This window comes from Sinorhizobium americanum (assembly GCF_001651855.1).
Lineage (GTDB): Bacteria > Pseudomonadota > Alphaproteobacteria > Rhizobiales > Rhizobiaceae > Sinorhizobium > Sinorhizobium americanum.
In genome coordinates this window covers 1-48,806 of sequence record NZ_LNQC01000033.1, presented here as the reverse complement: position 1 = coordinate 48,806, position 48,806 = coordinate 1, and the positions used below count along the sequence as shown (strand labels likewise).

51 protein-coding genes are annotated in these 48,806 nt (G+C 63.2%); 23 read left to right on the top strand and 28 right to left on the bottom strand.

From position 1 onward, the window contains the following. Positions 1–140: 140 nt before the first annotated feature. A complete protein-coding gene (locus ATC00_RS01820; protein WP_064251780.1) occupies positions 141–821 on the top strand; it encodes a winged helix-turn-helix domain-containing protein in 681 nt (226 codons plus the stop codon). Here ATC00_RS01820 and ATC00_RS01815 read toward each other — a convergent pair. Together ATC00_RS01815 and ATC00_RS01810 are read right to left on the bottom strand one after the other, a co-directional pair. Then, positions 816–1,265 carry a DUF1284 domain-containing protein gene (locus tag ATC00_RS01815; RefSeq protein ID WP_052035359.1) on the bottom strand — a complete coding sequence of 150 codons (450 nt, stop codon included), beginning with the start codon at positions 1,263–1,265 and terminating at the stop codon, positions 816–818. The genes ATC00_RS01820 and ATC00_RS01815 overlap by 6 nt on opposite strands. A gap of 52 nt (positions 1,266–1,317) precedes the next feature. After that, positions 1,318–1,986, bottom strand: a complete 669-nt coding sequence (locus ATC00_RS01810; RefSeq protein WP_037379334.1) for a GntR family transcriptional regulator — start codon at positions 1,984–1,986, stop codon at positions 1,318–1,320. Positions 1,987–2,158: 172 nt separating this feature from the next. Here ATC00_RS01810 and ATC00_RS01805 point away from each other — a divergent pair, with 172 nt between their 5' ends. Both ATC00_RS01805 and ATC00_RS01800 read left to right on the top strand, forming a co-directional pair. Continuing rightward, positions 2,159–2,854, top strand: coding sequence for an HAD family hydrolase (locus ATC00_RS01805; RefSeq protein WP_037379332.1), 696 nt, complete (start codon positions 2,159–2,161; stop codon positions 2,852–2,854). Positions 2,855–3,098: 244 nt separating this feature from the next. After that, on the top strand, positions 3,099–4,205 hold the full coding sequence (locus ATC00_RS01800; RefSeq protein ID WP_037379330.1) for an ABC transporter substrate-binding protein: 1,107 nt from the start codon (positions 3,099–3,101) through the stop codon (positions 4,203–4,205). 113 nt (positions 4,206–4,318) lie between these two features. On the opposite strand, the gene ATC00_RS01795 is transcribed toward ATC00_RS01800, so the two are convergent. Continuing rightward, the gene (locus ATC00_RS01795; RefSeq protein ID WP_037379329.1) at positions 4,319–4,867 is read right to left on the bottom strand and encodes a hypothetical protein; all 549 of its coding nucleotides are present in this window, start codon (positions 4,865–4,867) and stop codon (positions 4,319–4,321) included. 410 nt (positions 4,868–5,277) lie between these two features. On the opposite strand from ATC00_RS01795, the gene thrC reads away from it, so the two are divergent. From thrC to ATC00_RS01775, 4 genes are all read left to right on the top strand, one after another. Continuing rightward, the gene (thrC, locus tag ATC00_RS01790; RefSeq protein ID WP_173827763.1) at positions 5,278–6,684 is read left to right on the top strand and encodes a threonine synthase; all 1,407 of its coding nucleotides are present in this window, start codon (positions 5,278–5,280) and stop codon (positions 6,682–6,684) included. A 14-nt stretch (positions 6,685–6,698) separates the two neighbouring features. Continuing rightward, positions 6,699–8,000 carry a M16 family metallopeptidase gene (locus tag ATC00_RS01785; protein ID WP_082911942.1) on the top strand — a complete coding sequence of 434 codons (1,302 nt, stop codon included), beginning with the start codon at positions 6,699–6,701 and terminating at the stop codon, positions 7,998–8,000. Between the two features lie 262 nt (positions 8,001–8,262). Beyond that, entirely contained in the window at positions 8,263–8,874 is a 612-nt protein-coding gene (locus ATC00_RS01780) for a GNAT family N-acetyltransferase (protein ID WP_037379357.1), read from the top strand. Beyond that, positions 8,874–11,786 (top strand): EAL domain-containing protein, encoded by a 2,913-nt coding sequence (locus tag ATC00_RS01775; RefSeq protein ID WP_064251779.1) that lies wholly within the window; start codon positions 8,874–8,876, stop codon positions 11,784–11,786. The genes ATC00_RS01780 and ATC00_RS01775 overlap by 1 nt, the downstream gene beginning before the upstream one ends. 33 nt (positions 11,787–11,819) lie before the next feature. Here ATC00_RS01775 and ATC00_RS01770 read toward each other — a convergent pair whose 3' ends face one another. Next, complete coding sequence (locus ATC00_RS01770; protein ID WP_064251778.1) at positions 11,820–12,425, bottom strand: YqgE/AlgH family protein; 606 nt, start codon at positions 12,423–12,425, stop codon at positions 11,820–11,822. 245 nt (positions 12,426–12,670) lie between these two features. On the opposite strand from ATC00_RS01770, the gene ATC00_RS01765 reads away from it, so the two are divergent. Both ATC00_RS01765 and ATC00_RS01760 read left to right on the top strand, forming a co-directional pair. After that, positions 12,671–13,513 carry a protein-disulfide reductase DsbD domain-containing protein gene (locus ATC00_RS01765; RefSeq protein ID WP_064251777.1) on the top strand — a complete coding sequence of 281 codons (843 nt, stop codon included), beginning with the start codon at positions 12,671–12,673 and terminating at the stop codon, positions 13,511–13,513. 72 nt (positions 13,514–13,585) lie between these two features. Continuing rightward, positions 13,586–14,074, top strand: a complete 489-nt coding sequence (locus tag ATC00_RS01760; RefSeq protein ID WP_037379321.1) for a peroxiredoxin — start codon at positions 13,586–13,588, stop codon at positions 14,072–14,074. A 56-nt stretch (positions 14,075–14,130) separates the two neighbouring features. Here the strand turns inward: ATC00_RS01760 and rnhA are convergent, their stop codons facing one another. The 13 genes from rnhA to coxB all read right to left on the bottom strand — a co-directional run bounded on the left by rnhA (position 14,131) and on the right by coxB (position 24,064). Further along, entirely contained in the window at positions 14,131–14,592 is a 462-nt protein-coding gene (gene rnhA, locus ATC00_RS01755) for a ribonuclease HI (protein ID WP_064251776.1), read from the bottom strand. Beyond that, the gene (locus ATC00_RS01750) at positions 14,589–15,569 is read right to left on the bottom strand and encodes a homoserine kinase (protein ID WP_037379316.1); all 981 of its coding nucleotides are present in this window, start codon (positions 15,567–15,569) and stop codon (positions 14,589–14,591) included. Before ATC00_RS01750 ends, rnhA begins: the two co-directional genes overlap by 4 nt. 60 nt (positions 15,570–15,629) lie before the next feature. Continuing rightward, positions 15,630–16,640, bottom strand: coding sequence for a 4-hydroxy-3-methylbut-2-enyl diphosphate reductase (ispH, locus tag ATC00_RS01745; RefSeq protein WP_064251775.1), 1,011 nt, complete (start codon positions 16,638–16,640; stop codon positions 15,630–15,632). A 3-nt stretch (positions 16,641–16,643) separates the two neighbouring features. Next, positions 16,644–17,009 carry a DUF1304 domain-containing protein gene (locus ATC00_RS01740; RefSeq protein ID WP_064251774.1) on the bottom strand — a complete coding sequence of 122 codons (366 nt, stop codon included), beginning with the start codon at positions 17,007–17,009 and terminating at the stop codon, positions 16,644–16,646. 13 nt (positions 17,010–17,022) lie between these two features. Beyond that, positions 17,023–17,808 carry an SURF1 family protein gene (locus ATC00_RS01735; RefSeq protein ID WP_064251773.1) on the bottom strand — a complete coding sequence of 262 codons (786 nt, stop codon included), beginning with the start codon at positions 17,806–17,808 and terminating at the stop codon, positions 17,023–17,025. Then, positions 17,768–18,160: a DUF983 domain-containing protein gene (locus ATC00_RS01730; protein ID WP_064251783.1), complete on the bottom strand. Its 393-nt coding sequence runs from the start codon at positions 18,158–18,160 to the stop codon at positions 17,768–17,770. Before ATC00_RS01730 ends, ATC00_RS01735 begins: the two co-directional genes overlap by 41 nt. Continuing rightward, positions 18,157–18,648, bottom strand: coding sequence for a L,D-transpeptidase family protein (locus ATC00_RS01725; protein ID WP_072642837.1), 492 nt, complete (start codon positions 18,646–18,648; stop codon positions 18,157–18,159). The genes ATC00_RS01730 and ATC00_RS01725 overlap by 4 nt, the downstream gene beginning before the upstream one ends. A 72-nt stretch (positions 18,649–18,720) precedes the next feature. After that, positions 18,721–19,599, bottom strand: a complete 879-nt coding sequence (locus tag ATC00_RS01720) for a cytochrome c oxidase subunit 3 (RefSeq protein ID WP_037379308.1) — start codon at positions 19,597–19,599, stop codon at positions 18,721–18,723. Between the two features lie 62 nt (positions 19,600–19,661). Continuing rightward, positions 19,662–20,261 (bottom strand): cytochrome c oxidase assembly protein, encoded by a 600-nt coding sequence (locus tag ATC00_RS01715; RefSeq protein WP_064251782.1) that lies wholly within the window; start codon positions 20,259–20,261, stop codon positions 19,662–19,664. 11 nt (positions 20,262–20,272) lie between these two features. Continuing rightward, complete coding sequence (locus ATC00_RS32850) at positions 20,273–20,413, bottom strand: hypothetical protein (protein ID WP_037379306.1); 141 nt, start codon at positions 20,411–20,413, stop codon at positions 20,273–20,275. Continuing rightward, a complete protein-coding gene (locus ATC00_RS01710) occupies positions 20,413–21,369 on the bottom strand; it encodes a heme o synthase (RefSeq protein WP_037379305.1) in 957 nt (318 codons plus the stop codon). The genes ATC00_RS32850 and ATC00_RS01710 overlap by 1 nt, the downstream gene beginning before the upstream one ends. A 98-nt stretch (positions 21,370–21,467) precedes the next feature. After that, positions 21,468–23,159: a cytochrome c oxidase subunit I gene (gene ctaD, locus ATC00_RS01705; protein ID WP_064251771.1), complete on the bottom strand. Its 1,692-nt coding sequence runs from the start codon at positions 23,157–23,159 to the stop codon at positions 21,468–21,470. A gap of 20 nt (positions 23,160–23,179) precedes the next feature. Next, positions 23,180–24,064, bottom strand: coding sequence for a cytochrome c oxidase subunit II (gene coxB / locus ATC00_RS01700; protein ID WP_064251770.1), 885 nt, complete (start codon positions 24,062–24,064; stop codon positions 23,180–23,182). A 368-nt stretch (positions 24,065–24,432) separates the two neighbouring features. Between coxB and ATC00_RS01695 the strand changes: the two genes are divergently transcribed. Continuing rightward, complete coding sequence (locus ATC00_RS01695) at positions 24,433–24,963, top strand: invasion associated locus B family protein (RefSeq protein WP_037379301.1); 531 nt, start codon at positions 24,433–24,435, stop codon at positions 24,961–24,963. Between the two features lie 81 nt (positions 24,964–25,044). On the opposite strand, the gene ribB is transcribed toward ATC00_RS01695, so the two are convergent. Together ribB and aroC are read right to left on the bottom strand one after the other, a co-directional pair. Next, positions 25,045–26,145 carry a 3,4-dihydroxy-2-butanone-4-phosphate synthase gene (gene ribB / locus ATC00_RS01690; RefSeq protein ID WP_064251781.1) on the bottom strand — a complete coding sequence of 367 codons (1,101 nt, stop codon included), beginning with the start codon at positions 26,143–26,145 and terminating at the stop codon, positions 25,045–25,047. A gap of 19 nt (positions 26,146–26,164) precedes the next feature. Then, entirely contained in the window at positions 26,165–27,262 is a 1,098-nt protein-coding gene (gene aroC, locus ATC00_RS01685) for a chorismate synthase (protein WP_064251769.1), read from the bottom strand. 508 nt (positions 27,263–27,770) lie between these two features. Between aroC and ATC00_RS01680 the strand changes: the two genes are divergently transcribed. Further along, on the top strand, positions 27,771–28,031 hold the full coding sequence (locus ATC00_RS01680; protein ID WP_012707100.1) for a DUF1344 domain-containing protein: 261 nt from the start codon (positions 27,771–27,773) through the stop codon (positions 28,029–28,031). Between the two features lie 43 nt (positions 28,032–28,074). On the opposite strand, the gene ATC00_RS01675 is transcribed toward ATC00_RS01680, so the two are convergent. From ATC00_RS01675 to ATC00_RS01660, 4 genes are all read right to left on the bottom strand, one after another. Next, positions 28,075–28,659, bottom strand: a complete 585-nt coding sequence (locus ATC00_RS01675; protein ID WP_064251768.1) for a histidine phosphatase family protein — start codon at positions 28,657–28,659, stop codon at positions 28,075–28,077. Positions 28,660–28,796: 137 nt separating this feature from the next. Beyond that, entirely contained in the window at positions 28,797–29,615 is an 819-nt protein-coding gene (gene fabI, locus ATC00_RS01670) for an enoyl-ACP reductase FabI (RefSeq protein WP_037379294.1), read from the bottom strand. 204 nt (positions 29,616–29,819) lie between these two features. Continuing rightward, positions 29,820–30,872, bottom strand: coding sequence for a DnaJ C-terminal domain-containing protein (locus ATC00_RS01665; protein ID WP_064251767.1), 1,053 nt, complete (start codon positions 30,870–30,872; stop codon positions 29,820–29,822). A 210-nt stretch (positions 30,873–31,082) separates the two neighbouring features. After that, positions 31,083–31,535 (bottom strand): RT0821/Lpp0805 family surface protein, encoded by a 453-nt coding sequence (locus ATC00_RS01660; RefSeq protein WP_064251766.1) that lies wholly within the window; start codon positions 31,533–31,535, stop codon positions 31,083–31,085. A 138-nt stretch (positions 31,536–31,673) separates the two neighbouring features. On the opposite strand from ATC00_RS01660, the gene pdxH reads away from it, so the two are divergent. Beyond that, positions 31,674–32,294, top strand: a complete 621-nt coding sequence (gene pdxH, locus ATC00_RS01655; protein ID WP_037379288.1) for a pyridoxamine 5'-phosphate oxidase — start codon at positions 31,674–31,676, stop codon at positions 32,292–32,294. A 114-nt stretch (positions 32,295–32,408) separates the two neighbouring features. On the opposite strand, the gene ATC00_RS01650 is transcribed toward pdxH, so the two are convergent. Next, the gene (locus ATC00_RS01650; RefSeq protein WP_064251765.1) at positions 32,409–33,461 is read right to left on the bottom strand and encodes a polysaccharide deacetylase family protein; all 1,053 of its coding nucleotides are present in this window, start codon (positions 33,459–33,461) and stop codon (positions 32,409–32,411) included. A gap of 245 nt (positions 33,462–33,706) precedes the next feature. Here ATC00_RS01650 and ATC00_RS01645 point away from each other — a divergent pair, with 245 nt between their 5' ends. Then, positions 33,707–34,960: a D-alanyl-D-alanine carboxypeptidase family protein gene (locus ATC00_RS01645; protein WP_064251764.1), complete on the top strand. Its 1,254-nt coding sequence runs from the start codon at positions 33,707–33,709 to the stop codon at positions 34,958–34,960. 9 nt (positions 34,961–34,969) lie between these two features. Here ATC00_RS01645 and ATC00_RS01640 read toward each other — a convergent pair whose 3' ends face one another. The 3 genes from ATC00_RS01640 to ATC00_RS01630 form a co-directional block, all read right to left on the bottom strand. Next, positions 34,970–35,482 (bottom strand): GNAT family N-acetyltransferase, encoded by a 513-nt coding sequence (locus ATC00_RS01640; protein WP_064251763.1) that lies wholly within the window; start codon positions 35,480–35,482, stop codon positions 34,970–34,972. Positions 35,483–35,492: 10 nt separating this feature from the next. Then, entirely contained in the window at positions 35,493–36,908 is a 1,416-nt protein-coding gene (tldD, locus tag ATC00_RS01635) for a metalloprotease TldD (RefSeq protein WP_064251762.1), read from the bottom strand. Between the two features lie 70 nt (positions 36,909–36,978). Further along, positions 36,979–38,178 (bottom strand): winged helix-turn-helix domain-containing protein, encoded by a 1,200-nt coding sequence (locus ATC00_RS01630; protein WP_064251761.1) that lies wholly within the window; start codon positions 38,176–38,178, stop codon positions 36,979–36,981. 133 nt (positions 38,179–38,311) lie between these two features. Between ATC00_RS01630 and ATC00_RS01625 the strand changes: the two genes are divergently transcribed. From ATC00_RS01625 to ATC00_RS01605, 5 genes are read left to right on the top strand one after another with little or no spacing between them, the layout of a single operon-like run. Continuing rightward, on the top strand, positions 38,312–38,992 hold the full coding sequence (locus ATC00_RS01625) for an energy-coupling factor ABC transporter ATP-binding protein (protein WP_037379280.1): 681 nt from the start codon (positions 38,312–38,314) through the stop codon (positions 38,990–38,992). Then, a complete protein-coding gene (locus tag ATC00_RS01620; protein WP_037379278.1) occupies positions 38,986–39,591 on the top strand; it encodes a CbiQ family ECF transporter T component in 606 nt (201 codons plus the stop codon). The genes ATC00_RS01625 and ATC00_RS01620 overlap by 7 nt, the downstream gene beginning before the upstream one ends. 32 nt (positions 39,592–39,623) lie before the next feature. Further along, complete coding sequence (locus tag ATC00_RS01615) at positions 39,624–40,187, top strand: biotin transporter BioY (RefSeq protein WP_037379276.1); 564 nt, start codon at positions 39,624–39,626, stop codon at positions 40,185–40,187. A gap of 4 nt (positions 40,188–40,191) precedes the next feature. Then, entirely contained in the window at positions 40,192–41,688 is a 1,497-nt protein-coding gene (locus tag ATC00_RS01610; RefSeq protein ID WP_064251760.1) for a class I adenylate-forming enzyme family protein, read from the top strand. Further along, entirely contained in the window at positions 41,672–42,865 is a 1,194-nt protein-coding gene (locus ATC00_RS01605) for a thiolase family protein (protein WP_064251759.1), read from the top strand. The genes ATC00_RS01610 and ATC00_RS01605 overlap by 17 nt, the downstream gene beginning before the upstream one ends. Here ATC00_RS01605 and ATC00_RS01600 read toward each other — a convergent pair. Next, positions 42,853–43,254 (bottom strand): acyl-CoA thioesterase, encoded by a 402-nt coding sequence (locus tag ATC00_RS01600; RefSeq protein WP_064251758.1) that lies wholly within the window; start codon positions 43,252–43,254, stop codon positions 42,853–42,855. The genes ATC00_RS01605 and ATC00_RS01600 overlap by 13 nt on opposite strands. Positions 43,255–43,268: 14 nt before the next feature. Between ATC00_RS01600 and ATC00_RS01595 the strand changes: the two genes are divergently transcribed. The 5 genes from ATC00_RS01595 (at position 43,269) to dxs (ending at position 48,729) form a co-directional block, all read left to right on the top strand. After that, complete coding sequence (locus tag ATC00_RS01595; protein ID WP_037379268.1) at positions 43,269–44,237, top strand: zinc-dependent alcohol dehydrogenase family protein; 969 nt, start codon at positions 43,269–43,271, stop codon at positions 44,235–44,237. Positions 44,238–44,300: 63 nt separating this feature from the next. Further along, complete coding sequence (locus ATC00_RS01590; RefSeq protein ID WP_037379267.1) at positions 44,301–45,230, top strand: histone deacetylase family protein; 930 nt, start codon at positions 44,301–44,303, stop codon at positions 45,228–45,230. A gap of 3 nt (positions 45,231–45,233) precedes the next feature. After that, positions 45,234–45,488, top strand: coding sequence for an exodeoxyribonuclease VII small subunit (locus tag ATC00_RS01585; RefSeq protein ID WP_064251757.1), 255 nt, complete (start codon positions 45,234–45,236; stop codon positions 45,486–45,488). A gap of 241 nt (positions 45,489–45,729) precedes the next feature. Next, on the top strand, positions 45,730–46,653 hold the full coding sequence (locus tag ATC00_RS01580) for a pirin family protein (RefSeq protein ID WP_064251756.1): 924 nt from the start codon (positions 45,730–45,732) through the stop codon (positions 46,651–46,653). Between the two features lie 138 nt (positions 46,654–46,791). Further along, positions 46,792–48,729, top strand: a complete 1,938-nt coding sequence (gene dxs, locus ATC00_RS01575) for a 1-deoxy-D-xylulose-5-phosphate synthase (RefSeq protein ID WP_082911934.1) — start codon at positions 46,792–46,794, stop codon at positions 48,727–48,729. Positions 48,730–48,806 lie beyond the last annotated feature (77 nt).

Below are 48,806 nucleotides of genomic sequence, written 5' to 3'. Positions count from 1 at the left end.
GCGTGACTGTCCCTCGATCATCGATTGCATCTCAGTGATCCGTTCTCTCAGCGGGCGCGGCCTCTTTCATGCCACCTCCTTGTTGATGATTTGCATCATGCCCGCTTGTTCGGCCGGAATGCTTCGACTACGATCGAATTATGAAGGAAGGTCCCGACATTGCCCTCATCGGATCGCTGATAGGCGATCCGGCCCGCGCCAACATGCTGACCGCGCTGATGGGCGGCCAGGCGCTGACGCCGACCGAGCTTGCAGCGCACGCGGGCATCACGCTGCAGACCGCAAGCTCGCATCTCGCCAAGCTCGAGGCCGGCGGATTGCTGACGCAGCGCAAGCAGGGCCGGCATCGCTACTATGCCTTGGCGGAAGACGAGGTCGGGCTGATGCTCGAGAGCCTCATGGGTTTTGCCGCCAGCCGCGGCCTTACGCGGCATCGGCCAGGGCCGAGGGACCCGGCGCTGCGAAAGGCGCGCGTCTGCTATAACCACCTCGCCGGCGATTATGGCGTGCGCCTGCTGGACAGTCTGGTCGCGGCCCGCCAGATCGAAGTGACGGGAGAGGACCTCGCTCTGACCGACGCAGGACGGCATCGCATCGAGGCGCTCGGCATCGACTACGACGCGCTTCAAAAATCCCGCCGGCCGATCTGCCGAACCTGCCTTGACTGGAGCGAACGCCGTTCGCATCTCGCCGGCTCACTTGGCGAGGCGCTGCTCACGCATTTCATCGAGGAGGGCTGGGCCAAGCGCGAAAAGGGCAGTCGCGTGATCCGTTTCAGTCACAACGGTGAGAGGGCCTTCCTGGAACTCTTTCCGCTATAGCCGTTTGCCAGAGAGCCCTACACTTTCGGTCTGAACGAGAGTGCCTTCGAAGCTACAACGCGCAATTCGAGTGCAAAACTCAGACCACTCGCACTCATTGCACGCCGCCCGGATCAGACCGGCCGCGAAGGCGCTACGCAAGGCAACCAGGCGTCCGCCACCGAGGTCGAGCACCGAGCCAGGCTTGAGCGAGATACCCAATCGCTCGTCAATTGCTGCCAAAGCCCAGGCGTCGCGCTTGCGGATGTCGCTGTTGCGGCAATGGGCTTCAGGCTGATCCAGCATCGGAGCGCAGATGTCGTCCGGCCCTTCGACGATCTCGATTTCCTCGCCGGCCGAAAGACGCGCCGCAATCAGGCGAAAGTTGCCTGTGAACGCGGGCGTATAGCCCTCGCCGACGAAGGTGAGAAGACAGAGGAGATGATGTCCCCGAAGTCGAACCATCAGAACGGCCGATCCTTGTCCGTTTGCCGCAGGAGTTTACGACAATCGGGGCCTAGCCGACGATAGAAAAGGCCTCGCGAATTTCACCGGCTGCGGTCTTCACAGGCGTCTTGCCGATCCAGCCGACATGGCGCTCGAGTATCGCGGCTGCCTCCTCACCCCTTCCCTGACGCAGGGCCGCAAGGATCGCGCGGTGGTCGTGGTCGGTGCGCGCCTCCCAACTGGAGCGCCAGGCGGAGAAGAGAAACCGGGCGCTTGCCGCATGAAGGTCATCAATTGCGGCGAGCAGGCGCGGCATGGCGCAGGGCTCGAGGATCAGGCGGTGGAAAGCACGGTTTGCCGCCTCCCAGCTGCGCACGTCCCGGGATCTGTCCGCCGCGGCGGTGGCTGCCTCGGCGCGATCGAGAATGGCGGGCGCCAGGTGGGGTATGGCATGGCGAAGCGCCAGCACCTCAAGCGCCGCGCGCATTTCCGCCACTTCGCGCACCTCCTTGAGATCGAAGGAGGCGACCCGCACGCCGCGCCGCGGCTCGCTGACGGCAAGGCCTTGCGCCTCGAGCCGTCGGAAAGCCTCGCGCACCGGCACGTGGCTGGCGCCGAATTCCTCGGCAACATGGTCCTGACGCAACCGCTCGCCCGGCGAGAGCGCCCCGGAGATGATCCTCTCGGCGAGCGCCCGGCTGATCCGGCTTGCAATCGTGTCGTCGCGTTCGTTTGTCATGCGCTACAGATAGAGGTGCAGCCCGAGCCTGTCGAGCAAGGCACGACTTCCGCAAGACGATTTCCAAAGGTTGAGCTTTGATCCGCCATCGTATAAATCTGCCCGGACCCTATTTTTGCGCTGCATCGAGCCTCCTCCCCCGCCAGCGGCGCGCTTCTCCCAAGGACGCAAAATGACCGGTTTCGATCTCATCATCTTTGACTGCGACGGCGTTCTCGTCGATTCGGAAATCATCGCCTCGGAAGTCGAGGCCGGGCTTCTGACGGAAGCCGGCTACCCGATCAGCGTCGAAGAAATGAGCGAGCGCTTCGCCGGCATGACCTGGCGCGACACGCTGCTGGCGATCGAGAAGGAAGCCAGCATTCCGCTCTCCGCTTCGCTGATCGACCGCGTCGACACCGTTCTCGACAAGCGGCTCGCCCGCGACGTGAAGATCATCGACGGCGTCAAGCCCGTGCTGCTGCAGCTGACGCTGCCACACTGCATCTGCTCGAACTCGACCTCGGCGCGGCTCGCGACGATGCTCGGCAAGGTCGGCATCCGGGAGCACTTCGGCAAGCATATCTATTCGGCGCGCGATCTTGGCCCGGACCGAGTCAAGCCGAGGCCGGACATCTTCCTGCATGGTGCCGCCCAGTTTGGCGTCGACCCGGCACGCGTCCTCGTCATCGAGGACTCGGTGCACGGCGTCCACGGGGCCCGCGCCGCCGGCATGCGCGTCGTCGGCTTCACGGGCGGATCACACAGCTATGCCTCGCATGCCGACAAGCTGACGGAAGCCGGTGCCGAGACCGTCATCTCGCGGATGGCTGTCCTGCCCGGCGTCATCGCCGCCCTTGCCGAATGGTCTGAGTCCCTGACGGCCTGATCCCCACCCGGCCCGAGTGGGACTGCCTTTGCGCCGGTAATCATCGGCGCCCTCCAAACGCGGCATTCCGTCGTGAACACGCATGGTTTCCTGCGAGAAACAGCGGGTTTCCGAATGGTGCACGAGGGCTATATCAAGATCGACCAATGCATGATTCCGGATGGGACCAAGCAGCAGTTCAAAGCGCCATGGCGGCCTACGCGTGTCCGGGCGTTGTAGAGGTTATTTCCAAGGAGGAACCACGATGCGTCTTTCACGATTGACCGGATTGACCCTCGCCGCCGGCGTGGCCTTCGCCCCGCTCGCCCATGCCGATATCACGATCGGCGTGATCACGCCGCTCACCGGCCCGGTCGCGGCCTTTGGCGAGCAGGTGAAGAACGGTGCCGAGGCAGCGGCCGAAGCCATCAACAATGCCGGCGGCATCAAGGGCGAGAAGATCGTCATCAAGATCGTCGACGACGCCGGCGAGCCGAAGCAGGCCGTCTCGGTTTCCAACCAGCTCGCTGGCGAGAGCGTGCGCTATGTCGTCGGGCCGGTGCTTTCCGGCACGGCGATGCCGGCATCCGACGTGCTCGCCGAGAACGGCATCCTCATGGTCACGCCGACGGCAACCACGCCGGACCTTACCACCCGCGGGCTCTGGAACGTCCTGCGCACCTGCGGCCGCGATGACCAGCAGGCCGTGGTCGCGGCCGATTACGTCGTCAAGAACCTCAAGGACAAGCGCGTCGCCGTCCTGCACGACAAGGGTGCTTACGGCAAGGGCCTCGCCGATGGTTTCAAGGCGGCAATCAACGCAGGCGGCATCACGGAAGTCGTCTACGAGGGCTTGAACCCCGGTGAAAAGGACTTCAGCGCCATCGTCACGCGCCTCAAGGCCGAGAATGTCGACGTGGTCTATTTCGGCGGCTACCACGCCGAGGCCGGCCTGATGGTCCGGCAGATGCGCGACCAGGGTGTCAATGCTCAGCTGATCGGCGGCGACGGCCTCTCCAACACCGAGTTCTGGGCGATCGGCGGCAATGCTGCCGAGGGAACGATCTACACAAATGCGAGCGACGCCACCCGCCACCCGGCCGCCGCCCCGGTGATCGAGGCGCTCAATGTCAAGAACATCCCGGCGGAAGCCTTCACGCTCAACGCCTATGCCGCCGTCCAGGTGCTCAAGGCCGGCATCGAGAAGGCAGGCTCCGCCGAGGATGCGACCGCGGTCGCGACCGCGATCAAATCCGGCGAGGCGATCGACACGGTTATCGGCAAGCTGACCTATGGCGAAAGCGGCGACCTTACCTCGCCGAGCTTCTCGCTCTACAAATGGGAAGCGGGCAAGAGCGTGGCGGCCGAATAACCCGGTCGCGAGCGGACGCGCGGAAACGCCGGGGCATGCCTCGGCGTTTTTGCATCGGATGGCTGCAAAGAGCTTTTCTTTGAATTTTGCCGCGCAGCGCCCGTGCCGGCCTGCTACTGCTTCGCCTTCTGCGGTCCCTCGTCGAAGCCGACGAAGATCTTGGCGTCGGCTCCGGCCCCGGCCGGCAGGGTGACGTTGGCCTTGGTGAAGACGAATTGCGTGTTGGTGCTGCCCGGCGGCACTTCGACCGGATATTGCGTCAGTTCGGAATAGAGCGTTTTTTCGCCGTCGGTCGCCGCCACGCGGATCGGCATGGTAATCTTGCCCGGACCGCCGGCGGGGCCGGCGACGACGCGGCCCTGCGCGACCACGGTCACCGTCAGGGTGTCCGCGCTCTGCACGCATTGCCGCGTGGTGTCGGCCAGCGAGGCTTGGTAGACCACCTTGGTCGGATCGTCCTTGCCGCCCTTCGCATAGGTGCGATAGGAGGCGGTGCCGTCCCGCAGCGTCACCGCCGGGCAAGCCGCCTGGATCACCGCCGGCGTCGGTGCGTTCGCGGTGCCGCCGGCCTCGATGGCGGCGCCGTCTTGCGTTTTGTTACACCCCGCGGCGACCAAAAGGACAGACATTGCGAGAAGATGGCGAGACACTTTGCCAGACACGTTGCACGACCCCTACTGAACCGGTGAGACTTTGAAATCACGGCAGCCGCGGCGAATTCGGCCGAAGCTGGCGCGATCCTTTTGATGGCCGGAGCAGGAACCCATCTGCAATCCCCTCCTCCTCCGGACCGACGATCTTTGAGGGCTTTTCTCGACCCTCGGGCATCGTCTATAGCAGCGGCAAATCGAAAAATCGACCGGCGGGCCATCGCAAGCCTCACTTTCCAGAGCGTTCGGAAATTTGCCATGGTGACAAGAATGTCCGCGCGATTTACGGCGAACTGGAACAAATAGGGGGCCGGGCGGCGGTTCTTCCTTAAAGGGATATGCAATATCGGCGTGATAGCGCGGCGAGAGGGGCGGTCCTCCGCCAAACTGACTGCTGTAACTGTGAGATGCGGTAACGAAGGATGAAGAAGGTGAAGTATATTTCGACGCGCGGGGAAGCAGCGCCCCTCGGTTTCTGCGACGCTCTTCTGGCAGGGCTTGCTCGTGACGGCGGCCTCTACCTGCCGAAGGAATGGCCGGCCTTCTCGAAAAAGGAAATCCGGGCGCTGCGCGGCAAGTCCTATCAGGAAATCGCTTTTACTGTTCTCGAGCCCTTCACGAACGGCGAAATCCCGGCCGCGAAGTTCCGCGAGATGATAGACGAGGCCTATGCGACCTTCCGCCATCCGGCCATTGCCCCGCTCGTCCAGACCAGCCCCAACTCCTTCGTCATGGAACTCTTCCACGGTTCGACGCTCGCCTTCAAGGACGTCGCCATGCAATTGCTGGCGCGCCTCATGGATCATGTGCTCGCCGAGCGCGGCGAACGGGCGACGATCGTCGGGGCGACGTCGGGTGACACGGGAGGTGCCGCGATCGACGCCTTCGCCGGCCGGGAAAGGACGGACATTTTCATCCTCTTCCCGCACGGCAAAGTCTCGCCGGTGCAGCAGAGGCAGATGACGACCGCGGGTGCGTCGAACGTGCATGCGATCGCCGTCAAGGGCAATTTCGACGATTGCCAGAACCTCGTCAAAGCCATGTTCAACGACACGGCGTTTCGCGACCGGGTCAAGCTGTCGGGGGTCAATTCGATCAACTGGGCGCGCATCATGGCGCAGATCGTCTATTATTTCACGGCGGCGGTCGCGCTCGGCGGCCCGGACCGGAGGATCTCCTTCACGGTCCCGACCGGCAATTTCGGCGATATCTTCGCCGGCTATGTCGCCAAGCGCATGGGCTTGCCGATCGACAGGCTGATCATCGCCACCAACGAGAACGACATCCTGGCGCGCACGCTGAAGACCGGCCGCTACGAGATGCGCGAGGTCAAGGCGACGACCTCGCCCTCGATGGACATTCAGATTTCGTCCAACTTCGAGCGCTTGTTGTTCGAGGCCTATGGCCGCGAGGCGGCAGGGGTGCGCGCCGCAATGGCAAGCCTCAAGCAATCGGGTTCCTTTGCCATCGAAGAGGGGGCACTGAAAAAAATTCGCAAGGAATTTCGTGCCGGCCGCGCCTCGGAAAAGCAGGTGGCCGCGACGATCCGCGATACGCTTGATAAATCGGGCTATCTCCTTGATCCGCATACGGCAATCGGCGTCTCAGTCGCCGCCAAGCACGAGAAGCCCTCGGCGCCGATGGTGACGCTCGGGACCGCCCACCCCGCGAAATTTCCCGACGCGGTAAAATCGGCGAGTGGTATTGACCCCACGCTTCCGACGTGGCTTGCTGATCTCATGACTAGGGCGGAGCGTTTCGATATCCTGGATGCAGAGCTGAAAAGCGTCGAAAGCTTCATCGGCGAGCGTACCCGCGTTCGGGAATAGAACGAAAGATACGGATGATGAAAGTTGAGTGCACCCGGCTCCCTTCCGGGCTGACGGTGGTGACCGAGCGAATGCCGCATCTGGAAAGCGTGGCGCTCGGGGTCTGGATAAAGTCCGGTTCACGCAACGAAACCGTGAATGAACACGGAATTGCCCATCTACTTGAGCACATGGCTTTCAAGGGGACGAAACGGCGCAGCGCCCGCCAAATCGCCGAAGAGATCGAAAACGTGGGCGGCGAGGTCAACGCCGCCACCTCCACCGAGACGACCTCCTACTACGCCCGGGTGCTCAAGGACCACGTGCCGCTGGCGATCGACATCCTGGCGGACATTCTCACGGACTCGACCTTCGACGAGGAAGAACTCCGGCGCGAGAAGCATGTCATTCTGCAGGAAATCGGCGCGGCCGACGACACGCCGGATGACGTGGTCTTCGACCGCTTCGCAGAGACCGCCTATCGCGACCAGACGGTCGGGCGGCCCATTCTCGGCACGCCCGAAACGGTGATGTCGTTCACCCCCGGCCAGATTCGCCAATATCTCGGCCGCAATTATACGACCGACAGGATGTTCATCGTTGCCGCCGGCGCCGTCGACCACGACACGATCGTGCGCCAAGTCGAGGAGCGCTTTTCCACGCTGCCGGTCACGCCGCTGTCGACCCCCGTCCTCGATACGGCGCGCTACACCGGCGGCGACAGCCGCGAGAGCCGTGACCTGATGGACGCGCAGGTGCTGCTCGGCTTCGAAGGCAGGGCCTATCACGCCCGCGACTTCTACTGTTCGCAGATCCTTGCGAACATCCTCGGCGGCGGCATGTCGTCCCGCCTCTTCCAGGAAGTGCGCGAACATCGCGGCCTCTGTTATTCGGTCTACGCGTTCCATTGGGGCTTTTCCGATACCGGCATTTTCGGCATCCATGCCGCGACCGGCGGGGAAAATCTCCCCGAGCTGATGCCGGTCATCATCGAGGAGCTGCGCAAGTCCTCGGCGAGCATCGACCAGCAGGAGATCGAGCGTGCCCGTGCGCAGATCCGCGCCCAACTTCTGATGGGACAGGAAAGCCCGGCCGCACGCGCCGGCCAGATCGCCCGCCAGATGATGCTCTACGGTCGCCCCATTCCCAACGAGGAATTGATGGAAAGGCTGTCCGGCATCACCATAGAGCGGCTGACCGATCTCGCCGGCCGGCTCTTCTTCGATACGACCCCTACCCTTTCGGCGATCGGCCCCCTCGAACAGCTCGCCCCGATGGGCGACATTCTGTCGTCTCTGAATATCAAGCCCGCTGCCGTCCAGGCCCTGGCCGGCTAGCGGGCGCCAGCGCACACCTTCGGACTGCCGGCAGCGCCTGCGAGGCCTGTGCTTTTCTGCACGATTTCCAAAATCGGATTCGATTTAGGCGTTAACTTGTGCAACGCTTCAACAATGACACGGCGCCTTCGGACTTTTGCATGATGGCGCGGTCCGGGCCGGAATTTTCGGTTCGGCTGTGTAAGTTGACCCGAGCGGGATGAGGAAGAGCATGAAGCCGATCTCCGCCCGCCGGCATGCGAGTTTGGGGCCGGAGGCATATATGGCACGATCGGTATTTCGGTTCCTGTCACGGCAGCCCGAATCGGTCGAGATCGCCAATCAGGATTATCTTCTCCGCCTCCCGCGCTACGCCGATTATCGGCAATGGTATCAATTGCGCAGCGCAAGCCGCAGTTTCCTCGAACCGTGGGAGCCCACCTGGCGGGCTGACGAGATGACCGAGAGCGCCTTTCGCAGTCGCGTCATCCGCAACGAACAGGAATATGCTTCCGGCCAGGCGGTGCCGCTGTTCCTGCTCCGCAGACCGGACGAGGTCCTCCTCGGCGGCCTGACGATCGGCCATATCCGCCGGGGTGCGGCGCAGAACTGCATGATCGGCTACTGGATGGGGCAGAAACATGCCGGCCAGGGTCACATGTACGCGGCACTGAAGCTGACCATCCCCTACATCTTTTCGACCCTCGAGTTGCACCGTATTGAAGCAGCCTGTATTCCAGAAAACGCAAGGAGCATCCGGCTCCTTGAAAAGGCCGGCTTTGAACGCGAAGGCTACTTGAGACAGTACTTGAAGATAAACGGCCAGTGGCGCGATCACCTGATGTTTTCGCTTCTGGCCGCGGATGCCGTACCGAACAGGAATATGCCCCTTTGATGCCCCTGATCCGCAAGCCGTCCGCATGGCCAGCCGCAAGGCTGGCGGCGTTCCTGGCCGCATTCGCCGTTTTCATCTTCGGCATCGCCGGCGGCGTCGCCCATGCTCTCGAGCCGGTCAAGATCTCGCGCGAGGACACGGCCCTCGACCTGACCGCCACGACGGAAATCTATTCCGGCCGGGGCGAGGCTTTCCAGGTGTCCACCGCTCCTGGCACGGACGGTATCGTGCGGCGCATCGAGGTCCGATCGAGCACGGAACATCACCAGGGCGACTGGGCCGTCTTCGCGCTCGCCAATGTCTCCGAAGAACAGCTCGAGCGGGTGATCGTCGCGCCGCATTTCCGGCTGGTCAATTCGAAGCTGTTCTGGCCGGATCTCGGCTCGCAGCGCATCCTGTCGATCACGCCGAGCGAGGGCTTCGCGCTCGACCGGCAGCCGAGCGACGAGGCGGACGTGTTCCGCATCACGCTGAACCCCGGCGCCGTCATCACCTTCGTCGCCGAGCTTGCGACGCCGGAACTACCGCAGATCTATCTGTGGCAGCCGGACGCCTACAAGGACACCGTCAACGCCTTTACGCTTTATCGCGGCATTGTGCTCGGGATTGCCGGGCTGCTCGCGGTGTTCTTGACCATTCTCTTCGTCGTCAAGGGCACCTCGATGCTGCCGGCAACGGCGGCCCTCGCCTGGGCCGTTCTCGCCTATATCTGCGTCGACTTCGGCTTTCTGTCGAAGCTGATCAGCGTGACAGCCGGCGACGAACGCATATGGCGAGCAGGAACGGAAGTCTTTCTGGCGGCGGGCCTGGTGATCTTCCTTTTCACCTATCTGAACCTCAACCGCTGGCATCAGCATCTCGGCTATGCGACGCTCGCCTGGATTCTCGGCCTGGCACTGCTGTTCGGCGTCGCCGTCTACGATCCCGCGATCGCATCGGGCATCGCCCGCCTCTCCTTTGCGCTGACGGCGACCGTCGGCATCGTGCTGATCGCCTATCTCGGCTTCAACCGCTACGACCGCGCCATCCTTCTCGTTCCGGCCTGGCTCTTGATCCTCGTCTGGCTATTCGGCGCGTGGCTGGCGGTCACCGGTCAGCTCGCCAATGATATCGTCCAACCGGCGCTCGGCGGCGGCCTCGTGCTGATCGTCCTCTTGATCGGCTTCACTGTAATGCAGCACGCCTTTGCCGGCGGCGCCTACCAGCAGGGTCTCTTTTCGGACCTCGAGCGGCAGGCGCTGGCGCTGACCGGCTCGGGCGATACCGTCTGGGACTGGGACGTGGCGCGCGACCGCGTCGTGACGATCCCGGATATTTCCCACCAGCTCGGCCTTTCGCTCGGCACGATGAACGGACCGGTGCGCAACTGGGTGCCGCGGCTGCATCCGGACGACCGCGACCGTTTCAGGGCCACTCTGGACGTGCTTCTCGAACATAGGCGCGGCCGCTTGAACCATGAGTTTCGCGCGCGCGCCGAGGACGGCCACTATCACTGGCTGTCGATCCGGGCGCGGCCGGTGCTCGGCGCCAATGGCGAGATCATCCGCTGCGTCGGCACCATCGTCGACATCACCGAACAGCGCAATTCGGTCGAGCGGCTGTTGCAGAACGCGCTCCTCGACAACCTGACCGGCCTGCCGAACCGGCAGGTTTTCCTCGACCGCCTGCAGGCCATCCTTCTGATGTCCGACGGTAGCGCTGCGACGCGGCCGACCGTCCTCGCCATCGACATCGACCGCTACAAGCAGGTCAACGACCTGCTCGGGATCGCCGCCGGCGACAATATTCTGATCGCGCTGACGCGGCGGCTGCGCCGGCTCCTGCGGCCGCAGGACACGCTGGCCCGCCTCGGCGGCGACCAGTTCGGGCTGATCCTGATGTCCGAACGCGATCCGGCGAAGATCGCCGATTTCGCCGATGCGGTCAGCAAGGCGATCATGGTGCCGCTCAACTACGGCAATCGGGAGATCAATCTCACCGCCTCGATCGGTCTCGTTTCATGGCTCGACCAGGAGCAGAGCGCCGCAAGTCTGCTCGACGATGCGGAGCTTGCGATGTTCCGCGCCAAGAAGGAGGGCGGCAACCGCGTCGAACCCTTCCGGCCGGCCTTCCGGACATCCGGATCGGATCGCCTGCAGCTCGAAGCGGATCTGAAGCGAGCGATTGAACGCAAGGAACTGTCGCTCGTCTACCAGCCGATCGTGCGTCTCAGCGATGCCGAGGTCGCCGGTTTCGAAGCGCTGATGCGCTGGGATCATCCGAAGCGCGGCAGTATTTCGCCGACCGAATTCATCCCGATCGCGGAGAATTCCGAAATCATAGACCAGCTCGGCATGTTCGCCTTCGACCAGGCGACGAGCGACCTTTCCGAATGGCAGATCCAGACGGGCGACCTGCCGATCTTCGTCGCGATCAATCTTTCGAGCGCCCAGCTGCTCAACAGCGGGCTCTATGACGACGTCCGCGCCATCCTCAACAAGAACCGCTGCGATCCGGCGAAGGTGAAGATGGAGCTAACCGAATCGCTGGTGATGGAGAACCCGGAACAGGCCCGGCTCGTGCTCGAAAAGCTACGGGAAGCCGGATTGCGGCTCGCTCTCGACGACTTCGGCACCGGCCATTCCTCGCTTTCCTATCTGACCCGCTTCCCGTTCGACACGATCAAGATCGACAAGGCGCTGGTGCGCGATCCGAGCGACAAGCGGGGCGTCGTGCTGCGCTCGGTGATCGCCATGGCGCGCGAACTCGATATGCGGGTCGTTGCCGAAGGCATCGAGTCGGAGGAGGATGCGATCCAGCTCGCGCAGATGGGCTGCGACTATGGCCAGAGCTTCCTGTTCGGCCCGCCCGTCGGCTCGGAATCGATCCTGAGGCTCCTGAAGGAGCGATTTCCGCTCATGAAGAGAGCGTAAACGGAGAATAGAATCGAGAAACCGAGCCTTCGATCAGGCGTGGCCGGCGTCGGGGGAAAGCATCGCCGAAGAAACGCCGATCAACGCAAGCGCCTGGTCGTATTTCTCGTCGAGGTCACGGCTGAAGATCAGCTCTTCGCGTGCGGGGCATGTCAGCCAGCCGTTGTTGACGATTTCGCTTTCGAGCTGCCCCGGTCCCCAGCCGGCATAGCCGAGCAGCATGGTGGCCTTGACGGGCCCCTCACCGCGCGAAATGGCCTTGACGATGTCGAGCGTCGCGGTCAGGCAGATATCGTCGCTGACCGGAATACTCGAATCGCTCAGGTAATCGTCCGAATGCAGGACGAAGCCACGGCCGGTCTCGACAGGCCCGCCAGCCTGGATCTGGAACTCACGCGCCGTCGAAGGCAGCCGGATCGCCTCGTCCGGGTCGAGCAGTTGCAGGTGCAGGAGCACGTCCGGGAAGGTCAGCCGCTGGGGCCGGTTCAACACGAAACCCATTGCGCCGTCTTCCGAATGGGCGCAGACGAAGATCACCGTGCGGGCAAAATTGGCGTCGAACATGCTGGGCATGGCGATCAGGAACTGACCGTCAAGGAAACCCCGTTCGCGTATCTTTGGCTGCACGCTTGTTGCCATAATGAAGACAGCCTACCAATTCGGCACGAAATGAAAAGCGCCTCTACGTGGCGCAGGCGGAAATTTGCACGCACGACGCTCCTTCGCGTCCACCTCGAGCTCCAACGATCAAAAGATAAGCGAATTCTATAGTTGGAGCCCAATTCGGGCGGAGCCATTCACCCGGCATCGTCGATCAAGCAGATATGATCGGCGGCCACGCGCGGCGGCTGGAGACTGATGCTGAAACGCGCTAGTGCTAGGTCATGACCAGACGCCGGACCAGGAAGAAGATGGCTCAGTGCCTCGCGAAGGCAAGCCTACTCGTTGCTCTTTTTTTGCCGAGCCAATCCGCCGCCGCCACCAGCGACTGGTTGACCTCCCCTGGTGGGGCGATCCGCCTCGTCGCCTCGCCGCCAAAACCGGATGGCTCCATTCCAGCGGTGCTCGAAATCAAGCTCGAGTCCGGTTGGAAGACGTACTGGCGCGACCCAGGGGCGAGTGGAATACCGCCACAGATCACGCTCGATCCCGCCGGCGGCGTCGCTCTGGAGGCGATCCGTTTTCCCGCACCGAAGACGTTCGGCGAGGGACCGGGACGCTATGTCGGTTACGACAGCTCGGTTGCCTTCCCGCTCACGCTGAAACGGGTGAGCGGGGAAAAGGATCTGACGGTCCGGGCTACCGTATTCCTGGGTGTTTGCGAAGACATCTGCATCCCGGTTCAGGGCACACTGGATCTGACGCTGAAGGGCGGGGTTTTCGACAACCCACTGGACGGCGCGCGCATCGACGAGGCCGTGGCGGCACTTCCAAAGCCGCCGTCCGAGGATTTCAGGGTAACGAAGACAGCATTCGACGAGCAAGCCGGCACCATCCACCTCGATCTGCGGCTTCCGCGAAACGAGGGCAAACCGGAGATTTTCCTCGCCGGGCCGGCGGGAATCTCCTTCGGGGCACCGGTCGTGGGCGACCTCTCCGGCGACGAGCGCCGTGTGGACATTCCCGTGAAACTCTTCGGCAAGGACCGAAAGATTGGCGGCAAAGCGATCGCGCTTACCGTGCGTGCCGGCTATCGCAGCATGGAAACCACGCTTGCCTTTGATTGACGCGTTCATATAGTCGCTCGCAGGCTCGGCAAGCGCTTTGCCGGACCGCGAGTTGAAATCGAGGAGAGAACCGTGACCATTGCTGTCGGAGACAAGCTGCCCAACGCAACCTTCAAGGAAAAGACCGCCGACGGCCCGGTCGAGATCACTACCGACCAGCTCTTCAAGGGCAAGCGGGTCGTCCTTTTCGCCGTGCCGGGGGCGTTCACCCCCACCTGCTCGCTCAATCATCTTCCCGGCTATCTGGAAAACCGCGACGCGATCCTCGCACGTGGCGTCGACGATATCGCCGTCGTCGCCGTCAATGACCTGCATGTGATGAGCGCCTGGGCAACGGCGTCCGGCGGCATGGGCAAGATCCATTTCCTGTCCGACTGGAACGCTGCCTTCACCAAGGCGCTCGGCCTCGATATCGATCTGTCGGCCGGCACGCTCGGCATCCGCTCGAAGCGCTATTCGATGATCGTCGACGATGGCGTGGTCAAGACGCTGAACGTCGAAGACGCCCCGGGCCAGGCGACCGTTTCCGGCGCTGCGGCAATGCTGGAGCAACTGAGTTAAGTCCTGCGCCGCGCGTTGCAACGGGCCTCACGGCCCGTTCTTCGGCCGCTTCTAGTCTAAAGGGCGATGTTCCCGCGGCCCGATTTCTTGAAAGGCTCCATTCCCTTGCGCGCCAGCTCGTCGGCGCGCTCGTTTTCCGGATGGCCGGCGTGGCCCTTGACCCAATGCCAGGTCACCTGATGCCGCCCCCGTGCCTCGTCGAGCGCCTGCCAGAGTTCGCCGTTCTTCACCGGCTTCCTGTCGCCGGTCTTCCAACCGTTGCGCTTCCAGCCGTGGATCCATTTCGAGATGCCATCCATGACATATTTGCTGTCGGTGTGCAGATCGACTTCGCAGGGCTGCTTCAGCGCGTTCAGTGCCGAGATGGCGGCCGTCAGTTCCATGCGGTTGTTGGTCGTCTCCGCCTCGCCGCCGCACATCTCCTTTTCCACTTCGCCGTAGCGCAGCACCGCTCCCCAGCCGCCCGGCCCGGGATTGCCCGAGCAGGCACCGTCGGTAAAGATATCGACATGCTTCATTGCAAAGCCTCGCCGCGTCGCAGGCCATATTCGGCGCTCGAGACGACGGCGCGGTGGAAACGGAGTTTCGTCAGATATTCGAGCGGGTCCTTCTTGACCACGAGTGCGCCGGCCGGCGTCATCAGCCAGTCGTAGAGGCGCGTCAGGAAGAAACGCAGCGCCGAGCCTCGGGCCAGCAACGGCAGGGCCGTCACCTCCTCTACCGTCAGCTTTCGCACGCTTTCGTAACCGGAGAGCAAGGCCATGCCCTTGGTGATGTTGTAGGACCCGTTCTTCTCGAAGCACCAGGAGTTCAGGCAGACGGCGATGTCGTAGGCCAGGAAGTCGTTGCAGGCGAAATAGAAGTCGATCAGTCCGGACAGGCGATCGCCGAGGAAGAAGACGTTGTCGGGGAAGAGGTCGGCATGGATCACCCCATCCGGCAGCTCCCTCGGCCAATGCTCTTCGAGGAAAGCGAGTTCCGCCGCGATCTCATCCTTCAAGCCGTCTTGCACTTCATCGGCGCGCTCCTCGGAATTCCGCCACAGCGGCCGCCAGCCACCGACCGAGAGCGCATTCGCCCGTTTCAAGGCAAAGCCCTCGCCCGCTTCGTGCATCGATGCCAGCGCCCGGCCCACTTCGCGGCAATGCTGCGCCTCGGGCTTCCTCAGCCACATGCCTTCGAGAAAGGAGATGACGGCGGCCGGGCGGCCGGACAGCATGCCAAGCAGTTCGCCATCGGCACGCGGCAAGGGCAGCGGGCAGGAAAGCCCCCTTTCCGCGAGATGGTGCATCAGCCCCAGGAAGAACGGCAGGTCACCGGCATTCACCCGCTTTTCGTAGAGCGTGAGGATGTAGGAGCCCTGGGTCGTATGGAGAAGGAAGTTTGAATTCTCCACGCCTTCGGCAATACCCTTGTAGGAGGTCAGCACCCCCACGTCATAGGCGGCCAGAAAGCGGGTCAGGTCGTCTTCCGTGATATCGGTGTAAACTGCCAAGGTCGCTACTTTCGGAAACAGGATTTCCAGGGGATTGAAGCGGAAGCTTTATCGTCCCGCCTATTCTCCATTGACGAAGGCCATGTCGGCGGCGGTCAACTCGACATGGCGGAGTTCGCGATTGACGAGGAAGTTCTCGTTTTCCTCCACCGTGTCGGCAAGCTCGACCGTCGCGTCATAGCGCTCGCGGAACGCCTCGATGATCTCGTTGACGATCACCTCCGGCGCCGAGGCGCCGGCCGAGAGGCCTACGGTTGAGATGTCGCCGATCGCTTCCCAGTCGATCTCCGAGGCACGCTGGACAAGCACGGATTTCTTCGCCCCTGCCCTGAGCGCCACTTCGACAAGCCGCTTGGAATTGGACGAGTTGGGGGCGCCGACGATCAGGAACAGATCGCAGCCGGGGGCCGCCTGTTTGACCGCCTCCTGCCGGTTGGTCGTAGCGTAGCAGATCGAATCGGCAGCTGGTGCCGTCAAGTTTGGGAAGCGCTCGTGCAAGCGCTTGATGACACCCGCGGTGTCGTCGACGGACAGCGTCGTCTGCGTCACGTAGCCGAGATTGTCGGGATCGGGCGGCACATATAAATCCGCGTCCTCCACCGTCTCTATGAGCGAGACGGACCCTTCCGGCAATTGCCCCATCGTGCCGATGACCTCCGGATGTCCGGCATGGCCGATCAGCACCACGTGCCGCCCCAGCCGATGATGTCGCATCGCCTGCTTGTGCACTTTCGAGACCAGCGGACACGTGGCGTCGAGATAGAAGAGGTTGCGTTGATCGGCATCGGCGGGCACCGATTTCGGCACACCATGGGCGGAGAAGACCACAGGCTGCTTGCGATGCTCCGGCGGAATTTCGCCGAGCTCCTCGACGAAGATCGCGCCCTTGGCCTCCAGCCCTTCGACGACATAGCGGTTATGCACGATCTCGTGGCGGACATAGACCGGAGCACCGAACTCCTTGAGTGCCAGTACGACGATCTGGATCGCCCTGTCGACGCCGGCGCAGAAGCCGCGCGGTCCGCAAAGACGTATGGTGATCTGGGATTTTGCCGCCGTGGATGAGGCCATGAATCAGGACGCCAGTAGAACGAACAGGAGCGCGAGCATGGCCGGGCCGCCCTGCACGAGAAGGATGCGGGGCTTGACCGACCATGCGCCATATATAGCGGCAACGATCACGCACACAAGAAAGAACACCTTCACCTCAAACGCAAAGTCCGGTTCGGGCTGGAGCAGCGACCAGAGGAGACCTGCGGCCAGGAAGCCGTTGTAGAGCCCCTGGTTGGCTGCCAGCACCCGCGTTGTCTCGGCCCGCTCTGCCGTCATATGGAAGACCGCCCGCCCCGACGGCTTCGTCCATAAAAACATTTCGAGCACCAGGAAGCCAACATGCAGCAATGCGGTGAGCGCAATCAGTATGGCGGCGAGAAGAGCCATTCGTTTCCCCGTTTCATTCGCCGGAATGATCTCTGCGTCGCTGGCGATAAAGGTAAGCCCCGCTCACCACGACCAGCGCCCCCGCAAGACCGTACCAGGTGAGCGCATATTGAAGATGGTTGTTCGGCAGGTCGAACTGCGTCACGCCACCGATCGGCAGGCCGCCCGGGTTTTTCGCCCCATCCGCGTCGACGAAGAAGGGAACGACGCGATCTGAGGCGATGCCGGCTGTGCGCGCCATCGCGTCGAGATCCTTCCAGTAGAAGATATTCTTGGCGATGTCGTTGTCCGGCACCAGCGACGAAGGCTTCTCGGAAAGCCGCGGCCGCGCCAGACCGTTGACGGTCACGTTGCCGCCAACCTGCCCCTCGGCCCGTGTCGTAGCGTCCTTGTTCTCGAAGGGCACGAAGCCGCGGTTGACGAAAAGAGCGCGACCGTCCGCGAGCATCAGGGGCGTGAAGACATAGTAACCGGTGCGACCATCGTGAGTGGCAAAGAAATGCCGCTCCTTGCGGTGATCGTAGGTGCCGGACACGCTGATGGTTCGATAGTCGATGTCCTGGCCGGCCGCAGCCTGAGCCTCAATCTCTCCGAGTGTCGCCGGCAGCGCCGAACGGCGCTCGGCGATCGCCGCGATCAGCGCCTCCTTCCAGTGCAGCCGCTCCAGCTGCCATGTACCAAGCGAGACGAGCACAGCCAAGGCGATCGCAATGAGAACGATACCGCCAATCCGGCCGAGGCGGCCGCGTGAGGCCGGCCTATGCATCTCGGCCACGGTCGATTTCACCCGGATGTGCATTGTTGCGATACTGGAGATTGATCAGCACGCCCTTCAAGATCCTCGTCAGCGCAAGGCTGAAAACCGTTGCCAGGGGTATCCACAGGAGGAAGTGCAGCCATAGCGGCGGGCTGACATTGACTTCCATCCAGAGCGCCGCCCCAAGCACGATGAAGCCGACGATCAGGATGACGAAAACGACGGGCCCGTCGCCGGAATCGGCAAATCGATAATCGAGCTCGCAGCTCTCACAGGCCAGTCGAACCTTCAGAAAGCCGTCGAACAGGCGGCCCTGACCGCAGCGCGGGCAAAGCCCCTTGACGCCTGTCATGACGGAGTCAACCGGCGGGTACAGCGCTTTGTCGTCGTTCATGGATTGATCTCGATCGCCGTGTTGTTCGGAACCATGTCCCAGATTTCGTCCATCTCGGCATTGGTAACGGCAATGCAGCCATCCGTCCAATCGAACATCTGCGTCAAAAAGGCCAGCCAGCCTAAATAGCTGGGCTGGCCATGGATCATGATCATGCCGCCGGGATCGACGCCCTTGGAAGCCGCGGCCTCGACATCCTCGGGCGCCGGATAGGAGATGTGGATGGAACGGTAGAAGCTGCTCGCGTCGTTGCGCCAGTCGAGAATGTAGCGCCCTTCCGGCGTGCGCCGATCGCCTTCCTGCACCTTGTCGCCCAAAGGATTACCGCCAAGCGCCACCGGATATTCGCGCAGGAGGCGCTCGCCGGCAAACAATTGCAGCACGCGTCGTTCCTTGTAGACGACCACCTTGTCCGCAGTTTCGGCGGCTGAGACAGGGGCCGTCACGAAAACAGCTGCAGCCAGCAGCCACAGATACGCGTACGTCATCGCCCAACCATTGTTCGCAAACGAATAGGGCGGCTGCATCGCCGCAGCCGCCCCTTGTCTTCCGCCCCGGTCTTAGCCGTGAGCGATTGGTGCGCCCCATCCGCCCCAGATATAGATGGAGAAGAACAGGAACAGCCAGACCACGTCAACGAAGTGCCAGTACCAGGCGGCCGCTTCGAAGCCGAAATGATGCTGCTGGCTGAAGCCGCCACCGAGCGCCCGGAACAGGCAGACCAGCAGGAAGATGGTGCCGACGAGAACGTGGAAGCCGTGGAATCCGGTCGCCATGAAGAAGGTGGCGCCATAGATCGAATCGCGGAAGGCGAACGGCGCGTGCGCGTACTCATAGCCCTGGACGAAGGAGAACAGGACGCCGAGCAGCACGGTGAGCGTCAGGCCATAGATGAGGCCCTTGCGGTCGTCGTGCAGCAGCGCGTGGTGCGCCCAGGTGACGGTCGTGCCGGAGAGCAGCAGGATGACCGTGTTGTAGAGCGGCAAGTGCCAGGGATCGAGGACCTCGATGCCCTTCGGCGGCCAGACGCCGCCGGTATAGGCGGCGCGAGCGGCCTGAATGGGCTCGCCGGCGAACAGGCTGGCATCGAAGAAGGCCCAGAACCAGGCGGCGAAGAACATCACCTCGGAGGCGATGAACATGATCATACCGTAGCGCAGGTGCAGCGACACGACGCGGGTGTGATGACCCTCGCGGCCTTCCTTGATCGTGTCCGACCACCAGCCGAACATCGTGTAGAGGACGATCGCCAGGCCGATCAGGAAAAGCCACGGATTGGCAAGTTCCAGGCCGAACAGCTTGAACGAGCCGCCGGCGGCATAGCGCATGAGACCGACGCCGCCGAAGGCCATGACGAAGGCGCCGATGGAGGCGAGCAAAGGCCACGGGCTCGGATCGATGATGTGGTAGTCGTGATTCTTCTGATGCGCTCCGGCCATGTCAGTAATCCCCGATAGTCCTCTCTTGTCGCCCGTCCGGCATAGCCGAAACGGACGTCCTGTCAAAGTCTGTTCTCAGTTTCCCCGTCCTTTACCGCGGCGACGGGCTTCGACGGCTCGCGCGGGTAGAAGGTGTAGGACAGCGTCAATGTCTTGATGTCCTTGGTCTCGACCGGCTTGACGATCTCCGGATCGACGAAGAAGACGACGGGCATCTCCATTTCCTCGCCGGGCTTGAGCGTCGTTTCGGTGAAGCAGAAGCATTGCACCTTGTTGAAATAGGCGCCCGCCGCCATCGGCGTCACATTGAACGTCGCCTGGCCGGTCGTCGGCTTCGACGAAAGATTCTTCGCGCGGTACATCACCTGCACCGTCTCACCGATCCTGACGTCGATGTCCCGCTGAACCGGCTTGAAGTCCCATGGCAGACCGGGCCCGACATTGGCGTCGAAGGTCACCTTGACCGTCTCGTCGAGAATGACGTCGGACGCCTGCTCGACGCGCTGTGTCGTGCCGTTATAGCCCGTCACCCTGCAGAACATGTCGTAGAGCGGCACGGCCGCATAGGCCATGCCGACCATGCCCGCGACGAAGGCGAGACAAGCGCCGACGATGACGCCGTTGGCGCGTTCCTTCCCCGGTGGTTGCGGCGTGTTCGTCATGCGCATCACCTTCAATGGGCCATGCCGCCGCCGAACTTTATCAGCGTGACGACATAGAACAGCCCGACAAGACCGGCGAGCACGAGGCCGAGTGCGATGTTGCGGCCGCGGCGGGATTTCTTCTGGGCTTCGGTGAGCTTCACGGTTTCCATCAGATGATACCTCCGGCATTAAGCCAGACATTCACGATCACATAGTCCACAAGAAGGGCCGAGAAGATCGCGAAGAGATAGGCGATCGAAAAGGCGAAGAGCTTCTTGGCCGGCAGCATCCTGAGGTCGCTTTCCGGCATGCGCAGCACGGCGAGCGAATACCAGACGAAGCCCAGGCCAAGAGCGGTCGCGAAGGCTCCGTATCCAAGGCTCGCAAAACCGATCAGCGTGGGACAGATGCCGCTCAGCGCGGTCAGGAGCGCGTACACCACGATCTGCCGCTTGGTCGTCGCCTGACCGCAGACATTCGGCATCATCGGCACGCCGACGGCGCCGTAGTCGCCCATCTTGAAGAGCGCCAGCGCCCAGAAATGGGCCGGTGTCCAAAGGAAGATGATGAGGAAGAGCACGATGCTCTCGACCGACACGCCCCCGGTCACGCAGGCCCAGCCGATCATCGGCGGGAAGGCCCCGGCGGCACCACCGATCACGATGTTCTGCGGCGTCGAACGCTTCAGCCACATCGTGTAGATGACCACATAGAAGAAGATCGTGAAGGCGAGCAACCCGGCTGCGAGCCAGTGAACGGCGAGCCCAAGGATGATCACAGAAAATGCCGACAAGGTGAGACCGAAGGCGAGCGCTTCCTGCGGCAGGATCTTGCCGGCGGGGATGGGACGCTTGGCGGTGCGGCTCATCACCGCATCGATATCGGCGTCGTACCACATGTTCAGCGCACCGGAGGCGCCGGCGCCGATGGCAATGCAGAGAATGGCGATGAAGCCGATGACCGGATTGATTTGTCCCGGCGCGAGGACGAGCCCGGCAAAAGCTGTAAAGACGACAAGCGACATGACGCGCGGCTTCAGCAGCTCGAAATAATCGCGCGCAGAGGCTTCGGACAGGCGCGGTGCGCCTTCCATGCCGACTGCCTCGTGATTGTCGATGAGCGTCATGTCTCTTTCCTGAACTTGCTGCGGCCGGACAGGCCGCATCATGCCGGAAGGCCGGCGGGGAGAAGCCGCCGTCACCGGCGGCTTCTGTTCGTTGTCCGTCACTTGATCCGCGGGAGCTGTTCCCACTGGTGGAACGGCGGCGGCGAAGACAGCTGCCATTCGAGCGTGTTGGCGCCCTCGCCCCACGGATTGTCGCCCGCGACGCGCTTCTTCGAGAAGGCTTCAGCGACGCCGAAGAGGAAGATCAGCACGCCGACGGCGGCGACATAGGAGCCGTAGGACGATACCATGTTCCAACCGGCGAAGGCATCCGGATAGTCGATATAGCGGCGCGGCATGCCGGCAAGACCCAGGAAGTGCTGCGGGAAGAAGATCAGGTTCACGCCGACGAACATCACCCAGAAATGCAGCTTGCCGAGGAACTCGGAGTACATGTAGCCGCTCATCTTCGGGAACCAGTAATACCAGGCCGCGAAGATCGCGAAGACGGCGCCGAGCGACAGGACGTAGTGGAAGTGGGCAACCACGTAGTAGGTGTCGTGCAGCGCCCGGTCGAGGCCGGCATTGGCGAGCTGAACGCCCGTGACGCCGCCGACGGTGAAGAGGAAGATGAAGCCGATCGCCCACACCATCGGCGTGGTGAAGCGGATCGAGCCGCCCCACATCGTGGCGATCCAGGAGAAAATCTTCACGCCGGTCGGAACCGCGATAACCATCGTCGCGAAGACGAAGTAACGCTGCGTCTCGAGCGACATGCCGACCGTGTACATGTGGTGCGCCCACACGATGAAGCCGACGGCGCCGATCGCAACCATGGCGTAGGCCATGCCGAGATATCCGAAGATCGGCTTGCGCGAGAAGGTCGAGATGATGTGGCTGACGATGCCGAAGCCCGGCAGGATCAGGATGTACACTTCCGGATGGCCGAAGAACCAGAACAGGTGCTGGAACAGGATCGGGTCGCCGCCGCCCTCAGGCGCGAAGAAGGTCGTGCCGAAGTTGCGGTCGGTGAGCAGCATGGTGATGGCGCCAGCCAGAACCGGCAGCGACAAGAGCAGCAGGAAGGCGGTGATCAGCACTGACCAGGCGAAGAGCGGCATCTTGTGCAGCGTCATGCCCGGAGCGCGCATGTTGAGAATCGTCGTGATGAAGTTGATCGCGCCGAGGATCGACGAGGCGCCGGCAATGTGCAGGCCGAGGATCGCCAGATCCATGGCCGGCCCTGGCATGCCGGAGGTCGAGAAAGGCGGATAGATCGTCCAGCCGCCGCCGGCCCCATAGGCGCCCGCCGGGCCTTCGACGAACATCGAAAGCAGCACCAGCAGGAAGGCCGGCACGATCAGCCAGAACGAGATGTTGTTCATACGCGGGAAGGCCATGTCCGGCGCGCCGATCATGATCGGCACCATCCAGTTGGCGAAACCGCCGATCAAGGCCGGCATGACCATGAAGAAGATCATGATCAGCGCGTGGGCGGTGGTGAAGACGTTGAACATGTGCTTGCCGCCGTCGATGGCAGCATCGCCTTCAAAGCCGTAGACCATCTGCGCCAGACCGTGGAAGATCTGGATGCCCGGCTCCTGCAGTTCGGCGCGCATGAAGACCGACAGCGTACCGCCGATGATGCCGGCGATGATCGCGAAGATCAGGTAGAGCGTGCCGATATCCTTGTGGTTGGTCGACAGGAACCAGCGCTGAAAGAAGGTCAGCGGCTGGTGAGCGTGGTCGGCATCATGGGCATGATCGGAATGATCATGACGGTGATCGTGGTGAACGGCTGTTCCAGCCATGGGTCGAGCTCCCCTTCCGATTACTGTGCGGCGTTTGCGGCGACGTCGACGGTTTTCACCGCGCCGTCGGTGGACGCCATGAGCGCCTTGTTCGCTTCGCCGAGATTGGTTGCGGCGGCGGCGAGCCAGGCGTCGTATTTCTCCTGCGCAACCACGCGGATGGCGATCGGCATATAGGCGTGATCCTTGCCGCAGAGCTCGGAACACTGGCCATAATAGAGACCTTCGCGGTCCGCCTTGAACCAGGTCTCGTTGAGACGCCCCGGAACCGCGTCGATCTTCACGCCGAAAGCCGGCATGGCGAAGGCATGGATGACGTCGGCGGCTGTGACCAGAAGACGGACGGTCTTGCCGACCGGTACGACGACTTCGTTGTCGACTGCGAGCAGACGCGGATAAGCGGCCTTGTCTTCCTTGCCCAGGCCCGCGCGGTCTTCGTCCTTCAACAGCAGGCTGTCGAAGGACAGCGGATTCTCGCCGACCTCGTATTCATAGGACCAGTACCACTGATTGCCGGTCGCCTTGACTGTCAGGTCCGGATTCTGCGGCGGCGTGAGCTGCGCGGTGAGAAGCTGGAAGGAGGGGACGGCCAGGAACAGCAGAATGATCACCGGACCGACGGTCCAGATCACTTCGATCGCGGTGTTGTGGCTGGTCCGCGACGGAACGGGATTGGCGCCCTCGCGGAATTTCACAACGACGAGGATCAGCAGCAGGAGAACCAGGAGGGTGATCGGAATGATGAACCACAGGGTATATTGTTCAAACCACGTGATTTCTTCCATGATGCCGGTTGCGGCCGGCTGAAAGGTCGTCTGCCAGTCGACAGGCTTGTCAGCAAAGGCGCTCGAACCAAAGAGCAGACAGGCAAGCGCTGCCAGAACTGCATAGGCCTTGTTTTTCACAATTACGTCTCCCCAATGCGCTTGATCAGGATCAAACCCGGAACGCAGAATCCCTGCGATACTGGAAGCGCTTCAAACCACAGTTTGACCAGCGCCGCAACATCTGTGCAATGAACCTCATGCGGCATTTTTGCACAAAGCCAAGTTTTCCCGCTGCCGCCCTTCGCGCCGGATCGGAGATTGTATTCGGTCCGCGATCCGCGCCTTGGCTACGCGCCGCCTTCGCGGCGAAAACGTCCGGCGCGTCCGATGCGCTCGATATAGGCCCAATTTCGGCCATATGCCGCTGGAATGTAAGTGACGGGGCTTTTCATTTATATCTCTGCGCTTCAAGAATAGCCCGAATGATTCGACGTTTTGAGGTTTACATGGGCCTGTCCCTCTTCTCCCGGCTGCCCGCTTTGATCGCGCTCGGAATTGCCGCCTTCGTCTTTCCCGCTGCAAGCATGGCCCAGCAGTCTGCCGCAACCCCCGGGACGGTCAAGTCGAACCACGGCGCCTGGTCGATCGTCTGCGATCAGCCGGCCGGCGCCTCGGCCGAACAATGCGCGCTGATGCAGAACGTCATCGCCGAGGACCGGCCCGAGGTCGGGCTCTCGGTCGTCGTTCTCAAGACCGCCGATCGCAAGGCGAAGATTCTTCGCGTTCTGGCACCGCTCGGCGTGCTTCTGCCCAACGGGCTTGGCCTCAATGTCGACGGCAAGGATATCGGCCGCGCCTATTTCGTGCGCTGTTTCTCCGACGGCTGCTATGCCGAAGTGGTGCTCGAGGACGAGCTCCTGAAGACGATGCGCGCCGGCGGGACGGCAACCTTCATCGTCTTCCAGTCCCCGGAGGAAGGGATCGGCATTCCGGTCGACCTCAAGGGGTTCGGCGAAGGCTATGACGCGCTTCCCTAAAATCACGGATGCTTTCGAATGATAAAGCCGCGCTCTTTTCGATGCGCGGCTTTCTTGTGAGCGCGATCGTCCGCCTGCGCGCTACAGGATCTCTGTCGCTGCAATCTTGATGCCGAACCCTTCGAGGCCAACATAGTGGCGCTCGCGGGAGGAAAGCAGACGGATCGATGTGATGCCGAGATCCTTCAGGATCTGGGCGCCAAGGCCGATCTCCAGCCATTCGCTTTCGCGCGCCTGCGCTTCCGTATGGGCTTCGCGCTCGTGCTTGCCCTTTCGCGCGGTCTGCGAGACGCCGACGCCGACCGAGCCCTCGCGCAGATAGACGATGACGCCCCTGCCCTCTCCTGCGATGCGCTTCATGATCTCGTCGATCTGGCGGCCATTGCCGAAGACGTCCGCGCCGACATTTTCGAGGTGCAGGCGGACGGGAATATCGACGCCGTCGCGAACGTCGCCGAAAACCACGGCGAGATGCTGCATCGGATCCCAGGGCAGCGCGTAAGTGTGGGCGTTCGCCTTGCCGTAGGCCGTCTCGATCTCGAAGCTATGGGCCTTTTCGATCAAGGTCTCCTTGCGCTGGCGGTAGGCGATGAGATCCGCAACGGAGACCTGCTTCAGACCGTGGGTCTCGGCGAAGGCCTCCACCTGCGGGCCGCGCGTCACGGTGCCGTCATCATTGACGAGTTCGCAAATGACGCCGATCGGCGGCAGGCTCGCGAGCTTGCAGAGGTCGACTGCCGCCTCGGTGTGGCCGGAGCGCATCAACACGCCGCCCTCGCGCGCCACCAGCGGAAAGATATGGCCGGGCCGCACGAAATCCGTCGCTCCGACATTCGGATTGGCAAGGTTCCTGACCGTCAGGGTGCGGTCGTCGGCCGAAATGCCGGTCGTCGTTCCGTGCTTGAAGTCGACGGAGACCGTAAAGGCTGTAGTGTGGGCGGAATCGTTCTCGGCGACCATCGCATTCAGATTGAGCCGCTTCGCCTCGTCCCGCGGCATGGGCGCACAGACGATGCCCGAGGTGTGCCTGACGATGAAGGCCATCTTCTCAGGTGTGCAGTGCACGGCCGCTACGATCAGGTCGCCTTCGTTCTCGCGCCCGCCGTCATCGGTGACGACGACGATCTCGCCGGCCTCGAAAGCGCGAATGGCCTCGACGACGCGCTTCTGGTCATAGGACATCTTCATTCTCTCCAGCAGATTACTTCAGACGACCGGTCTGGCCCCGGTCGCGCAGATAGTGATCGGCGATCGTGCAGGCAAGCATCGCCTCGCCGATCGGCACCGCCCTGATCCCGACGCAGGGATCGTGGCGGCCCTTGGTGCGCACGTCGACCTCGTTGCCGTCGCTGTCGATGGAGCGGCGCTCCGTCAGGATGGATGAGGTCGGCTTGATCGCGAAGCGCGCGACGATCGGCTGGCCGGTCGCGATGCCGCCGAGAATGCCGCCGGCATGGTTGGAAAGGAAGACAGGCTCGCCGTCCGACCCGATGCGCATCTCGTCGGCGTTCTCCTCGCCGCTGAGCTCGGCCGTGGCAAAGCCGTCGCCGATCTCGACGCCCTTGACGGCGTTGATCGACATCAGGTTCGAAGCGATGTCCTGGTCGAGCTTGCCGTAGATCGGCGCACCGATGCCGGCCGGTACCCCTTCGGCGATCACCTCGACGACCGCGCCGATCGACGAGCCGGCCTTGCGGATGCTGTCGAGATACTCCTCCCATACCGGAACGATGGCCGGATCCGGCGCGAAGAACGGATTGTTGTTGACCTCGGCCCAATCCCAATTGGCCCGATTGATCCGCTGCTTGCCGATCTGCACGAGCGCAGCGCGCACGACGAGGCCGGGCACGACCTTGCGGGCGATGCCGCCGGCCGCGACGCGGGCCGCCGTCTCGCGTGCCGAGGACCGACCGCCGCCGCGATAGTCGCGAATGCCGTATTTGACGTCATAGGTGTAGTCGGCATGGCCTGGGCGGTAGCGCTTGGCGATCTCCGAGTAATCTTTCGAGCGCTGGTCGGTGTTCTCGATCATCATCGAGATCGGCGTACCGGTCGAGATCATCGTCGCGCCGTCCTCGTCGAGCATCACGCCGGACAGGACCTTCACCAGATCGTCTTCGCGGCGCTGGGTCACGAAGCGCGACTGGCCGGGCTTGCGCTTGTCGAGCCAGGCCTGAATTTCCGCGAGCGTGAAACGAATGCCGGGCGGGCACCCGTCGACGACGCAGCCAAGCGCCGCTCCGTGGCTCTCGCCCCAGGTGGTGACGCGGAAGAGATGACCGAAGGTATTGTGCGACATGACGGCTACCGTGCTCAGGACCCGAGAGATCGGACGGACCGACGCCCTTCGGATCGATTCTAATCGAGTGCGAGCAGACGAGAAAGACTTCGCATTTTCGTCCTGCTCAGACCGCGCGAAAGCGCGCGCCCTCTCTTAGTGTAAAGCGCTCATTGGGGAAAGGGCTTCCGCTGGCGCGGGAGGACTTGCCGCAAGCCCGGATTTTCGGCCCCGGTTCGCTTGGACTACGGTCCACGGTTGTAGCGGCCCTGCCTGCCGCCCTGGAGTTCTCCGCGATCTTTCTTTGGAAAACTCGCTGCGACATCCTTCGGAGGGGCGTACAGCACCCGCGTTCCGGCCTTAGCGGCTTGAAATTCCCGTGGCCGGCGTTCACTCTTCCAGCCGCCGAAAGCACTGTTCGCAATCAGCAGCTAAATCCTAAAAAACCATGGCAAAAAGAACTTTTGCCACAATCGGGGATCAAAGGGTGATTACGAGGAAATTCGCAGTTTGGAAGAGGGCAGGAAAGATGCGATTTGTCATTGCGACGCTCATGGCTACCGCAAGCTTGCTATCGCCGCTCTCGGTCCACGCAGAAAGCGCCGACGTCGAGGCCGTGATCACCAATATCGACACCGAGCAACTGAGCCTCTCGCTGGACGACGGCAAAAGCTATCAGGCGCCCGAGGAATTCAACTTCGAGGGACTTGAGGCCGGCGTCAAGGTTCTCGTCTTCTACACAGAAGTGGATGGCAAACGCGTCATCAACGATCTGGAAATAGTTCAGTAGGCTGGTCCCAAGGGTCCGGCGCGAACATTTGTGCGCATCCCGCCTAAAGCCAGTTGATCGAGCCGTCGACGATCTTCAGCAGCCGGTCCTGTGGAATCGCTGCTGCCGCCGCCTCATCCGGCTCCATTTCTCCGAGCAGCTTGAACAGAGTACGGATCACTCCGCCGTGGCTGACGCAGACGGTGGGCTTCCTCACGTCCTTCAGCCAGGCGCCGACACGCCAGGAGAGGATCTCATAGCTTTCCGCATCCGCCCCGGGGGGGATAAAGTCCCATTTTGCCACCCGCCGCGCGGCAATGCGCTCCGGCACCCGGCGCTTCAATTCCGACAGCGTAAAGCCCTCCCAGGCACCGAAGGAGACCTCCTTCAGCCGCTCGTCGGTGCGGTAGATGAAAGGGTCGAGCCCCATGGCCCGCCTGAGGCGCTCCATGGTCTCGCGCGTCCGGCCAAGCGGGCTGCTGACGAAATCGAAGCTGGCGGCATTCCGCCCGAGGATCTCTCCGAGGGCCATGCCATTGCCGATCGCCTGCTGGCGGCCGGTCTCGTTGAGGGGAATATCCTTCTGCCCCTGAAGACGACTCTCGGCATTCCAGTCCGTCTGGCCGTGGCGAACCATGTAGATGAGCACAGTGTTCACTCCGGATGAGGCGGCCGCCCGCCGTGTCTTGCCAACTACGCGAAGGGCGCTCGCGCAATTGGGCTGCTGCATGGATCTTAGCCCGAATTCGGTCCAAGAATTCAAGCAGTTGCACGCAAGACCCGCAATCAGTCCTTCAGGACCGAAATGTCCGGAGCGTCGACCGCTTTCATGCCGACCGTATGATAACCGGAATCGACATGGTGCACCTCGCCGGTGACGCCGGTAGACAGGTTGGACAGGAGATAGAGCGCCGAATTGCCGACCTCCTCGATCGAAACGGTGCGCTTCAGCGGCGCGTTATACTCGTTCCACTTGAGGATATAGCGGAAGTCGCCGATGCCGGATGCGGCCAGCGTCTTGATCGGGCCGGCCGAGATAGCATTGACGCGGATGCCGCGGTTGCCGAGGTCGACGGCGAGATAACGCACGCTTGCTTCGAGTGCCGCCTTGGCGACGCCCATGACGTTGTAATGCGGCATCACCTTTTCGGCGCCGTAATAGGTCAGCGTCAGCATCGAGCCGCCATCATTCATGATGCGCTCGGCACGCGCCGCAACCGCCGTGAAGGAGTAGACGGAAATATCCATCGTGCGGGCGAAGTTGTCGCGGCTCGTATCGAGGTAGCGGCCCGTCAGCTCGTCCTTGTCGGAGAAGGCGATCGCGTGCACGACGAAATCGATCTTGCCCCATTTCTCCTCAAGCGCCGAGAATACGCCGTCGATCGTGGCAAGGTCCGTCACGTCGCAATGACCGGCCATGAAGGCGCCCAGTTCCTGCGCCAGCGGCTCGACGCGCTTCTTCAGCGCGTCGCCCTGCCAGGTCAGCGCGATGTCAGCGCCCGCTTCCGACAGAGCCTTCGCGATGCCCCACGCGATCGAGCGGTTGTTTGCGACGCCCATGATGACGCCGCGCTTGCCATTCATCAGACCCGATGCCTGAGCCATGGAATGTCCCCAATACTGTCTGCCGGGACCGGCCGGAGCCGATGCCAGATTTCCGAATGTCGATGGCGCCGCACCATGCCACCAGAGATGGGTGCGGCAAAATGTCGAGAATTGCCTATGGCATAGCCGCCAGAGCGGTTCAAGCGCGTCGCGGATCAGGAACTGTTAGTCCCCGTAATATTGGTTCAGCTTGTCATTGAACCGTTACAAATAGAGGCCGTCGCGCTGCGACCGCATTAGGTCCGTGACCTTGTCGTCGGGCTTTTCGTGCAGGACCAGCCGCAACTCGACGAGGAGGTCGCCGCTTTCGCCGTCAGCTCCCTTCAAACCCTTGCCGGCTATTCGGATGATCCTGTCGGATCCCGACCATGCCGGCACCGCGACGGTCACGGCTCCGCTCGGCGTTTCGATCTCGGTCTCGCAGCCGAGGACCGCATCCTGGAGATCGACCGGCAGTGTGGTCACCAGATCAAGGCCCCGGGTGCGGAAGGCGCCGTCCTGACGGATACGCAGGGTCACGACGACGTCGCCACGGGCCATGCCGGCGACCCGGTACCCCTGTTCCTTCAGGCGAACCACCTGCCCGTCGATCGCGCCAGGCGGAACTCCCACCTTCACCGTTTCGCCGTCCGGAAGCTCCAGGGAGACACGCCCCCGGCTGATCACCTCGTCGAGGCTCACCGGCAAATCGACAGCCAGATCCGGCACTTTCTCCGCCGTCTTGATAATGCGGTCGCGGATGCGCCGGACGATTGCCGCAACCAACTCCGTTCCGGGCGCTGCAAGGCGCCGGACCGTTGTGTCCGTCCTTGCCGGCTCCTGTTTCGTTTCGACGGGCGATTCCGGCCTTGCCTCGGCGGCGGGGGCGGCCTTCTCGGCGGGGCGCTGCGCCGAGGCCCTCGGCCTGGTGCCGGATGGCGCCGGTTGCGGATCGACGCCAAAAATGCGCGATACCGCCTCCTCGGCGCTCTCCGCGCCGACCGGCTCCTCGACCGCCTCCGGACCGCGCATCTTTTCCTTCATTGCTTCCATGCGGCGCAGTTCCGCCTCGCGCCGCGCATGGTCGTAGCGGCTCCTGCGCGCCGGATCCCGCAGCAGTTCGTAAGCCCGGCCGGCTTCGGCAAAGCGTTCGGTCGCCAGCGGATCGCCCTGGTTGTGATCTGGATGGATGGCCTTCGCGACCGACCGCCAGGCGGCCTTGATTTCGTCCTGTCCAGCGCCGCGACGCACGCCGAGGATTGCATAGGGATCACGCATGGCTTGTCACCACATTCTTTGAACGGCCAGCCCTTCGCGGCGGCGCGTCTACGCACTACGACGACAGCCCATGATGGGCCGCTCTTCTCGAAGGCGATGATCCGGGGAAGTTGCTAAATAACGGTTAGCCGGGCGGTCGCGTCGCAGGCGGTTGCTGGTCGCGCGGGCCGCAGTCCCGCGTCTTTGCGGGGATGTGGTTAACCGGGGATTTCAGCCCTGCGGGCCGAAGCTCGTCAGATACCACTCGCCGTTGTCGAGCTGGCAGGTCCGTCCGTCGAACTTGGCAATGCCTTCGAAGGAGTGGCGCGTGGTGGTGAAGCGGCGGCAGAGGACGCCGGAGGCGCGGTCTTCCTCGATACTGCTGATGACCCCGGCGCTGCCCGACGAGGCGTTCGCCCAGGGAATGGCGTTGCTGCTCTCAGTGATATCCGCAGAGGAAACCGCATTGCGCACGGCGACCGCGTCCGAGAGACCGTCGGACGTCTTAGCGACCGGCACGGTCCCGGTCGCAACGGAACGATCGACACTCGAACTTCCGAAGAGGTCGAGACCTCCGCCCATGCAGCCCGGAAGCACCAAGACGGTCAGGCACAGAGCCGCATTGCGCAGCAGCGCAATGGAAAAACCCTTCTTGCCACCGATCCACTTTGCTATGTCTTGCACGGCAATCCTGTCAGACTCGCCAGAGCCGAGCGCAGCCCGAGGAAGCGCTGGCGGGCTCCGACATTTTTCGATGCGGAAACGATAATCGGGCTCATCCCGACGCGCTCCCGCGCCAGATACACGGCATAGGAAGGCAATATGACGGCGAATGAGTTAACAACCGGTGACTTCACGGAGACAGACGAGCCCTTTTCCCTCTTTGGCACATGGCTGAAGGACGCCGAGAAGAGCGAGGTGAATGACCCCAACGCGGTCGCCCTTGCGACCGTCGATCCCGATGGACTGCCCAATGTGCGCATGGTGCTGCTCAAGGGGTTCGACGAACGCGGCTTTGTCTTTTACACGAATTTCGAGAGTCAGAAAGGCCGCGAATTGCTGGCGACCCGCAAGGCCGCCATGTGTTTCCACTGGAAATCACTGCGCCGCCAGGTGCGCCTGCGCGGTCCCGTGGAAATCGTCAGCGACGAAGAAGCGGACGAATATTTCAGGAGCCGGCCGCGCGGCAGCCGCATCGGCGCCTGGGCTTCGAAGCAGTCCCGACCACTCGAGAGCCGCTTCGCGCTCGAGAAGGCGGTCGCCGAATTCACCGCTCGTCACGCCATCGGCGAAATTGCGCGTCCGGAATACTGGTCCGGTTTCCGCATCCGCCCAACCTCGATCGAGTTCTGGCATGACCGTCCATTCCGGCTGCACGACCGCATGGAGTTCCGTCGGCCCGTCCCGGAAGGGGGGTGGGAGAAGGTGCGGATGTATCCCTGAGGAGGGAGCCGCGATCTATCGCGCGCCTACAGCGCCCGCGCGTCCAATCGGACGCGCTAAGGTCGCTGGAGCACTTTGAACTGCTGCATGATTTGTCCTTAAATCGATTCCGATTTAAGGAATCTGCAGTAGCCGGAACGGAATGCCGGAGGCGAGCGCAGCGACATAGCGTTCGCTCTGGAAGTGACCGTTCAGCGAGATCCGCGGCACGGCATGAAGATTGACGTCGGCGGAGAGCGTGCCCGGTTCGGTCGTCACGGCAACGGTGAAGCCGAGATCCGCGGCCAGCCGGTGGTCGCGGTCCGAAACCGTCGACCCGTAGCCATAGGGATAGGCGATGGTCAGCGGCGGCCTGCCGGTGATCGCCGCGACGCGTGCGGCGGATGTGGCGATTTCCCGGCAGGCCTCGTCGTCATCGAGCCGCGCCAGCGCCCGATGGCTGATCGTATGCGCGCCCAGGCTGGCGAGCGGGCTTGCGATCAGGGCGCGAAGACCGCTCTCGTCGAGCGTCAACCGCTCGGTGATGGCGAAGGGATCGATGCCCTGCGCCAGCGCAGCTCGGTTCAGCGCCGCCACGGCACTCGCCTCGTCGGTGCTATGGATAAAGAGCGCGATGCGATCGAAAGCCGCTCGCTTCTGCACAAGCGTGCCGCTCGAAAGCGGCACCGCACCATCGCCGAAGTCGAAGCGGAGCTCGCGGCTGATGGACAGCAAATCCGCAAGCGTTTCCCACCACAGCGTGTGGCTGCGATCGACATAGCCTGCGGTGACGAAAACGGTGAAGGGAACGGCGTGCTGTTCGAATACGGGCAGCGCCCATTCGAGATTGTTGCGATAGCCGTCGTCGAGCGTGAAGCTGGCGAAGGGCCGATCGTCGGTCGAGGCGAGGCACGCCGGCAGATCTTCGAGAGCGACGAAACGGTAGCCGCCGCGTTTCAATGTCACGATCGTCTTTTCAAGAAATGCCGGGGTGATTTCCAGATGCGCGTTGGGATCAAAGTCGCGACGGTCCCTCGGGCGGACATGATGCAGGGTAAAGACGGCGCCGAGACCGCGGGCCTCACCCATCAGGCCGGCACGCCCAAGGAGATGTGCGGCCTCGAGCCCGCCGGCAATTGCGGCCCGCCGCAAATGGTTGCGGACGATCTTCGCGACCAACTGTTGCATCCTTCTCTGCTGTCCGGCAACGGCTTGCGAGACGCCGCCAAATCCGCCCTGCAGTCCTTGTCCGAAGCTTTACGCCACCTCTGTTAAGCCTTGCTGAATCGACCGGGGCTGCCATCGAAAGTCGGGACAACCCTTAAAAAGGGGCTGCGCTTATCGATTTTCGGCCTTAATGTTACGACAAATCCACGGCGGCCACGTCCTGACACATTTCGCGCGCCAGAAGCCACGCGGTTCAAGGGGGAATCATGAAGAACTTGCAATTTGCCTTGGCGGCGATCGTTGCATTCGTCGCCGCCACCGCATCGGCTTTCGCTGGCAATGCTTCTCTCGTGATCGACGCCCGCAGCGGCAGGGTTCTTTCCGCCGAGAACGCGGACGAACTGAACTATCCCGCATCGCTGACGAAGATGATGACGCTGTATATGACCTTCGAGGCGTTGCATCGGGGCGAGGTCAGTTGGCAGACTCCAGTGCCGATGTCGAAGGAAGCGGCGCGCAAGCCGCCGACCAAGCTCGGTCTCAAGCCCGGCGACGCCATCACCGTCGAGCAGGCCGTCTACGGCATGATCATCCATTCCGCCAATGATGCCGCTGCGGCGATGGCGGAAAAACTCGGCGGCTCCGAAGCCGCCTTTGCCCAGATGATGACCGCGAAGGCACGCCGGCTCGGAATGACGCGCACCGTCTTCGTCAACGCATCCGGCCTGCCTGCAAGCCAGCAGGTGACGACGGCGCGCGACATGGCAAGGCTCGGCATGGCGCTGCTCCGGGACTTTCCGCAGGAGTATCGGCTCTTCTCGGCGCAGAGCTTCAATTTCCGTGGCCGGGTGATCCGAGGCCACAACAAGCTGATGTATCGCTACGACGGCATGGACGGCATCAAGACCGGCTATACCAACGCTTCCGGTTTCAACCTGGTCAGCGCCGTCAGGGACGGCAACCGCCGCGTCATCGGCGTCGTGCTCGGCGGACGGACGGCGAAAAGCCGCGACAACAAGATGGCGGCGCTGCTCGATCAACACCTGGGCAGGGCGTCGCAGTCTGGCAGCGGATCGGCGATGGCCGCGGCAAGGCCGCTCGACACGGTCGAGGTCGCGACCTTGCCCGGCGTGTCTCTCTATTCCGAACCCAATCGTGCCGGAAAGAAGGCGAGCGCAGCTCTCATGGCGGCATCGCCCGCCGCAGCGGTTCCGGCGGATCGGCCAACCGAAATCGAGGTGGTGGCGCGCGCCGAGCCGAAGGCAGATGCCTACTGGCAGATCCAGATTTCGACGTCACCCACGGCAGAAGCCGCGCGCAGGATCCTCGTCGAGGCACAGTCGGCCGGCGGTGCGGCCCTGCTCGGCGCCTCGCCGCATACAGACGTAGACGGCACGGGCTCCGGCAAGCGCTACCGCGCCCGTTTTATCGGCTTTCCCAGCCGCGAGGCGGCCAACTCGGCCTGCGCCATCCTCAAGAAAAGGTCCTACGACTGTCTGTTGCTTCCCGGCCGCAGCTAAGTTCAGGACCTAAACTGCTGCCAAACGGCGAACGTAGAATTTCGTATCGACGCCCATGACCGGAAAGCTTGCCGGCAGGTCTTGCCTGGCGATTTCGACAAAGCCGTTCCTTTCGTAGAACCGATGGGCGGCAAGGAATTTCTCGGTCGTGCCCAGATAGACCGCCCTTACCTGCCGTTGTTCGGCGTGGGCGAGGAGTGCATCAAGCAGGCGGGTGGCGACGCCGTGTTCGCGGCCGCGAAAGTCGGACGCGACGAACATCTTGCGCAGGGCCGCCTCGGTGCCTCCGATATCCTTCAGCGCAATCGTGCCGACGATCCGTTCGCCGACGGCTGCAACCCAGAATTCGCCGTCACCGGTCTGGTAGAATTCGGGAATTGCCCGAAGGTCCGGCTGATCTTCGGCTGTGATAGCGATGCCAAACTCTTGCCGTTGGATCGGCAGGATGACGTCGATGACGCCCTGCTCGTCTGCCGCCGAAAACCGCCGGATTTCCAGAGTTTCTGCTGCCTGACTAGTCATGCCGCCCTGCCTATGCCTGCGTGCCGCCGACGGTGATTTGGTCCATCCTGAGATGCGGCTGGCCGACGCCGACGGGCACCCATTGGCCCGCCTTGCCGCAATTGCCGATGCCGGTGTCGAGCTTCATGTCGTCGCCGACAAGTGTCACCCGCTTCATCGCGTCCGGTCCATTGCCGATCAGCATGGCGCCCTTGACCGGCGCGCCAACCTTGCCGTTCTCGATGAGATAGGCTTCGGTGCAGCCGAACACGAACTTGCCCGAGGTGATGTCCACCTGGCCGCCGCCGAAGGAAACCGCATAAATGCCCTTCTTCACCGAGGCGATGATTTCAGCGGGCGTACGGTCGCCGGCAAGCATATAGGTGTTTGTCATGCGCGGCATCGGGACATGGGCGTAGCCCTGGCGGCGGCCGTTGCCGGTCGGCTTCATGCCCATCAGCCGGGCGTTCTGCCGGTCCTGTATGTAGCCGACGAGCTTGCCGTCCTCGATAAGCACGTTGTAGCCGGAAGGCGTGCCCTCGTCGTCGATCGAGATCGAGCCGCGCCGCGCCTCGATCGTGCCGTCGTCGACGACGGTGACGCCCTTGGCGGCCACCTGCTCGCCCAGCAGCCCGGCGAAGGCGGAGGTCTTCTTCCGATTGAAGTCGCCTTCGAGGCCGTGGCCGACCGCTTCGTGCAGCATCACGCCCGGCCAGCCGGAAGCGAGCACCACGTCCATCGTTCCTGCCGGCGCATCGATTGCCTCGAGATTGACGAGTGCCTGCCGCAACGCCTCGTCGGCACCCTGTTTCCAGTTTTCCTCGGTGATGAAATCGCCGAAGCCGCGCCTGCCGCCGATGCCGAAGGTACCGGATTCCTGCCGGTCGCCCTCGCCGACCACGACCGAGATATTGATGCGCGTCATCGGCCGCACGTCATGAACGCGGTGCCCGTCCGACCTCAAGATGTCCACCACCTGCCAGCTTGCAGCGACGGTCGCCGTCACCTGCCTGACCTTGGGATCCTTGGCACGCAGATAGGCGTCGATGTCCTGGAGCAGGCTCACCTTCGTCTCGAAACTCGGTTCGCCGATCGGATTTTCATCGCCATAGAGCTTCTTGTTGGTGCGCTGCGGGGCAGCGGCATAGGAGCCGGAATAGCCGCGGGTCACCTGCCCGACCGCGTCCGCGGCCCTTTTCAACGCGGCAAGCGACAATTCCCCGGCATGGGCATAGCCGACCGCTTCACCGGCAACGGCGCGCAGTCCGAAGCCCTGGTCGGTGTTGAAGCTGCCACCCTTCAGGCGACCATTGTCGAAGGAGAGCACCTCCGCCTGCGCATGCTCGAGGAAGAGTTCGCCGTCGTCGGCGCCGGCAAGCGTCTCGGAGAGAACCTTGCGGACCGTCGCCTCGTCCGCATCGAAGAGGCTTATGAGGTTGGTGTCCATCGTTCTGCTCCGCGTCGTGAAGGGTTCCTTCCATTTAGGAAGCCCGGCGCCGCAAGCCAAGAAAAATCGGTCAGGAGAGATCGGCGTTCCAGCCTTCGAGCAGATTGACCTCTCCGACGCCGGTGAAACGGGCGATCCGATCGAGTTCGGCCATCAGCCTCTCAATGCGGCCCGAAGCCGGCTTGATGCCTTGTTCGAGCCACAGGCGCTTCACGTCGAGGCTGCCGCGCTTGCGGTCGGCCTTCATGTCGATCCGGCCGATGAGCCGATCGCCTTCGAGAAGCGGAAAGACATAATAGCCATATTCGCGCTTCGGTTCGGGAACGAAGACTTCGATGCGGTAGAAGAAGCCGAAAAGGCGTTCGGTGCGGTTCCGGTCGCGCAGCAAGGGATCGAAGGGGCTTAGCACGCGAATGCGCGCCGGCGGGTCGGGAACATCGGGCAGATTGTCCGGAAAGCCCGCGAAGGCATAGGACGGCCGCGGCTTGCCGCCATTGGCAGGCTCGATGACGATTTCGCAAAGCTCGTCGCGATGCTCGGCAACCCAGGCCTTCGCTTCCTCGGGCGAGACGAGATCCCAAAAGGCGGCGATCTCCCCGTGCGTTGCAAAGCCGAGGCGTTCGAGGGCGCTGCGGCAGGCCCAATCGATAAATTCAGGATGGCTCACATCGCCGTCGTAGTGATGCGCCGGGATGACCCGTTCCGTCAGGTCATAGACCTTCTGGAAATTGACGCGGCGGGCGATCGCAACCCGGCCCTGCCGCCAGAGCACCTCGAGCGCCGTCTTCGACGGGTGCCAGTTCCACCAGCCGCCCGATTCGTGATGATCCTCCTTCAAGTCGCGCGCCATGACCGCGCCGCCGCTGGCGATCCGCTCATAGGTTTCGTCGCAACCCGCATCGAAGCCGTCACCGCGCCATTTGCGCCAGCGCTCGCTGAGCGTTTCGCTCTCCCATTTGAAGCGATGCTTCCAATAGACGAAGAAGGCGCTCGGGATGATCGAGGCGTCATGAGTCCAGTGCTCGAAAAGCTCACCATCCTCTTCCAGCAATTCGCTCAAATGCTCGCGGCGATAGGTCTGGTTGCGTGAAAACAGGATCTGATGATGGGCGCGCTCGACGGTGCCGATGCTGTCGACCTGCACGAAGCCGATATCGTGGATCAGCCGCAGAAGCCCGTCCTTGCCGAGCGCGCGATGCGGCGCGGCAGAGAGGCCCTGCTTGGCGAGAAAGATGCGCCGGGCATCGCGGTTGGTGAGGCGAATCGTCATGGGCAAGAGGATAGGCTTTTATTCCCATAATTCAAATACAGTCCAACCATAAAGCAATCCGGCAAAGGCTGCATTGCCCTTGCCGATCGAGTTGCCCTATAGAGCCACCACGACAACTGGACGAGGATCAAGATTGGACATCCGCTTCACCGATTGCTCGGTCCGGTTCGGCGAGCGGGTAGCGCTTCACCCGCTGACGCTTGCCCTCGACGAACGGCGGATCGGCATCATCGGCCTCAACGGTTCCGGCAAGACGACCTTCGCGCGACTGATCAACGGGCTCGTCAAGCCGACGACGGGCCACGTTTTGGTCAATGGCCTCGATACGGTGAAGGACGACAGGGCGGTGCTTGCCGAGGCGGGCTTCATCTTCCAGAACCCGCAGAACCAGCTGATCATGCCGATCGTTTCCGACGACATCGCCTTCGGGCTCAAGAATCGCGGACTGCCGACGCACGAGATTTCCGCGCGAACGGAGGCGGTGCTGTCCCGTTTCGGCGTCAGCCATCTGGCGAGACGGCGGGTGCACGAGCTTTCCGGCGGGGAAACGCAGCTTGTCGCCATGGCGAGCGTCGTTGTCACCGGCCCGAAAATCCTGATCCTCGACGAGCCGACCAACCAGCTCGACTTGCGCAACCGCCGCATGGTCGCAGCCACGATCGACGCGCTCGACGAGGATACGATCGTCATCACCCATGATCTCGGGCTTGTCGAAGGGGTCGAGCGCCTGCTGCTCTTTCACGAAGGTCGCCTCGTTGCCGACGGAAACCCCAAGGAGACGATCCGGCGCTATCACGAGGTGGCCGGATGCTGACGAGCCTCTATGTGGAAGGACAGAGCTGGTTCCACCGGGTGCCGGTGCGCGCGAAACTCGCCGCTCTTGTCGTCTTGAGCGTGGCGCTTTTTGCGATGAACGCGCCGCTCCTGCTGCTGCCGGCCTTCCTCCTCTGCGGCGCGCTCTACCTTTCGCTCGGCATGACGGCGCGCCAGGCATTTTCGCGGGTCGGCTTCGTCCTGTTCACCATCCTGGTGCTTGCAGGGATCAACCTCTTCCTCGTTCCACTCCCCCAGGTGATCGCACTCATATTGCGGCTGACGACCCTCGTGCTCTTCGCCGCCGCCGTTACAGCGACGACGACGATCGGCGCCTTCATGGATGAAATCACCATCCTGCTGAAGCCGCTGGAGCGCGTCGGGCTCCTGCGGGCGGCCGATGTCAGCCTGGCGCTTGGCCTCGTGCTGCGCTTCGTTCCGGATATCTTCGCCAGATATCAGGCAATCAGCGAGGCGCACCGTGCACGAGGACTGCCGATCCGGCCGATGACGATCATCGGGCCGCTGATCATCCTGACGCTGAAAGATGCGGATACGATCGCGGCGGCCATTGACGCGCGCGGATTCCGCCGCCAATAAATTCGCGCTTTCTAATAAAAGGGTAGGACCACATGAACACCAGAGACCTCGTCCTCATTGCGCTCTTTGCCGCAATCGTCGTCGTGCTCGGCCTCATCCCGCCGATCACGCTCGGCTTCATCCCCGTTCCGATTACGGCGCAGTCGATGGGCGTCATGCTGGCCGGCTGCATCATCGGCGCCAAGCGCGGCGCGCTTTCCTTTCTGCTGTTCATCCTGCTGGTCGCGATCGGCCTGCCGGTGCTGTCGGGCGGTCGCGGCGGACTTGCCGTCTTCGCCGGCCCCTCGGGCGGTTTCATTCTTGGGTGGGCGGTTGCCGCTTATGTCACCGGTCTCATTGCCGAACGCTTCGTACATCCGGGAAATTCGGAAGCGCGTCAGTTCGTCGGGTTCTTCCTCGCCTCCGTGATCGGCGGCATCGTCGTCCTCTATGCGATCGGCGTTCCGTGGCTCTCGGCAGTGACCGGCACGCCGCTCATGGCCGCCGCAACCGGTTCGCTGGTGTTCATTCCGGGCGATCTCCTCAAGGCGGCAATCGCCACGCTCGCCGCCCGCACCATCTACGCCGGCTATCCGCTGCTGCCGGCCCGCGCCTGAGGCAATGCCGCTTGCAGGCGCCATAGCGCGACATGCGGGCGAGCGCCCGCATGTCCCGGCCTTCCGCATGGAGAGCCGGGTTTTCACATATGGTGAGCTTGCCGCCGATGCGTGCCGGATTCTCCACGCGGTCGAACGATCAGCCGGGCTCGCAACGGAGCAAAGTGTCCTTTCCGGCCGCGTCCGGCTGATTGCCCTTGAAACCGGCAATCACCCGCTCTTTGCCGCAGCCTTCATCGCCGCGACATCGGGCGGCAATTGTGCCGCGCTCATCGATCCGCACCTCCCCGACTCGACCCGCCAGCGAATGAAGGAAAAGCTGAAACCGGAGATCGTCATCCGCGCCGCCGGCGATCTCCTGCATCTGGAGGTTCCGTCAGCGGGACAAACGCATTCGCTCGATACGTTCGACGGCTCCTCCCCGATCCGCGTCGGCGACGAGGCGGAACCGTTCCTCGTGGTCTTCACTTCGGGTACCACCGGGGAACCGAAAGCGATCATCCGCGACCGCCAATCCTGGCGCCTCAGCCTCGAAATTGGCCAGGATTTCTTCGGCCTAAGACCGGAAACGACGACCTATGCCCCCGGATCGTTGGCGCACGGACTGGCCCTTTATGCCCTCGTCGAAAGCCTTGCGGCCGGAGCCGAATTCATCGGCGCCCGCCACTTCGAGGCGCGCCAGGCACTCGACATCATCGGCGCCGCCAGGGCGAAACGCCTGGTGCTGGTACCGACAATGCTGCGGCGGCTTTGCGATGAGGCGGAAGGTGCTCATTTGCGCTGCGTCGAAAAGATCACCGTCGCCGGTGCCAAGCTGACGCCGGCGGACCGCAGCGCTGCAGCGCGCACCTTCCCCGCGGCCGAGGTGATCGAATATTTCGGCGCATCGGAACTCGGCTTCATCACAGTTGCCGGCGCGGACGAGCATCACGCAGCGACTGCCGTGGGCAAGGCATTTCCGGGCGTCCGGCTGGCCATCCTGGACGATCGCGGAAATCGCCTGCCGCCGGGGGAAGCCGGGACGATCTTCGTCGACAGCGCACTGATATCAGATGGCTACATGGTCGGCGGCGACAATGTCGGATTTCGACGCCATGGGCGGCTCGCCACCGTCGGCGACCTCGGATCTCTCGACGAGGACGGCACCTTGCATCTCATCGGCCGCGCCGGCGGCATGGTGCTTTCCGGCGGCAACAATATCTATCCCTCGGAAGTCGAGAGCGCGATCATGGCTGCGGCCAGCGTCCAGTCGGTGCTGGCCTTCGGCCTGGATCATCCGGATCTCGGCAGCGAGCTTGTCGCGGTCGTCCAGCCGAGCGATGATAGGTTCGAGCGTGAAGCGCTGGAGCGTCATCTTGCTGATGCGCTGCCGCGCTATAAGCATCCACGCAAGGTCTGGCTGTGCCGGGAAATGCCGATGACCGCCTCCGGCAAGATCGCGGCCGGACAATTGCGGCAATGGATCGCGGAGGAGAACGGTGCCCTTGAACGCCTCTTCTGATCCCACCCGCACACCGGTCGTCATCGCGGCGCTACGCACGCCGATCGGTCGCGTCAACGGCAGTCTCGCCGCGATCGAGCCCGCAAGCCTTGCCGCCCTGCTGATCGATCGCATCGTCTCGGACGTTGGTATCAATCGGAACGAGATCGACGACGTGCTTCTCGGCAATGCCGCAAACAGCGCCGGCAATCTCGCGCGGCTTGCCGCCCTCGAAGCCGGCCTGCCTGTTTCCATTCCCGGCGTCACCGTCGACCGCCAATGCGGCTCCGGGCTCGAAGCGATCGTCCTTGCGGCGCGGCAGGTCCAGGCCGGCGCCGGTCAATACTATCTCGCCGGAGGCACCGAAAGCGCCAGTCGCGCCCATATCCGGCTTCGGCCGCCGCTCGCACGTGGGGAAGAACTCCAGCCGGTGAAACGCGCGCGGATGGCGCCCGATTTTATTGGCGATCCGGATATGGGTGTTGCGGCGGAGAACGTCGCCACGGCGTGCGGGATTTCGCGGGAGCGTCAGGACCAGTTTGCGCTCGAAAGTCATCGTCGTGCCGTGGCTGCCCAGATTACGGGCCGCTTTGCGCGCGAGATCGTTCCAGTGGAAACGCCGACCGGCCCCGTCGCAAACGACGACTGCCCGCGGGCCAATGCCTCAGCCGAGACGCTCGCCCGGCTGAAGCCGGTCTTTGTCAGGGACGGCACCGTCACAGCGGGCAATGCCTGCCCGATCAATGACGGTGCGGCAGTCGTGCTGGTGACCTCGCTCGCCGCAGCGCGTCGGCTTGGCGTGCCCTTTGCACTCGAATTCATCGACGCGGCGACGGCGGGCGTCGATCCGAACCTCCTCGGCCTCGGCCCGGTGCCGGCAATGGCGAGGCTTCGGGCCCGCAATCCGACGCTCGACATCGACAAAGTAGACTTCATCGAGTTCAACGAGGCCTTCGCCTCGCAGGTCCTCGGCAGCCTCGATCCGCTCGGCATTTCGCCGGAGCGCGTCAATCGCGATGGCGGCGCGATCGCGCTGGGTCATCCCTATGGAGCCTCGGGCGCGATTCTCGTCGTCAGGCTGTTTTCCCAGATGCTCGCCGCAGTGACCAAGAGCGAGGGTCTGGCGATGATGGGTGTCGGCGGCGGCATGGGCGCGGTCGCCCATTTCCGCTCGCTGAGAGTGCGTCACACCGCATAGGCCGCGAGCCAGTCGCGCGTTGCGGCGGGCAATGCTACGGGCTGATGGCGAGCCGGATCGACGGCGACCCAGACGATTTCGACCTCCGCCGCCAGATGAGCGCCTGCCTCGACGCGCACGGCGAAGCTCACCGAACTGCCGCCGATCTTCGCCACGGATACGGTGAAGCGCGCCGGCTCGTCGAAGCGCAGGCCGCGATGAAAGAGGCAGGCAGAGCGGCGCACCAGATAGGCCGGCTCGTTCTTAACCGGCGGGCGATGCCGCCAGAGATTGGCCAGTGCCGCCTCGGCATGCGCATAGTAGGCCGCATTGTGCATGTGGCCATGCATGTCTATATCGCGAAACGGAATCCGGATTTCCGTGACAGTTTCCCGCTCTGTGCCGTCCATGCGAGGCCCCTTACATGCGCTCCACTCTCGTTAGACAGTTTGGCGATCCCGAACAAGTCATCGAGATCGTCGACACCGCCCGCGTCGAGCCGGGGTCAGGCGAGGTCGAGGTCGAGATCTCGCTTGCGGCGATCAACCCATCGGACCTGATCCCGGTGACCGGCGCCTATCGCGCCCGTACCGAACTGCCCTTCGTGCCCGGCTTCGAGGGCGTCGGCACCGTCAGCCGCGTCGGAGCGGGCGTGCACCAGCTGAAACCCGGAGACCGGGTCATGCCGATCGGCGCCAGTGGGCTGTGGCAGCAGTTCCTCGTCCGCCCGGCCGAATGGTGCTTTGCCGTGCCGGACGATTTGAGCGACACGCAAGCGGCAATGAGCTACGTCAACCCCTTGACGGCGCTGCGGCTCGTCGAGGCGCTGCGCCTGCATTTCGGCTCTCTCCAGGGCCGCAGCGTCGGCGTGACGGCCGCGGGTTCGGCGATCGGCGGCATGCTGATGAAGTTGCTTACGTTGGAAGGCGTTGTGCCAACAGCGATCCTTCGCAGCGACAAGAGCCGCACCTGTGTCGGCGAGGGATATCCGATTGTCGTGACCGACGGCAGCGACCTTCCAGCAGGGGCAAGGTTTGACGCGGTGCTCGATGCGGTTGGCGGGACGTTGGCCGCCGAGCTGATCAGCCGGACCATCCATCGAGGCGGGGCCTTCATCCAGTATGGCGCGCTGAGCGGCGTGCCGGTCCCGCAGGCAGCGATTGCCGGCCGCCCCGACGTTCGCTTCGCCTTCCTGTGGCTGCGGACCTGGGTCCACTCCGCCGGGCGCGACGCCCTGGAGGCTGCATTCGCCAGAAGCTTTGCGGGGCTTCGCGACGGGCTGTTCGCCAGCCCGGCCGCCGCAACCTATCCGTTGAGCCAGCTTGGCCAAGCCTTAACGCACCAGTCCGATCCGCTCCGCACCGGCAAGATCCTGCTCGATCCGCGCTGTTGAAAATCGGTACTTTTGCACTCGCGGCCATGGATTTTGACAGGCACGCGCACTAGCTTTGCGCGGATGACCACGCATCTCTATGAAAATGCTCTCTTCCAGGAACACAAAGTTCCGGAGGGGCACCCGGAGCGGCCGGATCGGCTGAGGGCGCTGAACCTCGCGCTGGAGCATCCGAATTTCGCGCCGCTGAAGCGTATCGAGGCGTCGAAGGGCAGCGAGGACCTGGTGCTGCTTGCCCATTCCGAGGAGCACCTCAGGTCGATCACCCGGGCGATACCGGACGAGGATATCAACCAGATCGAAGCCGATACCTATGCGAGCCCCTCAAGCTTCGTGGCGGCGCTGACCGGCATCGGCGGCGCCGTCGCTGCCATCGACGCGGTATTCGCCGGAGAGGCCGACAACGCCTTCGTCGCAGCCCGCCCGCCGGGCCACCATGCCGAAAAGAACAAGGCGATGGGCTTCTGCTTCTTCAACACGATCGCGATTGCCGCGCGCCATGCACAGAAGGCGCACGGCGTCGAGCGGGTCGCCATCGTCGACTGGGACGTGCACCATGGCAACGGCACGCAGGACATATTCTGGAACGATCCGTCGGTCCTCTTCTGCTCGACCCACCAGATGCCGCTCTATCCGGGCACCGGCGCCAAGGAAGAGACGGGCGTCAAGCACAATATCGTCAATGCGCCGCTCTCCCCCAACAGCGGCAGCGAGCACTTCCGCGACGCGTTCCGAAGCCGCGTTCTCGCTGCTCTCGACAATTTCCGCCCGGACCTCGTGCTGATCTCCGCCGGTTTCGACGCGCATTACCGCGATCCACTGGCGCAGATCAATCTTGTGGCCGAGGACTTCGACTGGGCGACCGGACGCCTCATGGAGGCCGCCGGCAATAGCGCCGGCAACCGAGTGGTCAGCATGCTCGAGGGCGGCTATGACCTGCAAGGTCTCGCCGAATCGGCGGCCATGCACATTCTGAGATTGATGAGAGGGTAATTGATGAACAACGACAATTCGCAGCCGGACGTCTCCGCCCTCTCGTTCGAGCAGGCGGTCGAGGAACTGGAGCGGATCGTCTCCGCGCTCGAACGCGGCGATGTGGCGCTCGACAAATCGATCGAGATCTATGAGCGCGGCGAGGCGCTGAAGAAGCATTGCGAGACGCTGCTGAAGGCGGCCGAAGACCGCATCGAGAAGATCCGCCTCGACCGCAACGGCAGACCGCAAGCGGTGGAGCCGCTCGACGCCGAATAGCGATCGGCTTTCGTCCGAGAATTTTGCCCCTCATCCGCCTGCCGCGCCCTCTCAAGTCCCCTCTCCCCTCTGCCGGGGAGGGCTAGTCCTCGGGTTAAACCCGAGGAGAGGGGCAACTCGCGCTTGCCATCTTGCCTACCATGCGACGACCGCAACCGGAAACATTGCGTCTCCCGTTTGGTGCTATCGCCGCAACAGCATCGGCGATAGTCTCCAGTGCCCACCAACCGGAGTAAGCGCCATGTCCTTTTTTCCCGGTCCCGATCCGCTCGCCGGCGACAAGCCGGCCTGTGACGCCATCGAGCATCTGATCATCCCGCGTACCAGCGACATCGGCGGCCTTGAGGTGCGCCGGGCGCTTCCAACGGCGCGGCGGCGGCTCGTCGGGCCGTTCATCTTCTTCGACCGCATGGGACCGGCCCTGCTGCGCGCCGGCCAGGCGATCGACGTGCGTCCGCATCCGCATATCGGTCTATCGACGGTCACCTATCTCTTCGACGGCGAGATCAAGCACCGCGACAGTCTCGGCACCGAGATGGTCATTCGCCCGGGCGACGTGAACCTGATGACGGCGGGGCGCGGAATCGTGCATTCCGAACGCTCGCCGGAAAACCAGCGCGGCCATGAACGTTCCTTGTCCGGATTGCAGACCTGGCTGGCCTTGCCCGACGACAAGGAAGAGGTCGATCCGATCTTCTCCCATACCGAAGGGCTCATGCTGCCGCACCTTGCCGATGGCGGCGTTCGCGCCCGGGTCGTCCTCGGGCACTTCGAAGGCACCGCCTCGCCGGTCTCCACCTTTACCGACACGATCTATGTGGATCTCGCGATCGAGGCCGGCCGCAACGCTCCGTTTGCCGCCCAATGGGAGGAACGCGCCATCTATATTCTCTCGGGCGAAGCGATCATTGCAGGCGATCATTTCGCCGACAACCAGCTTCTCGTCTTTCGGCCCGGCGACGAGATCACCATCACCGCGGGACCTTCCGGCTGTCACGTGATGCTCTTCGGCGGCGCCGCCCTCGGCTCGCCGCGGCATATCTGGTGGAACTTCGTGTCCTCGTCGAAGGAGCGCATCGACAAGGCGAAGGAAGAATGGGCGAGCGGCCGCTTCGATATCGTGCCGGGGGACGAGGAAGAGTTCATTCCGTTGCCGGCAAGCTAAATTTTTGTTGAGCCCTTGGTTGGCGACGCAGGAATGCCTAATTTTTGCATTCAACGACGATTGCGTCTAAACAGCCATTAAGACGGAAAATCACCAACAGTTCGCGCGCCGCCCGGCGGCACGCACGAGGCACGCAGCGTGACACAACTGCCAACCAATCCGATGCCGGCGACCCCGCTGCTCGACAAGGTCAATGTCCCCGACGATCTGAAGAAGATCGACGACAAGGACCTGCCGCAACTGGCCAGCGAACTGCGTGCGGAAATGATCGATGCGGTGTCGCGCACCGGCGGCCATCTCGGCGCCGGCCTCGGCGTGGTGGAATTGACGATCGCCATCCACAAGGTCTTCGACACGCCGCACGACCGGCTGATCTTCGACGTCGGCCACCAGTGCTATCCGCACAAGATTCTCACCGGGCGCCGCGACCGGATCCGCACGCTCCGCCAGGAAGGCGGTCTTTCCGGCTTCACCCGGCGCGCTGAAAGCGAATACGACCCGTTCGGCGCGGCGCATTCGTCGACCTCGATCTCCGCCGGCCTCGGCATGGCCGTCGCCGCCGATCTCGACGGCAAGAGCCGCAATGTCATCGCCGTAATCGGCGACGGTGCGCTGTCGGCCGGCATGGCCTATGAGGCGCTCAACAATGCCGGGGCGCTCGATGCACGCCTGATCGTCATCCTCAACGACAACGACATGTCGATCGCCCCGCCAACCGGCGCCATGAGCGCCTATCTGGCGCGGCTTGCCTCCGGGCGCACCTATATGGGCATCCGCGAGGTCGGCAAGAAGCTGACCGCCTATCTCGGCAAGACGGTCGACCGGGCGATCACCCGCGCCGTCGAGCACGCGCGCGGATATGTCACCGGCGGCACGCTCTTCGAGGAGATGGGCTTCTACCATATCGGCCCGATCGACGGCCACTCCTTCGACCATCTGTTGCCGGTCTTGCGCAACGTCCGCGACAATGCGCGCGGACCGGTGCTGATCCATGTGGTGACGCAGAAGGGCAAGGGCTATCCGCCGGCCGAGGCCGCCGCCGACAAGTATCATGGCGTCAACAAGTTCGACGTGATCACCGGCGCCCAGGCGAAGGCGAAGCCGAACGCGCCGGCCTACACCTCCGTCTTCGCCGACGCGCTGGTGCAGGAGGCTAGCCTCGACGACAAGATCGTCGCGATTACCGCCGCCATGCCGTCCGGCACCGGGCTCGACCGGTTTGCGGCGGTGCATCCATCGCGCTGCTTCGACGTCGGCATTGCCGAGCAGCACGCCGTCACCTTCGCCGCCGGCCTTGCCGCGGAAGGATACAAGCCCTTTGCGGCGCTCTATTCGACCTTCCTGCAGCGCGCCTACGACCAGGTCGTGCATGATGTAGCGATCCAGGGCCTGCCGGTGCGTTTCCCGATTGACCGCGCCGGCTTCGTCGGCGCCGACGGGCCGACCCATGCCGGCTCCTTCGACACGACCTATCTCGCCTCTCTGCCGGGTTTCGTGGTGATGGCGGCGGCCGATGAGGCGGAATTGAAGCACATGGTACGCACCGCCGCGGCCTATGACGAAGGCCCGATCTCCTTCCGCTATCCGCGCGGCGAAGGCGTCGGCGTGGAGCTTCCCGATCGGGGCGAGATCCTCGCGATCGGCAAGGGGCGGATCATCAAGGAAGGCACCAAGGTGGCGCTGCTTTCCTTCGGAACGCGGCTCGCCGACTGTCTTCTGGCTGCCGAGGACCTGGATGCCGCCGGCCTCTCGACGACGGTCGCCGATGCACGCTTCGCCAAGCCTCTCGACCAGGCGCTGATCCGCCGGCTTGCCCGTGATCACGAGGTGCTGATCACCATCGAGGAAGGCGCCATCGGCGGTTTCGCCAGCCATGTACTGCACTTCCTGGCTGAGGAAGGCCTGCTCGACGGCGGGCTCAAGGTACGACCGATGGTCTTGCCGGATATCTGGGTGGAGCAGGCCAAGCCCGAATCCATGTACGCCCAGGCCGGCCTCGACCGGGCCGGCATCGTCTCGACCGTTTTCAAGGCGCTCGGCCAGAAGCAGTCAGTGGGTCTCGGCGCGGCGGGCTAGGTCGTGTGGACAATTATCTGATCCATAGCACGATAGCTGCGATGGTGACGACGGCGAGATAGTTTCTGGCGGTTTTC

Excerpts from the sequence above, each read along its gene's own strand:
- ATC00_RS01820 (WP_064251780.1), top strand. The coding sequence starts at position 141 with ATGAAGGAAGGTCCCGACATTGCCCTCATCGGATCGCTGATAGGCGAT.
- ATC00_RS01815 (WP_052035359.1), bottom strand. The coding sequence starts at position 1,265 with ATGGTTCGACTTCGGGGACATCATCTCCTCTGTCTTCTCACCTTCGTC.
- ATC00_RS01810 (WP_037379334.1), bottom strand. The coding sequence starts at position 1,986 with ATGACAAACGAACGCGACGACACGATTGCAAGCCGGATCAGCCGGGCG.
- ATC00_RS01805 (WP_037379332.1), top strand. The coding sequence starts at position 2,159 with ATGACCGGTTTCGATCTCATCATCTTTGACTGCGACGGCGTTCTCGTC.
- ATC00_RS01800 (WP_037379330.1), top strand. The coding sequence starts at position 3,099 with ATGCGTCTTTCACGATTGACCGGATTGACCCTCGCCGCCGGCGTGGCC.
- thrC (WP_173827763.1), top strand. The coding sequence starts at position 5,278 with ATGAAGAAGGTGAAGTATATTTCGACGCGCGGGGAAGCAGCGCCCCTC.
- ATC00_RS01785 (WP_082911942.1), top strand. The coding sequence starts at position 6,699 with ATGATGAAAGTTGAGTGCACCCGGCTCCCTTCCGGGCTGACGGTGGTG.
- ATC00_RS01780 (WP_037379357.1), top strand. The coding sequence starts at position 8,263 with ATGGCACGATCGGTATTTCGGTTCCTGTCACGGCAGCCCGAATCGGTC.
- ATC00_RS01775 (WP_064251779.1), top strand. The coding sequence starts at position 8,874 with ATGCCCCTGATCCGCAAGCCGTCCGCATGGCCAGCCGCAAGGCTGGCG.
- ATC00_RS01770 (WP_064251778.1), bottom strand. The coding sequence starts at position 12,425 with ATGGCAACAAGCGTGCAGCCAAAGATACGCGAACGGGGTTTCCTTGAC.
- ATC00_RS01765 (WP_064251777.1), top strand. The coding sequence starts at position 12,671 with ATGACCAGACGCCGGACCAGGAAGAAGATGGCTCAGTGCCTCGCGAAG.
- rnhA (WP_064251776.1), bottom strand. The coding sequence starts at position 14,592 with ATGAAGCATGTCGATATCTTTACCGACGGTGCCTGCTCGGGCAATCCC.
- ispH (WP_064251775.1), bottom strand. The coding sequence starts at position 16,640 with ATGGCCTCATCCACGGCGGCAAAATCCCAGATCACCATACGTCTTTGC.
- ATC00_RS01740 (WP_064251774.1), bottom strand. The coding sequence starts at position 17,009 with ATGGCTCTTCTCGCCGCCATACTGATTGCGCTCACCGCATTGCTGCAT.
- ATC00_RS01735 (WP_064251773.1), bottom strand. The coding sequence starts at position 17,808 with ATGCACATCCGGGTGAAATCGACCGTGGCCGAGATGCATAGGCCGGCC.
- ATC00_RS01730 (WP_064251783.1), bottom strand. The coding sequence starts at position 18,160 with ATGAACGACGACAAAGCGCTGTACCCGCCGGTTGACTCCGTCATGACA.
- ATC00_RS01725 (WP_072642837.1), bottom strand. The coding sequence starts at position 18,648 with ATGACGTACGCGTATCTGTGGCTGCTGGCTGCAGCTGTTTTCGTGACG.
- ATC00_RS01720 (WP_037379308.1), bottom strand. The coding sequence starts at position 19,599 with ATGGCCGGAGCGCATCAGAAGAATCACGACTACCACATCATCGATCCG.
- ATC00_RS01715 (WP_064251782.1), bottom strand. The coding sequence starts at position 20,261 with ATGACGAACACGCCGCAACCACCGGGGAAGGAACGCGCCAACGGCGTC.
- ATC00_RS32850 (WP_037379306.1), bottom strand. The coding sequence starts at position 20,413 with ATGGAAACCGTGAAGCTCACCGAAGCCCAGAAGAAATCCCGCCGCGGC.
- ATC00_RS01710 (WP_037379305.1), bottom strand. The coding sequence starts at position 21,369 with ATGACGCTCATCGACAATCACGAGGCAGTCGGCATGGAAGGCGCACCG.
- ctaD (WP_064251771.1), bottom strand. The coding sequence starts at position 23,159 with ATGGCTGGAACAGCCGTTCACCACGATCACCGTCATGATCATTCCGAT.
- ATC00_RS01695 (WP_037379301.1), top strand. The coding sequence starts at position 24,433 with ATGGGCCTGTCCCTCTTCTCCCGGCTGCCCGCTTTGATCGCGCTCGGA.
- ribB (WP_064251781.1), bottom strand. The coding sequence starts at position 26,145 with ATGTCCTATGACCAGAAGCGCGTCGTCGAGGCCATTCGCGCTTTCGAG.
- aroC (WP_064251769.1), bottom strand. The coding sequence starts at position 27,262 with ATGTCGCACAATACCTTCGGTCATCTCTTCCGCGTCACCACCTGGGGC.
- ATC00_RS01680 (WP_012707100.1), top strand. The coding sequence starts at position 27,771 with ATGCGATTTGTCATTGCGACGCTCATGGCTACCGCAAGCTTGCTATCG.
- fabI (WP_037379294.1), bottom strand. The coding sequence starts at position 29,615 with ATGGCTCAGGCATCGGGTCTGATGAATGGCAAGCGCGGCGTCATCATG.
- ATC00_RS01665 (WP_064251767.1), bottom strand. The coding sequence starts at position 30,872 with ATGCGTGATCCCTATGCAATCCTCGGCGTGCGTCGCGGCGCTGGACAG.
- pdxH (WP_037379288.1), top strand. The coding sequence starts at position 31,674 with ATGACGGCGAATGAGTTAACAACCGGTGACTTCACGGAGACAGACGAG.
- ATC00_RS01650 (WP_064251765.1), bottom strand. The coding sequence starts at position 33,461 with ATGCAACAGTTGGTCGCGAAGATCGTCCGCAACCATTTGCGGCGGGCC.
- ATC00_RS01645 (WP_064251764.1), top strand. The coding sequence starts at position 33,707 with ATGAAGAACTTGCAATTTGCCTTGGCGGCGATCGTTGCATTCGTCGCC.
- ATC00_RS01640 (WP_064251763.1), bottom strand. The coding sequence starts at position 35,482 with ATGACTAGTCAGGCAGCAGAAACTCTGGAAATCCGGCGGTTTTCGGCG.
- tldD (WP_064251762.1), bottom strand. The coding sequence starts at position 36,908 with ATGGACACCAACCTCATAAGCCTCTTCGATGCGGACGAGGCGACGGTC.
- ATC00_RS01630 (WP_064251761.1), bottom strand. The coding sequence starts at position 38,178 with ATGACGATTCGCCTCACCAACCGCGATGCCCGGCGCATCTTTCTCGCC.
- ATC00_RS01620 (WP_037379278.1), top strand. The coding sequence starts at position 38,986 with ATGCTGACGAGCCTCTATGTGGAAGGACAGAGCTGGTTCCACCGGGTG.
- ATC00_RS01615 (WP_037379276.1), top strand. The coding sequence starts at position 39,624 with ATGAACACCAGAGACCTCGTCCTCATTGCGCTCTTTGCCGCAATCGTC.
- ATC00_RS01610 (WP_064251760.1), top strand. The coding sequence starts at position 40,192 with ATGCCGCTTGCAGGCGCCATAGCGCGACATGCGGGCGAGCGCCCGCAT.
- ATC00_RS01600 (WP_064251758.1), bottom strand. The coding sequence starts at position 43,254 with ATGGACGGCACAGAGCGGGAAACTGTCACGGAAATCCGGATTCCGTTT.
- ATC00_RS01595 (WP_037379268.1), top strand. The coding sequence starts at position 43,269 with ATGCGCTCCACTCTCGTTAGACAGTTTGGCGATCCCGAACAAGTCATC.
- ATC00_RS01590 (WP_037379267.1), top strand. The coding sequence starts at position 44,301 with ATGACCACGCATCTCTATGAAAATGCTCTCTTCCAGGAACACAAAGTT.
- ATC00_RS01585 (WP_064251757.1), top strand. The coding sequence starts at position 45,234 with ATGAACAACGACAATTCGCAGCCGGACGTCTCCGCCCTCTCGTTCGAG.
- ATC00_RS01580 (WP_064251756.1), top strand. The coding sequence starts at position 45,730 with ATGTCCTTTTTTCCCGGTCCCGATCCGCTCGCCGGCGACAAGCCGGCC.